Origin of the sequence: Mycobacteroides chelonae, assembly GCF_016767715.1 — a bacterium.
In the GTDB taxonomy this organism is placed as follows: domain Bacteria; phylum Actinomycetota; class Actinomycetes; order Mycobacteriales; family Mycobacteriaceae; genus Mycobacterium; species Mycobacterium gwanakae.
Genome location: NZ_CP050145.1, coordinates 4,336,535 through 4,394,205, shown reverse-complemented (window position 1 = coordinate 4,394,205; position 57,671 = coordinate 4,336,535). Strand labels below are relative to the sequence as shown.

Below are 57,671 nucleotides of genomic sequence, written 5' to 3'. Positions count from 1 at the left end.
TGGGCGCGTTGCTCGGTGCCGGTGACAGGCTGGTCGCGGCTCGGAGCCTGTTCGGGTCCTGTTTCGTGGTCTGTAACGAGATTCTGCCGCGCTGGGGTGTGGAGACCGTGTTCGTGGACGGTGAAGACCTCTCCCAGTGGGAGGAAGCGCTGTCCGTTCCTACACAGGCAGTCTTCTTCGAAACCCCTTCCAACCCAATGCAATCACTCGTCGACATCGAAGCGGTGTGCCAGCTGGCGCATGATGCCGGTGCAAAGGTGGTGCTGGACAACGTTTTTGCTACCCCGCTTTTGCAGCAGGGTATTCCGCTGGGCGCCGACGTGGTGGTCTATTCAGGCACCAAGCACATCGACGGGCAGGGTCGTGTGCTCGGCGGCGCCATCCTGGGTGAGGCTGAGTACATCGAGGGTCCGGTGAAGACGCTGATGCGACACACCGGGCCGGCGTTGAGCCCCTTCAATGCCTGGACGCTGGTGAAAGGCCTTGAAACACTGGATCTTCGGGTGCGGCACGCCAACGAATCCGCCTCCAAGATTGCGCATTTCCTGGAACAGCATCCTGCGGTGCGCTGGGTGCGGTACCCGTTCCTGCCGAGCCATCCTCAGTACGAACTGGCCAAGCGGCAGATGCGCGGCGGTGGCACCGTCGTCACCTTCGAGCTGGACGCCGACGGCGACGCGGGCAAGCAGCGAGCCTTCGAGGTGCTCGACGGGACCTCGCTCATCGACATCTCGAACAACCTGGGTGACTCCAAGTCGCTCATCACCCATCCCGCCACCACCACCCATCGGGCAATGGGTCCGGAGGGACGTGCGGCGATCGGGCTCTCCGATGGCGTGGTGCGTTTGTCGGTCGGACTGGAGTCCACCGAGGACTTGATCGCAGATCTAGAACGGGCACTCGGCTAATTCGGGCTAGCTTTAGTTAGCAGGGGCTAGCACTCCGTTAACTTCCTTTGTAGTATCCCGTCATGACGCAACGAAGCGTTCATTTCGCGGTAGTCGTGTTTGCCGCCGTGGTGATGTCGCAGGCCTTGATCGCTTGCTCGATGTCGGATTTCGTGGGCGGCGCCGTGGAGCGCACCACATATCCGCCGATCACTCCCATACCGCCGCCACCGCCCGGCGCCAGCGTCCTGCCCGCGGACTTTCCCCGCGACATCCCCGTCATCAAGGGCGCTTATCGTCAAGACGCGGACGGGGATTCCCGGACCCTGGCCGTCAGCGGTGTTGACGCCTCATCGGTGCCCGCCGCCGGCAAGCTGTTGACCGATGCCGGATTCGAGCATCAAACCGTGATGGGGCAGGACGCCTACCTCAACAGCCGATACACCGTGCTGGTGGTCGGCGACGACCTCGGTGGAACCTTCACCCTGCGCTACACCGTCATGCCGATGACCGGCGTGCCGGGCATGCCCAGTGTCACCTTTCCGCCGTTGATCTGAGGAGCCCAGGATGTCGCACCAATACAGTCCGGCGTTCGAACGGGCCGGCCGTTTCGTGGCCAAGCACGCAAAGCTGGTGATACTGGCATGGATAGCGGTCGGTGTTTTGGTCAATGCCGCGTGGCCGCAACTAGAGCGGGTCGCCAACGAACACTCGGTCAGTCCGCTGCCGACGGGCGAAGTGAGCCCGGCATTGGCATCGATGAAGGAGATGGGAAAGGCGTTCGGCCGTCCCGGAATCGATAACGCCGTCATCATCGTCATGCACAGCGACAAGGGATTTGACGCCGATGCGCAGGCTCGGTACTCCGCGCTGATTGACCGGCTGGGCGCGAACAAGGAGTACGTCACCTTCGTGCAGGATCAGCTGGGCGATCCGCGGATGCGCAGTAACCCGGTGGCGCGCAAGCAGGTTCTCAGCGAGGACGGCACCACGTGGTACGCGCTGGCGGGTCTGGCCGGGGACCTTGGTACTCCGTTGGCGCAGAGGGCATATCGCTCCGTTGATGATTTGGTGAAGCAGACTTTCGCGGGATCGGCCGCCACCGCGAACATCACCGGTGCGGCGGGCACTGTCACCGATATGGGCAACGCCGCGCTGGGTGATCTGCCCAAGATCGGCGCGGTGACGGTGGTCGTCATCGGCCTCATCTTGTTGTTGGTCTTCCGTTCGTGGTTCACCGCGATGCTGCCGTTGCTGGTGATGGGGATGAGTCTGCTCATCGCGCGTGGAGTCATCGCCGGACTTGCCGATCGGGGCCTGGTCCCGGTGTCCTCGGTGTCTGCCGGGCTGATGATGGCCGTGCTGATGGGGGCCAGCGTCAACTACACGGTGTTCCTGGTGAGTCGGTACCACGAGCGAATTCGCGCGGGGGAGGCGCCGCCGGATGCGCTGGCGCATGCCTGTGGCTCGATGACCAGGGTCATCCTGGCGACGGCTGCCACGGTGGCGATCGCCAATATCGCCCAGTTGACCGCCAAGCTGGCCTTCCTCGCGGCGGCCGGTCCGGCCGTGTCCATGGGGGTGATCGTCGCGTTCTTCGTGGTCACCACGCTGTTACCGGCGACGCTGAGTCTGGCCGCCCAGCGCGGGTTGGGCCTGCCCGGGCCGGACCGGGCAGGCGTGTACTGGCACCGGATGGGGGTGAACATCGTGCGGCACCCCTGGCCCGTCTTCGGTGCGGCGATTGTGATCCTTTTGGCGGCGGCGTCCTTCGTGCCCTTCATGCGGCCCAGTTTCGATATGTCGCGGGTGCTGCCGGATTCGGCCCAGTCGAACCAGGGTATGCGGATACTCAATGCCCACTTTCCCGCCAATTCGGTGATGCCGCAATATCTCCTGGTACAGGCGCCATCGGATCTGCGCAATCCGCGTGCGTTGGCCGATCTTGACCAGATGGCCGAGCGCATCTCTCAACTCCCGGGAGTCGGGAAGGTTGTCGGCATCACCCGTCCGGATGGCAACAAGCTCACTCAGGCGACGTTGGCATGGCAGATCGGATACATGGGAACGCAGATCGACAAGACAGGCGGGCAGGTCAACGCCGACCTGCGGCCCCAGCTCGAACGGATGTCCAAACTCGCCGATGTCATGTCGGCCATGACCAACGAACTGGGCGACGGGGATCTGGTCCGGATGCAGCAGATGATGCCGCAGATGTTGTCGATGGCCAAAGAGGTTGAAGAGCAGTTGGACCGGTATCAGTCGCTGATATCGCAGATGGGCACGGTGGCGGGGATGGTGGATCAGCTCGCGAAGATGGGCCCCTCGGTTGAGGCGACCTTCTCGGCGCTCGACGCCGGGGCGTCGTTGACCCAGACGCTGGCCGCATCCCCGTTCTGCCCGGTGCAACCCGATTGTGTGACGCTGCGCGACCAGCTCGTCGAGCTACGCGACAAGGGGCCGCTGTCGTCGGCGGATAGCCTGCGCGAGTCGGTGCGGGCGGTCACCGGTGGCAAGACGATCACCCAGCTGCTGGGTGATATGAATAATCAGTTCAAGCAGATTCGCGGACTACTCGCGAAATTGCCCGAGATGGAACGCAAGTTCGAACGCATCTCCGGCTACTTCCAGCAGCTTCAGGGACTGGGTGTCGACATGAACTCCGTCAAGACGATGGGCGTGCGAATCCGCGACCTGAACACCCAACTTGAGGACACCGTACGGTCCATGGGCGAGGCGGCCGTAACCCTGCAGACCATTGGCAAGGATTCCAGTTCCCCTGCCGCATCCGGGTTCTCCGTGCCGGGAGCGATGTTGCAGAATCCTGGATTCAAGGAGCTGAGTTCGGCGTTTCTACAGGACGGTGGGCGTACCGCCATGTATCTGGTTCAGTCACCGCTCAACCCCTATGGGCCCGAGGCGATGCAGCTGAGCCGCGATATGGAGCGCGTCGGAAACGAGGCCACGCCCAACACCGCGCTGGCCGGTGCCACGGTGTCGGTGGGCGGATTCCCCGCTATCAATGCCGATCTGAAGAAGGCCTACGACAGTGATCTGCGCGAGATCATCGTCGTCACGCTGCTCATCATCTTCCTGGTGATGTGTCTGCTGCTGAGGGCGGTGATCGCGCCGCTGTACCTACTGGGCACGGTGCTGCTCACCTATATCGCGTCACTGGGCATCGGCGTGCTGGTGTTCCAGGTTCTCCTTGGGCAACAGCTGGATTGGGCCGTCCCCGCGATGACCTTTGTGCTGATTGTGGCCGTCGGGGCCGACTACAACATGTTGTTCATCTCACGCCTGCGTGAGGAGAGCGCCCGCGGCATGCGGCTCGGCATCATCCGGACCGTGCGTCAGACCGGGTCGGTGATCACCTCGGCCGGACTGGTGTTCGCCGCCAGCCTGCTGGGCATGATGGTCGGCTCGGTCAATCAGATGGTGCAGATGGGGTTCATCATCGGGGTGGGCATCCTGCTGGACACCTTCATCGTCAGGACCCTGATGGTGCCGACGCTTGCGCAGGCATTCGGCAAGCTGAGCTGGTGGCCCTCCAAGGCGTGACCGGGCACGGGCCCGCTAGGCCACTAGTTCCGGATGCGGTAGCGGCGCATCGGGATTGGCAACCCGTCTGGTGAAGGTTCCGTGGAACCCTATCGGCAAGTGATGCGTCAAGCGCGCCACCGCGACTGGGCCGTGCTCGACATCACGCGCATCGAGAATGACTAGTTGCGAACGGTTTTCCACGAGATCGTGATTGACCGCGAGCAGCCAGCCGTCATCTTGTGCGGAGTCTTTGTCGCGCGGCACAAAGAGGGGTTCGCACACCGAGGCCTTCCCGAAGTCGCAGTGTGTCATGGTGCCGGTGCGATGGTCGAACTTGAAGATGCCGTTGTAGTGGCCCTTGCGTTCCAGCGTCCCGGCCGTATAGGTGATCTGATGATTGCGAGTGGACTGGCGCCAGTCATATTGCGGGAATTCGATTTTTGCGGACTGTGACACCACTTCCTCGGTGATCTTGCCGCTGGGTGATATACGGAAGCGCACCAGGTGACTGTCCGGCCATTCGCGGATCACCAGATGGTGATGAGGATTCGGGTGGTCTTTCGGTCCCATGGCGGAGTCCAGTGTTCGTCGTAAAAATTCGAGGCTTTCATATCTGACGAATTCGACCACCGCATCTGGGCCGTCCTGGAAGGCGTTGGTGACATGGATATGAGTCTGCGGGGCGTGTTCGATGACGAGCGGCTTCGACCCGTCGCGTGGCACCAGAATGAACTTGGTACTGCCATTGGTCAGCTGGTACTCGAGGCTTTCGTCAAAACGCTTGCCGCGCAGCAGCTGGCCAATGTTGGGGCGAATCGGATCGAGCACGAAGACCAGGTACTTCTCGGTCAGCGCGAAATCATGGTTCCAGCCCATATCCCACAGGGTTACCGAATTGATCTGCGAGAGTTGACCGCTGGGGCTCACCCGGTAGCAGCGCAGTCGTGGTGTGGGAAAGACGTCGAGGCCGAAGTTGAACATCTCGCCGGTGACAGGATCCCATTTCGGGTGTGCCGAGAAGGCGCCGACATACCCGAGCTTGCCCTTGAAGTCGTTGGTGCCCAGCGTTTCCAGGGTATCGGGATCCAGCCGGTGTGGTGGCCCGCCCTCCCAGAGTGCCAGCATTTCCCCGGCCAGTGACACGATGTTGGTGTTCGCGGTGTTCGCCGGCACCTGGAGGTTGGCGAGTAGCTTCCCGGGCACCTGGGTGGTGATCCCGGGTCTGCGCATCGGGCCCTGCTGCAGCCCGTCCCGGAACTGCTGAGTGCGCACATATCGGTTGGTGAAGCGGACCGAGGAACCGTCCAGGATGAATCGGGACACCATGCCGTCGGCATCGAACATCGTCCGCAGCACGGTGGTGCCCACCTCGAACTTGCCGGGACCGATGCGAAACAGCGTGCCGGTCAGCGCGGGCGGCAAGGCGCCGTCGATATCGGTGACCTGGTAGTCGTATTCGCGCAGCTGGGACTCGAAGGGACGGGAGATGAGCTCCTCAAAGTCCTTGTCGGAGGCGGAATGCTCGGGTGCAAGTGTCATGAAATCTCCTAGACCGCGTTGTCGGGCAGTTTCTGATGACGGGTGTCCTCAACATTAGCGAGTAGGTTGCCTATGTCAAGACGAAGGGCGTTTCAGCGTGACGAACGGTCAGACTCACCGCACGTACGGTGGTAAGACGCGAGAGCAGCGCCAAGACGAGCGGCGCGTGGCGCTGGTGCGGGCGGGCCGCGAGCTATGGGCCGATGGTGGGCTGCCCGCGGTCACCGTGCGGGGTGTCTGTGCGCGGACGAGGCTGACCGATCGGTACTTCTACGAGCAGTTCTCGGCGATCGGCGATCTGGTTCTGCAGATCGTGGACGACGTGTTCACCGAACTATTCGCGGCCATGACAGCGGCGGGTCGAGTGGCCGGCGACCAGCCGCATGTGCAGCTGACAGCCGGGCTTACGGCTTACCTCGAGCACTCCATCGCAGACCCGGCGGTGCTGCGCATTCTGACCTCCGACCTCGCGGGATTTCCCGGGCTGGCCGCCAAACGCCGAAGTCTTCAGAACCGTGTCGCGCGCGGGATACTCCTGACCATCGCGCCCGACGTTGCTCAGCCGGAGCCGGCGCTGCTGGAGGCGGCCGTGTTCGGCGTCGGCGGTGTGACCCTCCTCATGGAGGACTGGCTTGCCGATGAAAATAGGTGCAGTGCAGCAGAACTGGGGGCCAGGGCCACCGATATGTGCATGCGCCTGCTGGTGCCGTTGGCCTAGCCGTGGCTTAGGAACTTGGTGGGCCGCAGGTAGAGGATGACGCGGTCTGCCTCATCGCCGGTGCTCTTCCCGGCCCAGGGTGCCTGGTAGAGGTGCGCCAACTCCTGGATGAACGACCCGGTTGGGTCATCGTCGATCTGATCGATGGCGCCCCGCACTTCCAGGTATCGGTACGGGTTGGTGGGGTCCAGGATCGAGAAGGCGACCCGCGGTTCGGTCTGAATATTGCGGAACTTGGCCCGTTTGTTGGTGTGGGTGAACCGCACCCGCTCGCCGTCCCAGCTGAACCACATGGGACTGGACTGCGCGGAACCGTCGCCACCGACCGTGGCCAGGTGACCGTAGAGGCGCTGTTCCAGGAGATCTTCGAAGCCTGCGGGGATTTCTGGCATGGCTTATTTGAACACTCTGACGGCGCGGATTCTTCCCCGGCCGGACATGACGGATAGCGGCCGTTCGATTCGCCGGGAGCCAAAGACTGTTGTGCACTGGTCGGTGTTCCTAGGTTCGACCGCATGACATCGGCACCCGCTGCGCCGCCGCGCGCTCGGGCATCTGAGGAGTCTGGCCAGCCGGTACTGCGGGTACGGCGCCGGCCGCGTCCGGGCAACTGGATCCTCTCGGCCGTGGCGTTGCTGTTCGTGGCCATGTTCGTGCACGGTCTGGTGCGCAACCCGGGGTGGGACTGGCCGACATTTGCGCGGTACTTCACCGCCAAATCGGTACTGGCCGCGTTATGGCTGACGATCAGGTTGACGATTTACGGCACCGTGCTCGGGTTCGTGCTGGGTGTGGCGCTGGCCGCGGCACGCCTGTCCAAGAATCCGGTCTTGCAGGCCATCTCGTGGACGTACGTGTGGATCTTTCGGTCCATACCGCTGATCGTGCAGCTGCTGTTCTGGTTCAACATCGCGTACCTGTACGACAGCATCAGTTTCGGGATTCCTTTCGGGCCGAGCCTGATCACCGTCGATACCAACGAGCTGCTGAGCGGGCTGACCGCCGCGGTGATCGGATTGACCTTGCACCAGGGGGCCTACTTCGCCGAGATCATCCGTGGCGGCATCCTGTCCGTCGACGAAGGCCAATTGGAAGCTGCTGCAGCCCTGGGTATTCCCCGGCGCCGCCAGTTCTTCCGGATCGTGCTGCCCCAGGCCATGCGGTCGGTCATGCCCAACGCCGCCAATGAGGTGATCAGCCTGGTGAAGGGCACGTCCATTGTGTCGACCATGGCCATCGCCGATCTCTTCTATCAGGTGCAGGTCATCTTTGGGCGCAACGGGCGGGTGGTGCCACTGCTCATGGTGGCCACGGTCTGGTACATCGTGATCACGTCGGTACTGACCGTCGTGCAGTACTACATCGAACGGCATTACGCCCGGGGTGCACATCGATGAGCACCATCGAGGTGCGCGGTGTGCACAAGTCCTACGGCCAGGTGGCGGCGCTGCGTGATGTGAATCTGACTGTGCAACAAGGGGAGGTGACGGTCATCATCGGGCCGTCGGGCTCCGGAAAGTCGACGCTGCTGCGCACCCTGAACCACCTGGAGAAGGTGGATGGCGGGACAATCCGCATCGACGGCGAGCTCATCGGGTACCGGCAGCGCGGTTCGGTGCTCTACGAGCTCTCGGAACGAGCCATTCTGCGGCAGCGTTCGCAGGTCGGCTTTGTGTTCCAGAACTTCAATCTGTTCCCTCATTTGACGGTGCTCGAGAATGTGATCGAGGCGCCACTGGCGGTGCGGCGGGCGCCGCGCGCCGAGCTGGTGGCCGAGGCGACCCGGCTGCTGGAACGGGTCGGCGTCGCCGACAAGGTGGCCGAGTATCCGCGCCGGCTATCCGGTGGTCAACAACAGCGGGTGGCCATCGCGCGAGCTTTGGCGTTGCGACCCAAGGTTATTCTGTTCGACGAGCCCACCTCGGCACTGGATCCGGAGCTGGTTACCGAGGTGCTCGACGTGATCCGCCAGCTCGCCAGTGATGGCGCCACCCTGGTGATCGTGACGCACGAGATCGGCCTTGCCCGGGAGATCGCCGACACCGTGGTCTTCATGGATCGAGGCGCGATAGTCGAGCAGGGGCCGCCCGAACAGCTGCTGGACAACCCGTCGCATCCGCGCACTGTCGGCTTCCTGTCCAAGGTGTTGGCGTGAGACGTCTTATCTCGTGGTGCTGTGTCGCGCTGGTTGTCCTCACCGGTTGTGGCACGGGCGCGGAGCCGGAGGTGTCGTCGGCCTTCAATCTGAGTCCGGACCAAGACCGCGTACGCGTGGCCACGGTGGATACGATCGCCGCCGAGGTGCCCGAGGCCATCCGCAGGCGCGGCACGCTGATTGTCACCGGGGACGCTAATTCCGCACCACCACTGCGCTTTTACGCTGATGACGACAAGACGATGATCGGGATCGAAACAGATTTCGCGTACCTGGTGGCGGACATTCTGGGATTGCGGGTAGATCTGCGTTCGGCGGATTGGGCGCAGAACTTCGTCAAGGTGGATTCGGGCGAGGTCGACGCGTTCATCTCGAATGTGACGGTGACCGAGGAACGTAAGGACAAGTTCGACTTCGCGACATACCGTTTGGACAACGTCGCCTTCGAGGTGCGTCGATCGTTGGACTGGAAGGTCAAGGGGGCCAGGGATATCGCCGGCAAGACCATCGGCGTCGGGTCGGGCACCAACCAGGAGGCACTGCTGGTGCAATGGAACGAACAGAACGTCGCGGCTGGTCTTCCCGCCGCCGATCTGAAGTACTTCCAGCAGACCACCGGCTACTACCTGGCATTGGCATCGGGTCGCATCGACGCGTATGTGGGCCCCAATCCGACGGCGGTGTTTCACTCCCAGGCGACCGGACAGACCAAGCTGGTCGGCACATTCTCCGGCGCGGGGGAGGCACTCCAGGGGGAGATCGCGGTGCTGATCAAGAAGGACAATGGGCTGGTTCGGGCCGTCGCGGACGCCATCAATCACGCCATAGCCGACGGCACGTATCGTAAGGTGTTGCAGCGCTGGGGATTGGAGAACGAGGCGGTCGCCAAGTCGGAGATCAACCCCCGCGGACTACCCAGGCAAGGATGACATGACGGCGTGTGAGGATCTGCTGCAGTTTGTGACGGTGGAGCAGCAGGATCCGCTGGCCGCCCCGCTGCTGGCCGAGTTGGCGGTGGAGTACAGCACCCGATACGGCGGGACCCTGGATGAGCACCATGAGTTCCTGGTCAACTACCCGGCCGCGCACTTCACGGCTCCCGACGGCGGCCTGCTGATCGGGGTCCAGGGCGGTGCCGCCGTGACCGGTGGCGCGTTTCAGCGATATGACGCCGACACCGCTGAACTCAAACGTATCTGGACGTCCAGCGCCCACCGCCGTCAGGGATTGGCGGGGCGCACCCTGGCTGCACTGGAACAGGAGATTCGCAGCCGCGGGTACCGGCGCATCTACCTCACCACCGGTCCACGCCAGCCCGAGGCCAAGGCGCTGTATCTGTCTGCGGGGTATCGGCCGCTTTATGACCAGACGCTGTCCGCGGACGAGGTCGGTATCCATCCGTTCGAGAAGGGCCTGTAGGCGGCCCTGGCTGGGCACAGAGAACCGAACGGCTTTTCCTTCAAGGTGAGATAAACGCCTTCGTCACGCGGTTCGTGGACGTTGAACATGCCGTGACCACACTGCTCGGATTGGCTCTGGACGGGTACGGATGGCATCCGAGCGCGGATCAGCACACCGGCAGCCCGTTGACCGGAAAGTACTGGACCGAGCAGGTCCAGCACGCCGAACACGGGCTGCTGGATTTCGTGACGTTCGAGGACTCATTCGCCCGCACTCCCGGCGGACGCCTGGACGCGATACTGACCGCCGCGCGCGTAGCCCCGGCGACCACAGGTATCGGGCTCATCCCCACCGCACCGGCCACCCACAACGAGCCCTTCCACATCTCCAAGTCGATCGCCACCCTCGACATCGTGTCCGGCGGCCGGGCCGGCTGGCAGGTGACCATCGCCGATACCGAAGACGAGGCCGACGTTTTCGGCCGTACTAAGGTGCTCTCGCTGCATGACCTGCTGGAGGAGGCCGCCGACTCCGTGGAGGTGGTACGGCGGTTGTGGGACAGCTGGGAGGACGACGCCGAGATCCGAGATCTGGCGACGGGTCGCTTCATCGACAGGGACAAGCTGCATTACACCGACTTCGAGGGCCGCTTCTTCTCGGTGAAGGGTCCGTCCATCACGCCCAGATCCCCGCAGGGACAGTCGGTGGTCGCGGCACTCGCCCGCAGCCGTCCCGGACAGGCATTCGCCGCGAATAATGCCGACCTCATCTTCGTCACCCCGCACGACGGCGCCTCTGCCGCTGAGATCCCTGCCCGCCTGCACAACACGGCAGGTCACCGCACCATCAAGGTGCTCGCAGATCTGGTGGTCTCCTTCGGCCGGGAGGACGAGTTCCATTCGGATGCAGCCATATTCACCGGCCAGGCGCCGGAACTGACCGATCTCATCGCCCAATGGCACGAATGGGGTATCGACGGTGTGCGCCTGCGGCCCGCGATCAACGCACTCGACATTCCCGTCATAGTTGACGAACTCGTGCCTCTTCTTCAGGCCCACCACGGGTTCCGCACCGAGTATGAGAACGGAACCCTGCGCGCACGGCTCGGTCTGCCTACCGCCACCAACCGCTACGCAAGGAAGTCGGCATGAACGTCCCACTCTCGGTTCTCGATCTGTCCCCGGTCAGCGAAGGATCGGATGCCGCGACGGCACTGCGTAATTCGATCGACCTGGCCCAGCATGCCGAGCAATGGGGGTACCGCCGCTACTGGCTCGCCGAGCACCACTTCGTCGCGGTGGCGAGCACCGTTCCCGCACTGGTCATCGCGCATATCGCTGCCGCTACCCGTCGGATCCGGGTGGGTGCCGGTGCCGTCCAGGTCGCCTCGACTACGGCCGCTGCAGTCGTGGAGAGTTTCGGTATCCTCGATGCGCTCTACCCGGGGCGTATCGATCTGGGCCTCGGGCGCACGGGCCATCGCATCAGGGATCGGCTTGCCGGAAATGAGCAGAAGCCCGAACCTGCCCCCGCCCATGAGGTGGATGGGTTGTTCATCCCGGAGGCGCCTACGGAGTTCGGCATCAAGGACAACCCGAAGCTGCGGGCCACCGTAGCTACCCTGCAGCAGCCGGGCGCACAGATCGCCGATTTCGATCAGCAGGTGTCCGATATCCAGGCGTTTCTTGACGGTACGTACGTCAGTGCGGAAGGTGTTGCGCTACATATCCGTCCGGGCGAGGGCGCCGATCTGCCGCTGTGGCTGTTCGGTTCCAGCAAGGGTGAATCGGCTCAGGTGGCGGCCCGGCGCGGTCTGCCTTTCGTAGCGAACTACCACGTCACCCCCTGGTCCACCCTGGAGGCCATCGAGGCGTACCGCGAGGCGTTCCGGCCCTCCGCGGCGCTGGCCGAGCCGTACGTCATCGTCTCGGCGGACGCCGTAGCCGCCGAGGACGAGCAGACCGCGCGCCATCTCACCAGCACCTTTGGTCGTTGGGTGCACTCGATCCGATCGGGGCATGGCGCCATTCCCTATCCCGACCCCGATGGTGCACAACCACTTACCGATGAGGAGCGTCGTCAGTCGGAAGATCGGGTCGCTACCCAGTTCGTCGGAGACGCGGGCCAGGTCGCCGAGCGGCTCAACACCCTGGCCAGGGTCACCGGTGCCGACGAACTGGTGGTTACCTCCATCACTCACCGGCACGAAGACCGGCGCAGGTCCTATGAACTCATTGCCAAGGAATGGGGGCTGATCTGATGAGCGGCCCGTCGGATCCGATTCAGGTTCGGGAAGGCAAGGACCGCAAGCCCATTCACCTGGCTGCGCATTTTCCGGGCGTCAACAACACCACGGTGTGGTCCGATCCCGCCTCGGGGAGTCAGATCGATTTTTCCTCCTTCGTGCATCTGGCCCGCACTGCTGAGCGTGGACTTTTCGACTTCTTCTTCCTTGCCGAGGGGCTGCGACTGCGTGAGCACCGTGGCCGAATCCATGACCTCGACGTAGTGGGCCGACCCGATACATTCACAGTGCTGGCCGCCCTCGGCGCCGTTACCGAACGGCTTGGGTTGGTGGGCACCATCAACACCACCTTCAACGAACCCTTCAATGTGGCAAGGCAATTCGCTTCTCTGGACCATCTCTCGGACGGACGGGCCGGCTGGAACATGGTCACCTCGTCCGACGCCTTCACCGGTGAGAACTTCCGGCGCGGCGGCTTCCTGGACCACGCCGACCGGTACCACCGGGCCGAGGAGTTCATCACCGTGGCACGCAAGTTCTGGGACAGCTGGGACGAATCGGGTGAGCCGCGGCTGGTCAACCATCGGGGTGCGCAGTTCACCGTCCGTGGTGTGCCCACCGCGCCGGCATCTCCGCAGCGGCATCCGGTGCTGCTGCAGGCCGGTGATTCGGCCGACGGGCGTGACTTCGGCGCCAAGCATGCCGACGCGCTGTTCACCATCCACTCCTCGATTCCCGCTGGGCAGAAGTACTACGCCGACGTCAAGGCCCGTGCGGTCGCCCACGGCCGAAACCCGGATCAGCTCAAGGTTTTTCCCGGAGTCACCTACGTCCTGGGCGACACCGAGCAAGAGGCCATCGAGAAGGCCGCCTACATCAGGGACCAGCAGGTGGGCCCGCAGACGGCCCTTGCCTATCTGGAACAGGTCTGGGGTCGCGACCTGTCCGGATACGACCCGGATGGCCCCTTGCCGGATGTCGAGCCCACCGGAGACGACTCGATCACCCGGGGGAAGGCGCGCCACGGCGACCCGCGGGAGATCGCCGCGAAGTACCGGGAGATCGCGGAGGCCAAGAATCTGTCGATCCGCGAGCTGATCAAGGAGGTCACCTCGCGCCAGCAGTTCATCGGTACCCCCGCTCAGGTCGCGGCGGAGGTCGACCGCTACATCCAGGCCGATGCCTGCGATGGATTCATCCTGGTCCCGCACCTGACCCCGGCCGGCCTCGACGATTTCGTGGACACCGTGGTGCCGCTGCTACAGGAACGCGGTGCCTTCCGCAGCGAGTACGAACACGAGACGCTGCGCGAACACCTGGGACTGGACCCCATCTCTGGTGCGAGTGTCGACTTTCCACGCGAAACCGCGAGTGCGTAGCGCGCGAGAATCCGCCCTTCGGCGCTAGGTGCGCAGGGCGATCTCGACCGCGTCGCGCAGTGACCCCGTCCACGCCGGGCCATGCCCCGGAGCCAGCACATCGGCGTCTACCTCGGCCAGAGCCTGCGCACTGCGACGTGCCTGTTCCATGTCCTTGGTGAACGGAGTGGGCAGCAGCTGTGGTCCCGAACGGCTCGCGATCGGGTGCCCGGTGATGATGGCATCTCCGACCACCAGCACGTGACCGGCGACCACGAACGAGCAGTGACCTCCGGAATGACCGGGGGTCGGGATCGGAACGGGTGCACCCGGTAGATCCGCAAGCTCGGGACCGAGCGGAACCGCCGTCGGAATGCCGTCACGGACCCCGGCGCCCAGCCGCATCGCGTGGATGACCCACGGCAGCCATCCGGGCCGCCACAGGTTCAGCACCACCTTGAAGGGCTCGGCCTGATCCACGTAGTCGCGCCGCACATTGCCCAACTCTGCGTTGTGGGCATACACCGGGACACCGTGTTCGGCGGCCCACCAGATCGCCGTCCCCATGTGGTCGATGTGCCCGTGCGTGAGCACCACGGCGCGCACGTCCTGTGGCTTGTGTCCTAGCGCCGCAATGGATTTCAAGACGTCATCGCGATCGCCCGGGTAGCCGGAGTCGAACAGTGCGACTCCCGAATCATCCGATGCGATCACCCAGTTGACCGCCTCTCCGTTGACCACATGTACGGCGTCGCTGACCTGGGTGATCTCGACCATGAAATAGAGAGTAATGAGTCCTTGGTTAGGGTGGTTGGAGAACTTGCGATGAGCGGTAAGCACCCTTGAGGCGAGGAGCGCGCGGATGGCACGGGAACTGAAGCTGGGATACAAGGCATCGGCGGAGCAGTTCGCGCCGCGTGAGCTCGTCGAGTTGGCGGTCGCCACCGAGTCGCACGGTTTCGACAGTGCGACCGTGAGTGATCATTTCCAGCCGTGGCGATACAACGGTGGTCACGCGCCGTTCTCGCTGGCCTGGATGACGGCCGTCGGCGAGCGCACCCAGCGCCTGCAGCTCGGTACCTCGGTGCTGACCCCCACCTTCCGGTACAACCCGGCGGTCACCGCACAGGCCTTCGCCACCATGGGGTGTCTGTACCCGGGCCGCATCTTCCTGGGTGTCGGCACTGGTGAGGCGCTCAACGAGATTGCCACCGGGTTCATCGGTGAATGGCCGGAATTCAAGGAGCGGTTCGCACGGCTGCGCGAGTCGGTCCGGCTCATGCGCGAACTGTGGACCGGTGAGCGCGTTGATTTTGAGGGTGATTACTACCGCACCCAGGGTGCTGCCATCTACGACGTGCCCGAGGGCGGCATCCCCGTCTACATCGCCGCCGGCGGCGCCGTCGTTGCCAAGTACGCGGGGCGTGCCGGCGACGGATTCATCTGCACCTCCGGCAAGGGCGAGGAGCTGTACAAGGACAAGCTCATCCCCGCCGTCAAGGAGGGTGCGGCACTGGCCGAGCGCAACTTCGACGACATCGACCGGATGATCGAGATCAAGATCTCCTACGACCCCGATCCGGAGAAGGCGCTGGAGAACACCCGCTTCTGGGCGCCGCTGTCGCTGACTCCCGAGCAGAAGCACAGCATCCATGACCCCATCGAGATGGAGCGCGCCGCCGACGAGTTGCCCATCGAACAGGTGGCCAAGCGCTGGATCGTCGCCTCCGACCCGGACGAGGCGGTCGCCAAGGTCGCCGATTATGTGGGCTGGGGCCTGAACCACCTGGTGTTCCACGCACCCGGACACGACCAGAAGCGGTTCCTGGAGCTGTTCAAGAACGATCTTGAACCTCGTCTCCGTAAGCTGGGATGAGCGCTTACGCGAAGACCGTTAGGTACAGATGAGTTCCCTAGTTCGTCGCTTTATCGATGCGGTCAACACCGTGCCGGTGATGGCATTGAACGTGCCCGGACTGCGCAGCGTGGCGGGCCGCTACTTCACCGTCGTCACCTACACCGGCCGTCGATCGGGGCAGATCTTCAGCACGCCGGTGAACTACTGGCGTTCGGGAGATGACATTGTGATCTGGGTCGGCATCCCCGAAAGCAAGAAATGGTGGCGCAATTTCCTCGGAGAGGGCAGGCCGCTGCAGCTCCGGCTCAACGGAGTTGATGTGCCCGGTTACGGAATCGCACGCAAAGACGACAGCGGCCGCGTGACGGTCACTGTTCGTCTTGGCGAGAGCTCCTAGAGCGAAGTCGGCGAGCCGATAGGGTCAGGTCATGCATGACGACCGGCGAATTGTCGAGGACCGCATTCGGCGTTTCGTCGATAAGCGGCTGAACTGCGCCATCTACGTCGATTCGGCGCCGCTGACACTGACGGCGTGGACCGCACCAGGGGAGCCGGTGCCGTTCGCCGAGGCGGCGGCCCAGGAATTCACCGAGATCACTCCCGGGACGCCCTGGGGGCCACCCTGGTCGACGATGTGGCTGCACGTAACCGGAACCGTTCCGGAGCGGTGGCGCGGCCGGTCCGAGGGTGCCCCGGAGATGAGGGTCGAACTCGGCTTCACCGGCGGGCCGGGCTTCAACGCCGAGGGGTTGGTGTACCGGTCCGACGGCACCGTGGTGAAGGGCATCGCGCCGCGCAACGCGTTCGTGCCCATCGACGATCCGGACGCCCCGGTGGACTTCTACATCGAGGCCGCCGCCAACCCGGACATCGGCAAGCATTTCTGGTCGCCAATGCCATTGGGAGACAAGGCTACTTCCGGTGATGAGGCGCTGTACCGGCTGGGTGGTATCGACCTTGCGCTGCGCGACCTGAACCTGTGGGGGCTGCAGCAGGACATCGCAACCCTGGACGGGCTGATGCATACGCTCCCCGAGGATCTGCCGCGCCGCCACGAGATTCTGCGCGCGCTGGAACGCATGGTGGACACGGTGGATCCCGAGGATCTCGCGGGTACCGCGGCCGACGGACGTGCCGAACTCGCCGAGGTGCTGGCGCGCCCAGCGTATGCCAGTGCCCATCGGATCACCGCCGTCGGGCACGCTCATATCGACTCGGCATGGCTGTGGCCGGTGCGTGAGACGGTCCGTAAGTGCGCACGGACCTTCTCGAACATGGTCGACCTGATGGACCGGCATCCAGACTTCCGATTCGCCTGCTCCTCGGCGCAGCAGTACGCGTGGATCAAGGACAAGTACCCCACCCTGTTCGCTCGCATCAAGGAGAAAGTTGCTGCGGGACAGTTCATTCCGGTGGGCGGGATGTGGGTTGAGGCCGATACGAACATGCCCGGCGCGGAGGCGATGGCCCGCCAGTTCGTGGCGGGCAAGCAGTTCTTCCTCGACGAGTTTGGGATCGACACCCCGGAGGTGTGGCTGCCCGATTCGTTCGGCTACTCCGCGGCGATGCCCCAGATCGTCACCGCCGCCGGTTCGGAATACTTTTTGACACAGAAGATTTCGTGGAACTCGGTCAACCGGATGCCGCATCACACCTTCATCTGGGAAGGGATCGACGGCACCGGGGTGTTCACGCATTTCCCGCCCGTCGACACCTACAACTCCGATCTGGGCGGCGGCGACCTTGCGCATGCGCAGCGCAACTACCGCGACTCCGGGGCGGGCACCATGTCGCTGGTGCCCTTCGGCTACGGAGACGGGGGCGGCGGCCCCACCCGCGAAATGCTGGCCTACGCCACGCGCAAGCGGTCGCTGGAAGGCTCACCCACGGTGGCCCTGGGTACCCCGGCGGAGTTTTTTGCCGCCGCCCACGCCGAGTACGCCAACCCGCCGCGCTGGTCCGGTGAGCTCTACCTGGAGCTGCACCGCGGCACGTACACCTCGCAGGCGAACACCAAGCAGGGCAACCGACGCAGCGAGCACTTGCTGCGCGAGGCAGAGCTGTGGGCGGCGACGGCGGCGGTGCATGCCGGATACGAGTACCCGTACGACGAGCTGGACGAGATTTGGAAGCTGGTGCTGCTGCAGCAGTTCCACGACATCCTGCCCGGCAGCTCCATCGCCTGGGTGCACCGGGACGCCGAACGGAACTACGCGGCGATCGCGGCGAGACTGGAAGCCATCATCGAATCCGCGACGCGGACCCTGGCGGGCCAGGGTGACCGCAGACTGGCTTTCAATGCTGCGCCGCACGATCGCGACGGGGTACCCGCGCTGGGCGCCGCTGTCGCCGATCAGCCCACATGCGTCACCCCCCTGAAGAGGGATGGAGGGTTCCTGCTGGACAACGGGATTCTGGCGGCCACCTTCGATGCCGACGGTCTGTTGGTCTCCCTCGTCGATGCGGCCAGCGGCCGGGAGGCCATGGCGGCGCCGGGGAATCTGCTGCAGTTGCATCGCGATACGCCGAACCAGTGGGACGCCTGGGATATCGACGGCTTCTACCGGAACACCGTCACCAATCTGACGCCGGCGAGCTCGGTTGCCGCCGCGGACGGTGCGCTGGTGATCAAGCGTGAATTCGGCAATTCACATCTTGTGCAACGCATCACGCTGCAGGATGGCGCGCCCGCACTGGACATCGAGATCGATATCGACTGGCACGAGTCCGAGAAGCTGCTCAAATTGGCGTTCCCGTTCGACGTGCAGGCCGACCGATCGGCGTCGGAAACCCAGTTCGGCCATGTGTATCGGCCCACGCACGCCAACACCTCGTGGGACGAAGCCAAGTTCGAGATCTGTGCGCACCGTTGGGTGCATGTGGGCGAATCCGGATACGGCGTGGCGGTGGCCAACGATTCGACCTACGGGCACGACATCAGTAGACGTGGCACCACCACCGTGGTGCGGATGTCCCTTTTGCGTGCGCCGCTCTTTCCGGATCCCGATTGCGATCAGGGACATCACCGATTGAGGTTCTCGGTGCGCCCCGGCGCGACGATCGGCGACGCCGTCGAGCAGGGATACCGGCGCAACCTCGATACGCGGGTCGTCGAAGGCGCCGCAGTGAGCATCGAACCTCTTATCAGACTGGATAACCCGGCCGTCGTCGTGGAATCGGTGAAGCTGGCCAACGACCGTAGCGGTGATCTGATCGTCCGGCTCTACGAGTCGCGCGGTGGGCGGGCCGATGTGAGCATCCATGCGAATTTCAGCCACGACGGGGTGGCCGTGACCGATCTGCTGGAACGGCCGATCGAGTATCCGGATGCGATCAAACTCTGGGTCAACGATATTCAACTGACATTGCGTCCGTTCAAAATTCTGACGCTGCGATTCACTCGTGTAGGAAGGCGTGTATGACCGAGCCCAAGGCGTCCAGTATCTACATTGCCTCACCCGAAGGTGATACCGGAAAGTCCACCGTCGCACTGGGTGTGATGCATCGGCTGGCCGCATCGGTGGCACGCGTGGGCGTGTTCCGCCCCATCGCGCGGTCCGGGGAGAGTGTGGACTACATCCTGGAACTGCTACTGGAGCAGAGCACCGCCGACATCGCCTATGAGGATTGTCTCGGCGTCTCGTACCACGATCTCCATCAGGATCCAGATGCGGCGATCGCCCAGATCGTCGACAGGTACCACGCGGTCGCAGAGCGCTGTGATGCCGTAGTGATTGTCGGCAGCGACTACACCGATGTCGCAAGTCCCAGCGAGCTGAGTACCAACGCCCGCATCGCGGTCAATCTCGGCGCACCGGTTCTGTTGACCATCAAGGGATTCGATCGAACGCCGGACGAGGTGGCGGCTCTTGCCGAGGTCTGTCTCGGTGAGCTCAAGGTGCAGCGTGCACACACCGCTGCCATTGTGGCGAACCGGTGTAATCCCGATCAGCTGGACGAGGTGCGCCAGGCGTTATCGCGTTTCGACAAGCCCGCCTGGGTGCTGCCCGAGGTACCCCTGTTGGTCTCGCCGTCGGTAGAAGAGCTCATGAAAGCGGTGAAGGGCTCCTTGGTCAGCGGCGACGAGGCGCTACTGTCCCGCGAGGCCACCAGCTTCATGGTGGCGGGCATGACGGCCGAGCATTGCTTGGAGCGCCTGCAAGAGGGCCAGGCCGTCATCTTCCCCGCCGACCGATCCGACGTGCTGCTGGCGGTGGCGAGCGCGCATGTGGCGGAAGGATTTCCGTCGCTGTCCGCGATCATCCTCAACGGCGGACTCAAGCTGCACCCGCGGATCGCCGACCTGGTGGACGGTATCGGGCTGCGGTTGCCGATCATCGAGACGGATTCGGGCACGTTCGAGACCGCGAGCGCCGCGGCGCATGCCCGGGGCCGGGTTACGGTGGCCTCGGCCCGCAAGATCGACACCGCACTGGCGCTGATGGATCGGTATGTCGATGGCGCGGATCTCATCGCGCAGCTGGCCATTCCGATTCCCTCGGTCACCACGCCGCAGATGTTCGAGTATCAGCTGTTGGATCGGGCGCGGGACAACCGTAAGCGCATCGTGCTCCCGGAAGGCGACGACGACAGGATCCTCAAGGCGGCCGGGCGACTGCTGCAGCGCCAGGTCGCAGATCTGACAATCCTGGGTGAAGAGGCGGAGATTCGTTCCCGCGCAGCCGAGCTGGGTGTTGACATCTCGAATGCCCTGGTGGTCAGCCCCAAGACCAGTGAGCTCGCCGAGCAGTTCGCGGGCCAGTACTTCGAGTTGCGCAAGCACAAGGGCATGACTCCTGATCGTGCGCGCGAGATCATGCGCAACGTCTCGTACTTCGGCACCATGCTGGTGTACAACGACATCGTCGACGGCATGGTGTCGGGCGCGGCGCACACCACCGCGCACACGATTAGGCCAGCGTTCGAAATCATAAGGACGACGTCCGGTGTTTCTACAGTGTCCAGCATCTTCCTGATGTGCCTGGCCGACCGGGTATTGGCCTATGGCGATTGCGCCATCGTGCCCGACCCTACCTCCGAGCAGCTGGCCGATATCGCCATCTCCTCGGCGCGCACGGCCGCCCAGTTCGGCATCGACCCGCGGGTCGCGATGCTGTCCTACTCGACGGGAAACTCGGGTAGCGGTGCCGAGGTTGAAAAGGTGCGTATCGCAACTGAATTGGTTCGTACCAGGCAGCCCGAGCTGCTGGTCGAGGGTCCCATCCAATACGACGCGGCAGTGGAGCCCTCGGTGGCGGCCACCAAGATGCCCGACTCTCCGGTCGCCGGACGCGCGACGGTGCTGATTTTCCCGGACCTCAACACCGGGAACAACACCTACAAGGCGGTGCAACGCAGCGCCGGGGCCATCGCCATCGGGCCCGTGCTGCAGGGCTTGCGCAAACCCATCAATGATCTCTCCCGCGGCGCTCTGGTGGAGGACATCGTCAACACGGTCGCGATCACCGCGATCCAGGCCCAGGACCTGACCCGATGAGCGCGGTACTGGTCCTGAACTGCGGCTCGTCTTCGGTGAAATACCAGCTCATCGAACCGGATTCGGGCAGGGTGGACGCGCACGGGCTGGTGGAGCGCATCGGTGAAGAGCCGGTCCGCAATCACGAAGAGGCACTGCGGCTGGTTTTCGACTCCATCAACACCGACGACGTGGTGGTGGTGGGCCATCGTGTGGTGCACGGCGGACAGAAGTTCCACGAGCCGACGGTGCTCGACGACGCCGTGGTCGCGCAGATCGCGGAGCTGTCGTCACTGGCGCCGCTGCACAATCCGGCCGGTGTGCAGGGCATCGAGGTGGCCCGGCGCCTGCTGCCCGATGTGCCGCAGGTGGCGGTGTTCGACACCGCGTTCTTCTACAGCCTGCCGCCAGCGGCGGCCACCTATGCGCTCGATCGTGAGGTCGCCGAGCGATACGGCGTGCGGCGCTATGGATTCCACGGCACCTCGCATCAATACGTGTCACAGCAGGCCGCCGGCTACCTGGGGCGCGCGTACGCCGACATCAACCAGATCGTGCTGCACCTGGGCAACGGCGCATCGGCGTCGGCGATCCTGCATGGCCGCGCCGTGGAGACCTCGATGGGCCTCACTCCGCTGGAGGGCCTCGTGATGGGCACCCGTACCGGCGATATCGACGCCGGCATCGTGTTCCATTTGGCGCGCCACGGCATGAGCATCGATGAGATCGACACGGTGTTCAACCGCCGTTCCGGCATGCTCGGACTGTGCGGGGCCAACGATTTTCGTGAAATTCATCGGCTGATCGAGGCGGGAGACGCATCGGCGCAGCTTGCGTACAACGTTTATGTGCACCGGCTGCGCAAGTACATTGGCGCCTACATCGCGACATTGGGTGGCGCCGATGTCATCTCCTTCACCGCCGGGGCGGGCGAGAACGACGCAGTGCTGCGTGCCGATGCCATGGCCGGACTCGAAGTGCTCGGCATAGAGCTCGATCCGGAACGAAACCTGTTGAGATCCAGCGAAATTCGCCGCATCTCCACCGATGATTCACGAGTGACGGTGCTGGTGGTGCCCACCAACGAGGAACTGGCCATCGCCAGGGCGGCGGTGGGGGCGGCTCTAAAGCAATGATGTCGGCCGGGTGGCGTTGGCCAGATCAACCAGTGCGTAACGGTGGGTGCGCTCGGTGGCCCGGCGGGCCAATGCTCGCAGGCTACGCTCAACACCTTGGCGCAGGCCGCGTTTGGTGAACGGGACACCCAGGATGTGGTGTCCGGTCGAATGATTGGTCTTGATCCAGTCCAGCGCCGTCCCGAGCACCAGCGCGCGGATCTGCAGCACACGCGGTTCCGTCTCGGGTAGTGCTTCCACCCTGCGGGCCGCCTCGCGGATGTCGTCCTCGGTGACCTCGGAGAGCGTACGACCCGAGAGCAGGGTGACCGCACTGGTGAGGCGCGCGGTGGTGAAATGGCGCGACGTGGGAGGAACGTTGTCGAGCATGCGCACTGCCTCGGCCCGCTCCCCGCGGGAGGCCAGGGTGCGGGCAAACCCGTATCCCGCGGAGATGACGCTGTTGTCGGTGGACCAGACGGTGCGGTAGAAGTCGAGGTTCTTCTCGTCATTGGCAAGTTCGGCGGTGGCGGCAAGTGCCATCTTGGGGGCGATCTCACCGGGCAAGAAGTCCAGAACAGCGGTGAAATGCTTTGTGGCTTGGTCATAGTCACCGTTGAGAAGGGCCGCCATGCCGCGGTACCAGGTCAGTCGCCACGGGGTGCCTACCCGGTCCTCGAGCTGATCCAGCTTGCTGTTGGCCTTGGCGACATCGCCCAGATCCAGGAGCGCGCGTGCCTCCATCAGAGGCAGCTCCATCGATTCGGTCAGATCCACCCCGTCGGCGTCGATTCGGCCCAGGCGGGCGGCCTTCAAGGATTCGAGGGTCTGTATCGGCTGGCTCAGTACGGTTGCCTGCAGGATGGCGGCTCCCACGTCGGTGGGGTCGAGTAGCGGAACCTGAAGAGCCGTAACGATATCCGGTGCCGTCAGGCTAGGTGGGTGAGCCAGCCCGTCGACGTATACGTCGGTGTGGGCCACCAGCAGGTCAACCCCGAAGGTGGACCGGGACGGGCTGAACAGGGTGGACATACCGGGGCGTGGTGTGCCCGAGTCCAGCGCCACCACCTCGCGCAGTACACCCACGAGCTGAGTGACCATCTCCTCGGCGCTGCCGAATCGAGCGGTGGGATCGGGATCGATGGCCCGGCGCAAAAGGCGGTGATACGAGTCGTACTTGGCGAGCACCGGATCCTCGTTGGGCAGCCCGTCCTTGTATCGGCCCTTGCGGGTGCGCATGCGCAGGGTCAGCACCGCGAGGGTGCGCCCCACCGTGTAGATATCCGACGCGACAGTGGGTCCGGTTCTGGAGATCTCGGGTGCCTGGTAGCCGGGAGTTCCGTACAGGTTGCCGTAGGCGTTGATCGCGGCCACCGCGCCCAGGTCGATGAGTTTGAGCTGCTCCTCGGTGACCATGATGTTCTCGGGCTTGAGGTCGTTGTAGGTGAGCCCAACCGAGTGCAGAAAGCCCAGTGCGGGAAGAATTTCCAGCATATAGGCAATGGCCTGTGCGACAGGTAGGGCCTTGCCCTTGGGCTGTTTCAGGGAGGTGCCGCCGACGTACTCCATCACGATGTATCCGACCGGATTCCCGTGCTGGTCGGGGTGTTCGACGAAGTTGAAGATCTTCACGATCGAGGGGTGCGCCACCTCGGCGAGGAATCGCCGCTCGGCCATCGCTATGTTCTGTGCTTCGGCGTCGCCGGAATGCACCAGACCCTTGAGCACCACCGGACGGTCGTTGACGTTGCGGTCCACCGCGAGGTAGATCCATCCCAGACCGCCATGGGCGATGCAGCCCTTGATGGCGTACTGCCCGGCAATCACATCGCCGGGATTCAGCTGCGGCAGAAAGGAAAAGGTGGACCCGCAGGCCGGGCAGGTGCCCTCGCTGCAGGCGGGGCGATCCTCCGTAGAGCGGCCCACCGGTTTACCGCAGTTCCAGCAGAATCGTTTGGACTCTTCGACGACCGGATTGGTCATCAAGGCGGCCAGTGGATCGATTTCCGGAACACGCGGGATCTCGACCAGGCCGCCGCCGAGCCTGCGGGTGGGGGAGAGCCGGACTCGCGTGGTGGTGGTGCGGACCTCTGGCTGTGTGGTGGGTTGGGTTGTGGGCTGGGTGAAATCAGGGGCACGGAAGACGGCCTGGGTAGCCATGGGGCGCATCGTGGACGCGGAGTCCGCATCCAGGTCCGCCAGGGATGCGGGCCGCGTGCCCGGACTTTCGCCTTCGTCCGGGTCGTCGACCAGATCCTCTGGGTCTTCCAGGCTGCCGGGATCTTTACTCATCAGTCCCGGTACTTTGCGCTCGGAGGTGCGGGTGCGGGCCCCAGCACGCTCAGCCATTTGCGGTACAAGGCATTCCAGGTGCCGTCGCGCCGGATGCGTTCCAGGGTGCGATTGACGTACCGGACCAGGTCGGTGTTCTCCAGCTTCATGCCGATTCCGTACGGCTCATCGCTCATGTTGGGCCCGATGATGTGCAGGTACGGATCCTGGGACATCAGGCCGGCGAGTATTGAGTCGTCGGTGCTCACCGCGTCGACCTGGCGTTGTTGCAGTGCCACAAGGCAATCCGCCCACGTCACCACCGACATGATGACCGGCGGCGGGGTGATCTGCGAGAGCCGGTTCAAGGAAGTGGTGCCGCGCGCGGCGCACACCCGTCTGCCCGAGAGGTCCTGTGCGTTGGTGATGCCCGAATCCCTGCTGGTCAGAATCCGTTGGTAGGTCATCAGATAGACGGTCGAGAAATTGACCTCCTTGCGCCGTGCGCAGGTGATGGTCATGGTCTTCACCACGATGTCGACGGTCGAGTTCTTCAATGCCGCGATGCGATCTGCCGAGGACAGAATCCGGTACTCCACCCGCTCAGGGGTGCCGAAGATGTCGCGAGAGATCTCCCCGGCGATATCGACATCGAATCCGGTCAGTTCCCCGGTGATCGGGTCGCGGAAGCTGAACAAGTTGCTTCCGATGTCCAGCCCGACGATGAGCCGGCCGCGCCTGCGGATCGCCGCGACCGCGTCATCGTTGGCGGCCCGGTCGTTGGTGGGCCGCAGACTCGCGGTGGGGTCGCACGAGGTGTCGACCTTGGTCAGCGGCGCGAGGTTGGGTTCCTGCTCGGTCATCTCGGCGGGGGTCGGCCTCGGCACGGTGAGCTGTGGCAGCGGAGTGGAGTTCTCGGGCGGCGAGCATCCGGCCAGCACGGTGGCGATGACCGCCAACGCGGCAAGTCTGCGTGCGGTGCCCTGCGTCGCTGTTCTCATCATCGGTACTCGCTCAGTCTCGGCCACAGACCGACTCCCACGCATATCGCGCCGCCCACCGAGAGGATCAACGCGCCCGCGGAGGACAGGGTCAACGCGCGTTCGGCGTTGAGAACACCCGAGCGGAGTTGGCGGCGGCTGTCCTGAACGCCGTTGCGCAGCGCCGCATCGAGGCTGTCGAAGGCCGGCGTCGAGTCTGACTCACTGCTGCCCAGTGCCACCTGGGTGGCGGCCTGGTAGTTGCCGACACCGATGTAGGCGTTGATGCGGTCATCGGCCTGCCGCCATCTGGTGAGCAGCTGCTGCGCCCGTTCCAGGTCCGCGCGGGCGATGGCATCCGGGTTGCTCAGATACTCGCCGATCTTGCGTTCCATCTCGTCGATGCGGTCGTAATAGGACTTCTTGCGCACACTCTCATCACCGCGACGGATCAGTGCCAGCGTCTCGTCGGCGCGGGCCTGCTGCGCCGAGATGGCCAGTTGAGTGATGGTTTTCAGCGAGTGGGCGCCGTCATTGCGCGCATCAGTGCCCAGCGAGGCAGAGACGGCCAGTGCGATACCCACCCAAACCACCATAAGCAGTAGGGCCGCACCCCCCGCCAGCATGCCGGGATTGATGAGGCGTCGCGTCTGCTTGGACAACCAGCGATGACCCAGGACCCCACCGATCATGGTGGCCAGCACGATGAGGATCACCGGGAAGGGCACCCGGGTGGATGCGCTGGTCTCCTGATCGACGCGGTTGGACGTTTCTTCATAGAGACGCTGCGCGTCGGGCAGGATCGTGTGCTGCATCAGTGCGGATGCCTCGCTCAGGTACGAGGCGCCGACGGGATTACTGGCCCGGTTGTTGGTGCGCGCGGTCTCGATGAGTCCGGTGTAGACCGACAGTTCGGCGTTGATGCGGCTCAGCAGCTCCTGCATCGGCCGGTCGGTGAGACCGCTGGACGCGGCGACGAGTGCGGTCGAGGCATCGGTGATGGCCTGCTCGTACCGCTCACGGACGCCCTGTGGTTCGGTGCCCGCGATGAACGCGGTGGTCGCCGCGGCATCGGCGACCGACAGGGTGCTGTACAGCTGCCCGGCGGAGTACGCCAGCGGTTCGGTGTGGTTGAGCACCGTACTCAGGGCGAGTTGCCGGTTCTGCACGCTCGCCGAAGTGGCCACCGCGGACAGCACGCCGGCGGTGGCCAGGACGATACCGAGCATCAGAATCTTGCCGGGAGTGGACTTGAGGAACCACCACCACGGATGAGCCGGCACGACGGGTGTTGTCGCGCCGACGGGCTCGGTCGACGGGTGTGCTAACCGCGTCGTCCCGACAGTCACCTCTTACCTTCCTCTCCCGGCCTTAATGGGAAGTCTAAGAGCATATTTAGTCTTTGGTGGCTCTACTGTGGACTCTGTGCGTGGCGACGGTGACGGATGGGTTGTCGCTGACACGGGTGCGCGATTCTGGGGGCGGTTCGGTGCCGCGGGTTTGCTGTTGCGCGCACCGCTGGCGAGCGGCCAGCCCGCGGTGCTGCTACAGCACCGGGCCTGGTGGAGCCATCAGGGTGGCACCTGGGCGTTGCCGGGCGGGGCGCGGGACAGCCATGAGTCGGCCGAGCAGGCGGCGGTCCGGGAGGCAGCCGAGGAAGCGGGAATCGAGCCGGGCGCCATGACCATCCGCTCCTCGGTGGTGACCAAACGCATTGACGGCCAGGCGCACTGGACGTACACGACGGTTGTTGCCGATGCCCCCGAATTGTTGCCCACCGAGGCCAATCACGAGAGCACCGAGCTGAGATGGGTGCCCGAGGAAAAGATCGAGGGAATGCGGTTGCATCCCGGGTTCAAGTCGGCGTGGCCGCTGCTGCGGGTGGTCGCGACGCTGCAGGGGACATCGAATGGTTTCTCCGGGCCCGGCACCGTCGAGCTCGAGCCCGGGCGCTTCGCCTGGCAACTGCCGTAGCGTTCGGTTATGCGTACCGGATCTCTCCTGATGCTGGCCGTGATCACGAGCGTGCTGATGGGTGCCTGCAGCTCAGAGAAAGCCGAGAGCGGGCCGGGCGAGCGCAACGAGGTGGTGGCGACCGCGCTTGCTCGCGTCGAGACTGACCTGGGTAAACCCGTCAAACTGGACGTGAAGACGTTCAAGAGTGCTGACGACTGGGCACTGGTCGACGGTCAACTGAAGGACACCGGCGGCTCCGACCCCACCCGGTATGAGGGCCTGCTCAGAAAGACCGGCTCGAAGTGGACCATTCTCGAGAGCGTGATCGGGTCCACCGATGCGCAGTGGGTGGGCTGGAAGGCGAAGTATCCGGAGGCTCCGGCGCAGATCTGGCCCTGAGGCGTACGCCGAGCGCATACCGGGTGCGGCAGATCTGCGTGGTTTACGTGCGTGCGGTATGCGCTGGGTGAACTAGCTCGCGAAGGGATGCTGCCGCCGCACCGGGATCGACCGACGCGGTGATCGCCCGCACCACGACAATCCGCGACGCTCCGGCCGCGACCACCTCAGGCACCCGCGCCTCATCGATACCGCCGATCGCGAACCAGGGCTTGGCAGTTCCGAGCGCGGCGGCCGTGCTGACGAGGCCGAGGCCGGCGGCGGTACGGCCCGGTTTGGTGGGGGTCGGCCAGCACGGCCCGCAGCAGAAGTAGTCGACCTCGGTATCCAGGGCCGCCTGGCGGGCCTGAGCAGCGTCATGTGTGGACCGGCCGATCAGCACATCCGGACCGACGATCTCCCTGGCGACCGCAAGAGGCAGGTCATCCTGGCCGAGATGCAGGATGTCGGCCCCCGTCGCGCGGGCGATATCGGCACGGTCGTTGACCGCGAACAACGCGCCGTGACGTGCGGCGGCCGCACCGAGAACAGCCAGGTACTCCAGTTCTTCGGTGGGCTCAAGCCGCCCGAACTGCTGCTCGCCGACTGATCCCTTGTCGCGCAGCTGCACGATGTCGACCCCGCCGGCAAGGGCGGCATCCACGAATTCGGCGAGATCGCCGCGCTCGCGGCGCGCGTCGGTACAGAGATAGAGGTGGGCAGACCCAAGCCGGGCCGAACGCGGGTGCATAGTCGAAGACGCTAGCGTTGTAGGTGTAAGTAACGCGGGAGCCCCAGGATGAGCGGGCTGAGAGTGGGCCAACGAATCCGGCCCTGACCGTCCGACCTGATCCGGGTCATGCCGGCGAAGGGAGTGACTCCGATTGTGATGTCGTCTCAACCAGGCTCTGTCGCCGTCATCGGCGCCGGGGTCATCGGGCTTTCCGTGGCACGTGAAGCTGCCCGCCGCGGCTGGCAGGTCACCGTCCACGACGACGGCCGAAAGGGCCCGTCCTGGGTGGCGGGCGGCATGCTTGCGCCCTACAGCGAGGCCTGGCCCGGTGAGGATGACCTGCTGGATCTGGGTATCGAGTCCCTCGGGATCTGGCGTGACGGCTTCATCGACGAGGACGTGGCAGGCGCGGTGATCACCGCGCGGGGGTCACTTACCGTGGCCGTCGACACGGCCGACGTCGGTGAGCTGAGGACCATGGCGGACTGGCTGGCCGGCCGCGGGCATACCGTTGCCGAGACCACCAATGCCCGCGACATCGAGCCGCTGCTGGCGCAGAACATCCGTCGCGGATTCACCGCGCCCGAAGAACTCGCCGTCGACAATCGCGCGGTGTTGGACGTGTTGGCCACCGAATGCGAGGCGCTCGGTGTGCGTAAGGGCCCTGCGGTTACCCACGCCGAAGACGCATCCGCCGATCAGATCGTGATCGCGAACGGGGTGCAGGCGGCAACACTTGCGAATCTGCCGATTCGTCCGGTGAAGGGAGAGGTACTGAGGCTGCGACGGCGACCCGGCGCGATGCCCCCGCCCGCGAACGTGATCCGGGCGCGGGTACACGGACGCCATGTCTACCTGGTGCCTCGGCACGACGGTGTCGTCGTGGGCGCCACGCAGTACGAGCATGGTCACGACACCGCGCCTGCCGTGGCGGGCGTGCGGGATCTGCTCGATGACGCGTGCGCGGTGCTGCCCTGTCTGGGGGAGTACGAATTCGCCGAATGCGCGGCGGGTCTGCGCCCGATGACCGATGACAATCTGCCCATGGTGGGCAGGATCGACGATCGGACTCTCGTGGCCGCCGGTCATGGCCGCTCGGGGTTTCTCCTCGCGCCGTGGACGGCGAAGACGATCGGTGTGGTGCTTGACGGAGGCCAGCCGCCGGATGCCGTCGATCCCCGCCGGTTTGAGAAGGCACATAGTCAGGAGGCCCGATGAACGTTCAGGTAAATGGTGATGCGCGCGAGGTCACCGAGGGTGCCAACATCTGGCAGCTGCTCGACCAACTGGGCTTTCCCGAGTGCGGTATCGCGGTGGCTATCAACCACACCGTCGTGCCCAAATCCGATTGGGGCACCACGGTTTCCGACGGCGCCCTGGTCGAAGTCGTCACCGCGGTGCAAGGGGGGTAGGTGCTGTGGTTAGTGCAGACGAACCGCTGTGTATCGCGGGCCGCTCATTCGGTTCGCGGCTCATCATGGGCACCGGTGGCGCCGCGAATCTCTCGATTCTGGAAAGGGCACTGCTGGCCTCCGGTACTGAGCTGACTACCGTCGCGATCCGGCGGGTGGATGCTTCCGGGGGCACTGGAGTGCTGGATCTGCTCAAGCGACTCGACATCATGCCGTTGCCCAACACCGCGGGATGTCGCGGCTCCGCCGAGGCCGTGCTGACCGCGCAACTGGCCCGTGAGGCGCTGGAGACCAACTGGATCAAGTTGGAGGTGATCGCCGACGAACGCACGCTTCTTCCCGATGCCGTGGAGTTGGTGCGTGCGGCCGAGCAACTCGTGGACGACGGATTCGTGGTACTGCCTTACACGACCGACGATCCGGTGCTGGCTCGCAGATTGGAAGACGTGGGATGCGTCGCGGTGATGCCACTCGGAGCACCCATCGGCACCGGGTTGGGCATCACCAACACACATAACATCGAGATGATTGTGGCGGCCGCCGGAGTGCCGGTGATCCTGGACGCGGGAATCGGCACCGCCAGCGATGCCGCACTCGCGATGGAACTCGGCTGCGATGCCGTGCTGCTCGCGACGGCCGTGACCCGCGCCGCCGATCCCGAACGCATGGCCGCGGCCATGGCAGCAGCCGTAACCGCCGGGCACCTCGCGCGTCACGCCGGCCGCATACCCCGTCGATTTTGGGCCCAGGCCTCCAGCCCGGCACCGGACGGACCCGCAGTGCAATAGCTGGCATAGTGGGCCGCATGATCGAACTGCGGTCGCTGACCAAGGTCTATGGGCAGACCCCGGCGGTCGATGACCTCTCGGTAACCATCGAGCCGGGCGTCGTGACCGGGTTCCTGGGACCCAATGGGGCAGGTAAGTCGACGACGTTGCGCATGATCGTTGGGCTGGCTCGCCCGACGTCCGGGACCGCGACTATCGGTGGCAAGCAGTATCACGAGATCGACCATCCGCTGCGCGAGGTTGGGGCGCTGCTGGATCCCAAGCAGTTTCACCCCAATCGGACGGCGCGTAACCACTTGAGGTGGATCGCCGCTGCCAATGACATTCCTTCCCGGCGGGTGGACGAAGTGCTGGAGATGGTCGGGCTGACCGACGTGGCCGGTCGTCATGCCGGCACCTTCTCCCTGGGCATGTCGCAGCGCCTGGGCATTGCCGTGGCACTGCTCGGCGATCCCCAGGTATTGCTGTTCGATGAGCCGGTCAACGGCCTGGACCCCGAGGGCATCCATTGGATTCGGACTCTGATGCAAAGTCTGGCCGCACAGGGCCGCACGGTGCTGGTCTCCAGTCACCTGCTTTCTGAAATGGCCAACACGGCAGACCAATTGGTGGTCATCGGCCGCGGCCGGCTTATCGCGGCGACATCTATGCATGAGTTCGTCAGTCGGGCCGGTGCCGATGTGGTGCGGGTGCGCAGTCCTCAGCTCGAGACCTTGCGCACGGCGGCAGAGGAAAGTGGCTTCTCGGTGCACGTTTCGGAACACGGTGGAGAGGCAAGCGTGCTGGAAATCAGCGGTGCTCTTATCGAACAGGTCGGTGAGCTTGCCGCACGTCGTGGCGTCACGTTGTACGAACTTTCCCCGCAACGGGTTTCGTTGGAGGACGCGTACCTGTCGCTGACCGATGATGCCGTGCAGTACCGCAGCCAGGTCGATGATCCGCTTGCGGGAAGAGCGACAGGCGCGGTGGCGGACGCGGAGGGTGTTCGCTGATGGGCGTTATCGCGGCCGAGCGGATCAAGGTATTCACCTCGCGTTCTGCGGTGTGGTGCAGCCTGCTTGCCCTGGCCTTGGGTTTGGGATTGGCGGGCCTGCAGGGCGGATCGGCCTCTGTGTACGCGCCGGTCACCCCTGGTGACGCCGCGGGCGGTGCGACTGTCGTGGGGGTGCCGCTGCTGATGGTGCTCGCCGCGATGACGGTGACCAATGAGAATCGAACCGCAATGGTGCGAACCACCTTTCAGGCCTCGCCTAACAGGTTGTCGGTAATTGGCGCCAAGGCCCTGGTCGCGGGGGTCTGGGTGGCAGTGGTCACCGCGGTCGCCACGCTGACCTCGATCGTGCTGGTGCGCGCCATGGCCGGACCGGTGGCGGGTGCGAACTTGACGCTCGACAGTGCCGGCGTGTGGAACACGATTGGTTCGGTGAGCGTGTACGCGTTCTTGTGTGCGGTACTCGCGGTGGCGGTAGGGGTGTTGCTGAAGCACACCGCGGGTGCTGTTGCGGTGCTGCTGTTGTGGCCGACGGTGCTCGAGTTGATGCTGGGCTGGCTCACTGATGCCGGAAAGGCGTTGCAGCCCTTCCTTCCTTTCGCGAACGGAATCAGGTTTACCGGTGTGCCGTGGTACACCTCCGACGGTGTGCGCTTCGTTTGGGGCACCACCGGCTCTCTCGTCTACTTTGCTACCGTGGTTGTCATCACGCTCGCTGCGGCCCTGGCCGTCGTGCAGCGACGCGACGTCTAAGTCGGACAAGGGAGAACCATGGGGACCAAGCGGGTTATGTGTGCGGTTGCGGTGTCCGCGGTATGCGCACTGGCGACAGCGACGGCGTGCGATCGGGATGGCGGCGACGCACCCCGCTCGGTGCCGCAGGCAGGCTCCGCGGAGGCGGTTGGTTTCGCGCACTCGCTGCACGAGAAGGTGACCGTCGACAACGTCGTGAAGCACCTCTCGGAGCTTCAGGAGATCGCCGACAAGAACAACAACACTCGGGCGGTGGGCACTCCTGGCTTCGATCAGAGCGTCGACTATGTGGTAAAGACGCTGAAAGACAAGGGATTCGACGTACAGACGCCCGAGTTCGACTTCAAGTACTTCCAGGCTAAATCGTTGGATCTGACGGTCGGCTCCAAGAAGATCGACGCGGCAGTGCTGTCGTACTCACCGGGCGGTCAGGCTCAGGGACGGCTGGTCGCGGCCCGTGCGGAAGAATCGCCGGGCTGCACCGCCGAGGACTACGACGGTCTGGATGTCAAGGGCGCCGTGGTCCTGGTCGACCGTGGAGCGTGCCCGTTCGCCGAGAAGGAGAGGGCTGCCGCCGAGCGCGGCGCGGTCGGCCTGATCGTCGCCGACAATGTCGATGAGAGCAAGGCGGGCGGCACCCTCGGTGAGGACGCCACCCCGAAGATTCCGGTCGTCGGCGTCACCAAGTCGGCCGGAGCAGATCTGCGCGCACATCCCGACCAGGTTGTCCTCAAGGTCGATGCGGAGACCAAGGACATCAAGGCGCGCAATGTGATCGCACAGACCAAGACGGGTGCCACCACGGATGTCGTGATGGCCGGTGCTCACCTCGACAGCGTTCCCGAAGGGCCGGGGATCAATGACAACGGCACCGGTACCGCGGCGGTTCTGGAGACCGCGCTGCAGCTGGGGCCGAACCCGGACGTGAAAAACGCGGTGAGGTTTGCGTTCTGGGGCGCGGAGGAGGAAGGGCTGATCGGCTCCACCGACTACGTCAAATCCCTGGACGTGGATGCGCTGAAAAACATTGCCTTGTATCTGAATTACGACATGCTCGGTTCGCCGAACGCCGCGTACCTCACCTATGACGGCGACCTGTCCGAAGAAGCCGATCCGAACGAGATTCCGGTGCGTATCCCGGAGGGTTCGGCCGGTATCGAGCGGACCGAGGTCGCCTACCTTGCCGATCAGGGCAAGAAGGCCCACGACACCGAATACGACGGCCGATCGGACTACGACGCATTCAGCAGGGCGGGTATCCCGACCGGCGGCATCTTCTCCGGGGCCGAGGAGAAGATGACCGACGAGGAGGCGCGGGACTGGGGCGGCAAGGCGGGCCAGCCCTTCGATCCGAACTACCACCAGGCGGGCGACAACCTGGCGAACGTGAACAAGGACGCGCTCAAGATCAACGCCGGCGGAGTCGCGTACACCATCGGCTTATACGCGCAGAGCATTGACGGACGCAACGGTGTGCCCATTCGCGAGGACCGTACCCGGCACAAGCTGAAGGATTAACGGCGGTAACAGGTTCGTTGCAACGTCCCGAAAGGCCTTGGGAACCAACGTTGGTGCGGTAGCGTGTGCGATTGCTCGATTCGCACAACTCCACCGGGGTTCCAAGAGGTTTCATTGAGGTTTGTTTGATGGCGTTGTTTCGGGGACTGGCGCGTGGTTGCGCCCTGCTTGCGATTGCGGCGGTGGCGAGTTGCTGCGCCAACCCGACTCCACCGGGGGCCGGTGTACCGGCGGCACCGAATCCCAATCTCGCAGCCGACCTTGCGCGTTCGGTGACGGTGGACGCGATGATGGCGCACCTGCAACAGCTGCAGCAGGCGGCCGACGCCCACGGCGGGAACCGTGCCGAGGGTACGCCCGGCTACGACGCCAGCGCCGACTACGTGACAAAGGCCTTGAAAGATCGTGGTTTCGAGGTACAGGCCCCGGAGCTGTCCAGGCTGAAGGTACTCACCGAGGGCAAGCCGCTCGTCGACATCGGCGGTCGCCCCTACGCGGTGGATCAGGCTTCCTACTTCGCCCAGACCCCCAAGGGCGGGCTCAAGGCCAACATCATCCGGCCCTCGGGTAAGGCCACTGGTTGTGCCGCGGCCGATTACGGCACCCTCAAGCTCGACGGTCAGATCGCGGTGGTCGACGGCGCCGGATGTTCGGTGGTCGACAAGCACAATGTCGCCAAGGAAAAGGGTGCGGCGGCAGTGCTGGTCGTGATGCAGGCCGGTGCCGGTGAGGGCCTTTTTACACCCAATTACTATGAGCAGCTGTCCATTCCGGTTGGAATCGTCGATTCGGGAGTCGACACCCTGCTGCGCCGCAATTCGTCGCCGATAACCCTGGTGCTGGACATGAACATCGCGAAGGTGCGCTCACGCAGCATCATCGCCCAGACCGCAACGGGTGACCCCGCGAATGTGGTGCTCGCCGGAGCGCACCTGGACAGTGTGGCCAAGGGCCCGGGCATCAACGACAACGGAACCGGTGTGGCCGCGGTCTTGGAGAGTGCGCTGCAGCTCGGACCCAAGCCGGTGATCAACAACGCCGTCAGGTTCGCCTTCTGGGCCGCCGAAGAGGACGGACTGGCCGGGTCGATCGAATACGCCAAGGGCCGCAACGCCGACGAGCTCAATGACATCGCGCTGTACCTGAACTTCGACATGCTCGGTTCGCCCAATGCCGGTTACTTCGTGCTCGACGGCGACCAGTCCGCCGCCAAACCCGACCCGAACCGGCCGCCGTTGGACATTCCGGAAGGGTCCGCGGGTATCGAACGGACCTTCGCTGGATACCTCAACCTGGCGGGCAAGCGACCGGCGGCCGAGGAGTTCAACGGCAGATCCGATTACGGGCCATTCCTGGCCGCCAATATTCCGGTGGGCGGAATCAGCTCGGGTGCGCTGGACAGAATGAGCGGCCCGGAAGCCAAGATGTGGCAGGGACGCGCGGGTCAACCATTTGACCCCAACTACCACGGCCCTAAGGACAACCTCGCGAATGTCGGCAAGGAGGCGCTGGGGATCAACGGTCCGGCGGTGGCCTTTGCCGTCGGCACGTATGCGCTGTCCACCACCGGGCCCAACGGCGTACCGGAGCGCAAAGTTCGGCGACACTCTCCGCGAGATCGCTGAGGCGGCTAGCATCCCAGCGCATGCGAAGAATTCTTGTGCTGCTGGTAGCTCTGGCATCCAGTGCCATGATCGGGCTGCCGTCTTCCCCGGTCGTTCATGCCGATCCCGGGGTGAAAATGACCTACCGCGTGACAGCGCAGGACCCGGGGAGCAATCGTCAGGTGGTCATCTCCTACCGCACGGGTAAGGGGGAGAAGGCGGAGAAGTACACCTGGCTCGATCCCTTCGTGCCCTGGACGCACGACATATCGATGACGGCTCGCGAAGCGCAGGTGAGCATATTCAGTGACCAGGGCGGCAACTACCTCGGTGAGATCCTGCGTGACGGCAATGTGATCGCATCGAACTCGGTGTACCTGGACCCGGGCTGGGTGGCGGAACAGAGCGCGCCCTATGGGACGCCGACGGTGCTGGCGCGCGCCAACGTGTCCTAAGCGCTGGCTATCGCCAGGCGAAGACCGGCTGCTCCAGCTCATCGACGCGGTCGCTGCGGCCTTCCAGACAGAGCCATCTCACCTGTAACAGGACGGCCCCGGTCGGGGCGTGGATGAGGTCGTTGCCCAGTGGGATCTGCACCACCGGGCGTGGGCTCTCCGGAATGTTGATGTAGCGCGGTGAATCCTCGCGTTGGAGCTGGTGCAATCCCACGCGATAGGCCGCCACCACCTCGTCGGGTGAGGGGCGCATCTCCAGACGGCCGCCGCCCCACACCACGACCGGGGTGATCACGTATCCCGATCGTGTCGGGTAGTCGTCGAGCAGTCCAAGCACCGTCGTATCGGGCAGCGCCACCCCCAGCTCCTCGTCCAGCTCACGCAGCGCGGCTTGCACCGCGTCCTCGCCCGGATCCAGTCGTCCACCGGGCAGTGCCCATTGCGCGGCATGGGAGTTGAGTCGAGAGGTTCTGCGGCATAACAGGAATGCCGCTCCACCGGAGACATCGACCATCCTGCCGTCCAGCCCCTGCTCGGGGATCTCGCGACCGCCAATCCAGTCGTCCACCGGTGCCGGGTCGATGCGGTCTTCCCCTAGATCCGAATCGACCAGCACGACGGCCACCGCGGCGCGGCGTTTCTCCGGATCATCGACGGTCCGGCGGTCATGGCCCGCCAGGAATCGGCGAATCCGGTCCCGCAGTTCCTCGTCGTACGCGATCACCGTTCGACCATATCTGCCGTCGTCGACGGCGGTCCTTTCGAATCGACTTGGCTCTATCCCTGGGCATACGGCGCCGGGATTGTTGAGATTCGGGGGTGAGTGACAACGAAACACGACGTATCTATCGTGACGCCGGGATCACCGTCGAAAAGCTCGGCGAACACATCGGCGCCCGGGTCGACGGGGTGCAGCTTGGCGCCGATGTTCCGGCCGAACGTGCCGAGGCAATCCGCGTCGCGCTGGCCGTCAACAAGGTGCTGGTGTTCACCGGACAACACCACCTGGACGACGCCGGACAGTACGCATTCGCCAGTCTGCTCGGGGAGCCGACGCTGCCGCACCCCACGGTGACCTCTCACGGCAGTGAGCTGCTGAACCTCGAAGGCGCCGCCAACGGCTGGCACACCGACGTCACGTTCGTCGACCGCATTCCGAAGGCGTCGGTCCTGCGGCCGGTGACCTTGCCGTCCTATGGGGGCGCCACCACCTGGGCGTCGACGGTTGCGGCGTACGAACAGCTGCCCGCGCCGTTGCGTGCGCTTGCCGACGACCTGTGGGCCACCCACACCAACCTGTATGACTACGTGGGCGCGGGCGCATCGGGCGGGGTGAGCGCCGAGCGCCGTGCCGCGTATTACAGCGAGTTCACCAGCTCTCTGTATGAAACGTTGCATCCGGTGGTGCGGGTGCACCCGGAGACCGGTGAGCGCAGCCTGCTGCTCGGGCAATTCGTCAAGAGTTTCCCGGAGTTTCACGGCGCCGAGTTCGCGACACTTTTCCAGCTGCTGCAGTCACGCATCACCAAGCTGGAGAACACCTTCCGATGGAACTGGCGGCTGGGTGACGTAGCCATCTGGGACAACCGGGCCACCCAGCATTACGGAATCGCCGACTTCGGCGACCAGCAGCGCGAGCTCCATCGCGTCACGTTGGCCGGCGATGTGCCGGTGGACATCTATGGTCAGGCAAGTCAGATCCTCACTGGCGATGCCAGTCACTACTCGGGGATCGAGAGTCCGCGACGGTTGGAGCTGTTCGCCGCCTGATGCGTCAGGCGATGCCGCAAGCGGTCGTCCACGCTCCCGCGGTTCGGCCGTCGTGGGTGCGGATCAACGCCACGATCAAGGAGCCGTAGGCCTCGCGCCAGACCGAATGGCGCGGCCGAGATGCCGCCGCACGCAGGGTCGTTGCGGCGGTGAACGTATCGCCGGCTCGGGTGAGGGTGAGTTCATCGCCGTCGACGTACAGCCTGGCGTTGGCGACGGGATGCATACCTTCGACGGCGACGGTGATGGCGACGGCGCAGTCACCGTCGCCGAGGTCGGATTCTTCGACTGTGATGACGCACCGCGGCGCCATCCCGCCGGCCGCGGCTTCGGCCGGCAATGCGATAGGCGGCAGGGCCGGTGTCCGCGGCGGAGCGGTGCGCCGGTGCCGAGTGGCTTCGACGGCGGAGGCCAGACGCAGCAACCGGACATCGTCGTGGCCGCGACCGAGGATCGTGAGCCCGACAGGCATCCCGATATCGTCCAGGGTGCCCATCGGTACGGTGACCGAAGGGATTCCGAGGTGCCGCGGCACGAGGTTGCCGTTGGCGACCCACGTGCCGTTGCGCCAGGCCGTATCGGCCGACGCCGGATTGACGTCGGCGTCCGAGCGGCCGATGTCGGCGACTGCGGGATGGATGACGGCGTGGAGTCCGAGCGCGTCCATCCACGCCTCAAGGTCGATACGGCGCGTCGCCTCCAGCCCCGCGATGCCGTCGGCGATCAGGGGGATCTGTTCAAGCTCGGCGATGCCGGCGGCGGCACGGGCCGGATACTCGCCGAGATCGACCTCCAGGTCGAGTTGATGACGGTCGTACTGATCGGGCAATGCGCCAGGCGGCGGCGGAAAGATCAGCGCACCGTCGACGTCGCGCACATGCGACAACTCGGGATCCCCGTTGACCTGTAGGAATTCTTCCCAGCCCCAGATGGAAAGGTCCCACAGTTCGCGCTCGTCGTACCCGGACGGAATGAGCCCACGGTCCAGCATCGTCGCCGCGCCTTCGTAATTGGTGACGACAGGGAAGTCCACTTCGAGCACCTCGGCGCCTGCCGCACGCAGGTCGTCCGCGATGCGTCGCCACAGGTCGACAACGCTTGGACGGGTCTGCACCGGGCGGTCTCCGGTGGTGTCGCCGATATACATCCGTGGCACTCCCAGCCGGGTGCCGCGCAGGCTGTCCGCGGTGGAATCACTCAGTGCGCTGTAGCTTTTGGGCCGCAATGTCGATGCGGGCGGGATCTCGACCCACTTCTGGCGACGCCAGAAATCGCCGCGCTGGTCCGGGTCGTCGGCGACGATGACGTCCAGGAGCGCCAGCAGGTCGGCGACGCTGCGGGTATGCGGAACGACGACGTCCATCGTGGGTACGAGCGGCCAGTTACCGCGAACCGAGATCACACCGCGCGAAGGGCAGTAGGCCACCAGCGCGTTACATGAGGCCGGTGCCCGGCCTGAGCTCCACGTCTCCTCACCGAGTCCGAACGCGCCAAAGCTGGCGGCCGTCGCGGTACCCGATCCGTTGGAAGACCCCGAGCCGAACGCCGACGTCAGATAGTCACTGTTGTAGGGACTTTCAGCGCGGCCGTAAACGCCGCGCTGCATGCCGCCGTTCGCCATCGGTGGCATGTTGGTGAGCCCAAGCAGCACCGCTCCCGCGGTACGAAGTTGTGCGATGGTGAACGCATCGCGCTGGGCGATGAGCCGGGCGAAGGCGGGAGATCCGGCCGCCACCGGCAGCCCCATCGCAGCGTATGAATCCTTGGCGGTGTACGGGATGCCGTCGAGCGGGCCGAGCGTGGCACCGGCCGCGCGACGCGCGTCGGACTCGGCAGCGGCGGCGAATGCCTGCGGATCCAGGACGGGCACGGCGTTGAGGGCGATCCCACCGCGGTCGTAGGCGGCGATCCGGCGCAGATACTCCGCGACCAGCGCGACCGACGTCGTTTCCCCGGCGGCGAGTGCGGCCTGCAGATCGGCGATGCTCGCCTCAACGACATCCATTGCCTAAACCTTTGGCTGTTGCTGGGTGATGCAGTGAATACCGCCACCACCGGCGAGGATCGGCCGCGCATCGACCAGCACCACGTCTCGGCCGGGATAGGCATCGGCGATGATCTCTGCGGCCTGCGAGTCGGCCTCCGGCTCGTCGTAACCACACAGGATCACGCCGTCTCCGGTGACAAGGTGATTGATGTAGCTCCAGTCGACAAACCCGTCCGCGTCGCGCAGTGTCGCCGGCGCCGGCAGATCGACGACGTCGAACGCGCGCCCGCGGGCATCGACCGCATCGGCGAGCGCGCCGCGCAGTTGTGTGGATACGTCGTAATCGGGGTGGTCAGGATTGGTTTGTGCATGCAGTAAGACGGTGCCGGGCGCGGGCAGCGTCGCGACCATGTCGACGTGCCCCTTGGTGCCCAGCGGCTCGTAGTCGCGCGTGAGTCCGCGTGGTAGCCACACGGCATGCTCAACGCCCAGGGTGCGGGCCAGCTCGGCTTCGATGCGGCTGCGGTCGGCGTGCGGATTGCGCAGCGGATCAAGCAACACAGTCTCGGTCAGCAGCACGGTGCCGGCACCGTCGACATGGATGGCGCCACCCTCGTTGACCAGCAACGACGATAAGAGGGTCGCGCCGGCGGCCGCTGCGATGGTGCGGCCGATCTCACGATCGTTCGACCAGGCCTGCGGCGTTGACGACCCCCAGCCGTTGAATATCCAGTCGACGGCACCCAGCTCGCCCGTGACGTCGTCGACGACGAACGTAGGTCCGATATCGCGCATCCAAAAGTCGTCGAGCGGGGCGACCAACAGCTCGATTTCCGACGACAACATTCGGCGGGCGCGTTCGTGCTGGCTGGGGTCTACCACCATCGTCACCGGAGTGAAGGCGAGTACGGCATGCGCCACCGCCGTCCAGGCCTGATAGCCGGCCTCTAGCGCGGCGTTATCGTCGCCGAAGGTGAGGCCGGGCTTCGGGAACGCCATCCAGATCCGCTCGTGCGGTTCGGTTTCCGCAGGCATCCGCCATGCCATGTGTGCCTCTCGGTTGCACCGGTGTGGGAAATTCCGGCTAGGTCGCGGTACTTAGGGCAGCGCTATGTATTTCGTTTCGAGGTATTCCTCGATACCCTCGCTGCCGGCTTCGCGGCCGATGCCCGATTCTTTGATCCCGCCGAACGGTGCGGCCACATCGGAGATCACACCACGGTTGACGCCGATCATCCCCGACTCGACAGACTCCGAAACACGCAGTGCGCGATCCAGATTGGTGGTGTACACGTACGCGGCGAGTCCGTATTCGGTGTCGTTGGCGGCGGCGACTCCCGCATCCTCGCCGTCGAACCCGGTGATCGCGGCCACCGGGCCGAACACCTCTTCGCGGAGAATTCTTGCGTTCGAGGGCACATCCGTGAGCACGGTCGGCGGATAGAAGTAGCCTTCGCCGTCGGCGATCGCGCCACCGGTGGTGATGACGGCGCCCTTGCTGACGGCGTCTTGCACCAACTCATCGACCGAGGCGCGCTGCTTGGCAGTGATGAGCGGGCCCACCTGGACGCCGCTTTGGTCACCGGGGCCAATGGTGAGGGCACCCATGCGGGCGGTGAGCTTCTCGGTGAATTCGGCGCGCACCGCGTTGTCGACGTGAAAGCGGTTGGCCGCGGTGCATGCCTCGCCGATGTTGCGCATCTTGGCCGCCATCGCGCCGTCGACTGCGGCGTCCACGTCGGCATCGTCGAACACCACGAACGGGGCGTTGCCACCCAGCTCCATCGACGAACGCAAAACTCTTGTGGCGCACTGTGACAGCAGTACTTTTCCGACGGCGGTAGAGCCGGTGAAGGTCAACTTGCGCAGTCTGGAGTCCTCGATCAGCGGGCCGGTCAGACCGGAGGCGCTGGTGGTGGGAAGGATCGACAGCACACCCGCGGGCAGTCCGGCATCGGCGAACACCTGGCCGAGTAGGAGCATGGTCAGCGGCGTCTCGGCGGCGGGCTTGACGATCATGGTGCATCCGGCGGCGAACGCCGGGCCTATCTTGCGGGTGCCCATGGCCAGCGGGAAGTTCCAGGGGGTGATCGCCAGCGCCGGACCGATGGGCTGCTTGGCCACCAGGATCCGGCCGGTGCCTGTCGGGGACGAGGTGTACCGGCCGTTGATGCGCACCGCCTCCTCGGAGAACCAGCGCAGGAACTCTCCGCCGTAGGCGACCTCGCCCTGGCTCTCCGCCAGCGGTTTACCCATTTCCAGGGTCATGGCCAGTGCGAAATCATCACGCCGCTCCATGACCAATTCCCAGGCGCGCCGCAGAATTTCGGCCCGTTCACGGGGCGCGGTCGCGGCCCAGGAGGGCTGCGCAGCCACGGCCTCATCGAGTGCGGTGGCACCGTCGGCCGTTGAGGCGTCGGCCACGGTAGTCAGCACTGCGCCGTTGGCCGGGTTGTGCACGGGGAACCGGGCGCCCGAGGACGATGGCACCTGCTTCCCGCCGATCCACAGATCGGTGGGAATGGCATCGATCAGGGCTGAGTGATCAGTCACTAGCGGCTCGCCTTCTCGCGGATGATGTCGGCGAGGACGGTGATGCCCTCGTCCAGTAGATCGTCCCCGATGACCAACGGGGGCAGCAAGCGGATGACGTTTCCGAAGGTTCCGCAGGTCAGGATCAGAACCCCTCGGGAGAGCGCCTCGGCGGCAATGGCTTTGGTGAGGGCCGCATCAGGCTCTCCGGGATTGCCGGTACCGGGTTTGACGATTTCGATGGCCAGCATGGCCCCGCGGCCGCGTATCTCGCCGATGACATCGACCTCCTCGGCAAGCGCGCTCAGCCGCGACACCACCGAGGTTTCGATGGCCCGGGCCCGGGCCGGCAGGTCGAGTTCACGCATGACGCCCAGTGCGGCGATGGCCGCCGCGCAGGTCACCGGGTTGCCGCCGTAGGTTCCGCCCAGGCCGCCGGTGTACACCGCATCCATGAGGTCGGCGCGGCCGGTGACGGCGGACAGCGGCATGCCTCCGGCGATGCCCTTGGCCATGGTGACGATGTCGGGAACGATCCCGTCGTGCTCGGAGGCGAACCAGGCGCCGGTGCGGGCGAATCCGGTCTGCACCTCGTCGGCGATGAAGACCACACCGTTGTCCCGCGCCCACGCGGTCAGCGTGGATAGGAATCCGGATGCGGGCACGATGAATCCGCCCTCACCCTGGACGGGCTCGATGATGATCGCGGCCAGCGATTGCGCACCAACCTGGGTTTCGATGCGGGAGATTGCTCGCCGTGCCGCTTCCTCGCCGGACAGACCCGGCTCGTCACGCAGCGGATAGGAGGCCGGCATCCGGTAGACCTCGGGCGCGAAGGGGCCGAACTGCGACTTGTAGGGCATCGACTTGGCGGTCAGCGCCATCGTCAGATTAGTGCGGCCGTGGTAGGCGTTGTCGAAGGCAACGACCGCCGGACGGCCGGTGGCCAGCCGCGCCACCTTGATCGCGTTCTCCACGGCTTCGGCGCCGGAGTTGAACAGTGCGGTGCGCTTCTCGTGATCGCCCGGAGTCAGGGCGTTGAGGAGCTCGGCGACCTGCACGTATCCCTCGTAGGGCGTCACCATGAAACAGGTGTGGGTGAATCGAGCGGCCTGGTCGGCGATGGCAGCGGCGACGGCAGGGTGGGAGGCGCCCACGGTGGTGACCGCGATACCCGCTCCGAGGTCGATGAAGGAGTTGCCGTCGGCGTCGACGATCACGCCACCGTCGGCATCAACGGCGTAGACCGGCGCGGTCGAGCCGACCCCGGCGGATACCGCCGCGCGACGGCGCTCGGCCAGGGCACTGGAACGCGGCCCGGGCAGGGGCGTCACGATGTTGCGCTTCTGTGCGAGGCGGTAGGCGATGTCGGTCATGGCACTTCCTGTCGTCGATCCGGCGATCTCAGTGTGTCGCCGTGGAGTGCATCTGGGAATGGACGATTTGTCCACCGATGGTTCTTGGATACGCCGTTCTGGCGTGAATGGCCACCTGCATCGATGACACGGCTGCCTACTCGACGAGCGGAGCGGTGTCGCGAGTGAGGGTGCGGCCCTGGAAGAAGTCCGGACTCTTGACGCGCATGATCAGCATGAGCACTGCCCCGAACGCCAGAATGCCGAAGCCCAGATAGAACACCAGGCCGATGCCGCCGATCGAGGCGCCGCTGCCCGTCTTCTCCGGATCCATGCTCTCGCGCACGGAAATGACGAACACCGCTGCCAGCATGAGCCCGCCCAGGAGCGGGAAGAGGAACTTGTACACCACGTTGTGGGCATTCTGGAAAAGCTCCGTACGGAAGTACCACACACAGGCGAAGGCGGTGATGCCGTAGTACCAGCAGATCATGATGCCAAGGGCCGCAATGGTATCCAGCAGGGTGCGGTCCGATAGCAGGCTGACGACGGTGTAGAACACGGCCGTCACCGCGCCGGCCACGATGGTGCTGAAGGTGGGTGTCAGGAACCGGGGGCTGACATCGGCGAACTTTTTCGGAAAGGCGCCGTAGGTGCCCATGGCCAGCATGGTGCGGGCGGCGGGCAGCGAGGTGGTCTGCAGGCTCGCCACCGCGGAGGCGAATATCGCGAGCAGCAACAGTGGGCCGAACCAGCTGCCCAGCACCGGGTTGGCAAGGGCGCCAAAGACGTTGTCCTTGTTCTCCTCATTCGCAAGACCCAGATCCGTGTCGCCCACGCCCGCGAACATCATCACCGCGACGGCCACCAGGAGGTAGGTGAGCAGGATCGACAGCACGCACAACAGTCCGGCACGGCCGGGCACCTTGGTCGGATCCTTACATTCCTCGCCGAGGGTCAGACAGGTGTCCCAACCCCAGAACGCGAAGATCGATCCAACGAGCCCAATGACAAAGGCGCTCAAGGTTAGTCCGGTCAGTGGATTGAACCAGTCCAGGTCGAAATCGAGATGTCCGGCCATGCTGGGTGCTTTGGCGATGGCGACGACCGCGAAGATCACCAGCACGATCATCTGGAACCCGACGAGAACATATTGAACCTTCTCGCTGGTGGTGATTCCGCGGCTGGAGATATAGGTGGCGATCGCCAGCAGCGCCACGGTCGAGATGATGTTGACGGCCTTGTTGTTGGCGAGTTCGCCGATTGTCTGATTGTGGGAGACGGCGCCGAGGAATTGGTACCCGTACTGCACCCCGATAGACGCCAGGTTGGACAACACGATGATGGTGGCGATCACCATTCCCCAGCCACACATCCAGCCGATGTAGGGGCCAAATGCCTTGGTGGACCAGGTAAACGAGGCGCCGCAGTCGGGTGCGCGGGAATTCAGTTCCCGGTAAGCGTATGCGGTCAGGAACATCGGGATGAAACCGGCGATGAGGATCGCCGGCATCTTCAGGCCGACAGCGGCAACGATCAGGCCGATACTGGCCGTAAGCGTGTATCCGGGCGCGACTGTGGAGATGCCGAGGACGGCGCCGGTGAAGGTTCCGATACGCCCGGCGGCGAGCCCTTTGGAGATGAGTCCCTCGGTCTGCTCGGCCTGTTCCAGCTCGGTGCGGGCAACACTTTCAGTCACGGTTGGCCTCTTCCTTGGGGATCACGACCATGGGCACCTGCAGCACCCGAAGCATCTTCGCGGCCGTCGATCCAAGGAAGAGTCGCCGTGGCTGCGCAAGACGGCTGGAACCCACCATGATGATGTCGCCTTCGTGCCAGTCGAGCTTGTTCACGGCGGCTTCGATAGTGGGTCCTTCGGCGACGATTGAGGTGACCGGGAAATCCGGTGGGAGAATCAGTTTGGCGGTCTCGAGGGATTGCCGGGCATGGATGGCAGCACGTTCACGTGCCGACTGGTCATCGTCACCGCCGGGAATCGGGTCGAATGACACCAGGGACACCAGCCGCAGCGGTGCTTTCGCACGCTGGCAGGCCTGCAACGCGGTGTCCAGCAGCACGTGTGCGCCGGGCCGGGTTCCCATGGCGCACGTGACTTCCCGAACGCGCAGGTTCTTCTGGTAGCGCGCACCACGCGGCGAGATCACCAAAGGTATGGGGGAGGAGTGCACGAGTTCGTTGACCACCGATCCCAGGGAGAGACTGCCGACCAGCCCGCCGCCAGAGCCACCGACCACGATGGCTTCGGCGCCCAGGGCCTCGCTTTGGGCGATGAGACCCTCGGCGATCGACTCGTAAAAGCTGATATGTGTCTCGACGGTGAGATCGTCGGGAATGGTGGCCTCGGCGTGCTTGAGCCAGTGAGTGGCGTTCTCGGACAAGATGTCCTGGCGCTCTTGCTGTGGAAGGGGTGCCAGGATGGGTCGGTCCAGTGGCAGCACCATGCACAGATCGAGATGCGCCCCCAGGGAGCGGGCGATCTGTGCGCCGACGGCGAGCGCGTCATCGCCGCCCGGAGTGGCCAGGTATGCAACGGCGATCCGTTTGGCACCTCTCGTGGCGGCATCGTTCACGGCTAGGCCTCCTCGTGTCCTGACGTGTGACAGCTCTTCGGCGGGGTGGGTGCGACATCAAGCGAGGGGTTACGGTCGAAGAATCCGACCGGCTTGAGCCAGAAGTTCACGGTGTCGACGGGCATGATCGGCCAGTCTTCAGGACGGGTGATGTGATGGATACCGAATACGTACCACAGCACCACATCAGTGTTTTCGATGGAGCGGTTGCTCTCAGTCCAGGCGGGCAGGCCGTGGTCTTCCTTGCTCTGGGTGACGAATTCTCCTGCGGGCCAGCGCTCGTCGGGTGAGTTTGGCGTCACCCAGAGGGTGTGCTCGATGGCGCGGCAACGTGCCAGCACCGGGGAAGACGGGTCGAACATCGCCGGGATTGCCGCACCGGGCACCAATTTGTACGCCGGTGCGGTGCCGATACCGTTGCGAGTGTTGTCGTTGACGACCTTCCAGGCACGCTGAGTCTGCCAGCAGAAGTCCTGTTTGCCTTCCGATTCGGTGCGCAACGGGGTGTTGCGCTGCCGCAGGGACAGCCCGTATGGATTGGCAGGGCTGACGGGCTCGATCTCGGTTTCGCTGGCGTAGACGGTGTTTTCGGTGCCGTCGATATCCAGGTCGAGTCTCGCGACAAGGAAGTGCTGGTGGTACGGCGCGTACGTCCGGTTGTCGACCAGGGTTCCATGCGGATGCGCCGCGCCCTCGGCGAAGTTGCTCACCACCATGATTCCCGTTGCGCGGACCTCACATTCGATGTTCCCGTCCTGATAGAACCGCCAGTACGTGAGGTATTCATAGTTGGCGACGGTGACGTGGAAGGACACCGTGAGCCGACGCATGCGGCGCACCTCGGCGCCATGGTCGTGATCGACGTGCTTCCACAGGACTGCGTTGTCCTCTTCGTGAATACAGATCGCGTTCTTGATCGTGTACGGCTCACCCTTGCTGTTATGCAGCACCGCATCGAGGTAGCGAATCTCACCGAGGCAATCGCACCCAAGTTCCAGCGAGGTGGTCATGAAGCCGATGCCCCACTCACCGATATCGAAAGCTGTTCTTCGGTAGTGATCCTCGCAGTGGTCCCGATACGGCACCATCATCTCGGCGAAGGACATGCGGTTGGCGACCGACCGCACCGTTCCGTTGTCGTTGTAGGTCACCGCATGCAGTGTCATGCCCTCGCGGTAGTTGAAGCCGACCCGCAAGGACCAGTTCTGCCACTGGAGTTTGTTTCCCTCGATGGTGAAGGAGGTGCCCTCGGGCTGAGTGATGTGCAGTGGCTGCAGCGACTCCCGGGTGCTCTGCTGACGCAGTCGTTCCGGTATGTGCCGGGGTACGTATTCGCCCATCATCTCGGGCCGCGGTACGGAGAAGGTGTCCTCGATCTCCAGCAGCTCCATACTGTTCATGTCGATGATGCAGTGGAATCCGTTGACGGGGCCGGCATAGGGATTGGCGCCCGCACTCGAACGCACCCAAGTATCCGACCATCCGAGGCGTCTGCCCTTGTACTTCTCGGGCATGACGGCATCGCCGTAGGTCCAGGTATCCATGAACACCAGGTCCATGTCGGTGATGCCGCGTTGTGCCAGTGCGGCGATGACCTCGGGGTGGCGGCGAAGAGCAGCGTCCGCCTCTTCCCATTCGTCGACCGTGAAGTTCGGTTGCACCCCGGGAATGTGCTCCCAGGACAGCACTTCGCCAGAGGTCAGCGAGACGACCGCCTTGTAGGTGGCGTTGCGTGAGGTGTCCAGGCAGGTGGCAAGTGCACGGCGATCAGGCCGGGGGCCGTTGTTGTCGAAGGCGGCGATATCGGCCTTCGAGGGCTCGGCGAGTTCGATGGAGGTGTATCGCCAGTGGCTTCCGACGTCGCATGTCTGCGCCAGAATCTTTGCGACCGTGGTGAATTCCTCCGCCGCGAGGGGATCAAGGGGGTGGAAGGTGTCGGTTGCCATTACTAGTGCGCGCTCATCACATGTTTGATCCGGGTGTAGTCCTCCACGCCGTAGGCCGAGAGGTCCTTGCCGTAGCCGGAGTACTTGAACCCGCCGTGAGGCATCTCGGCGACCAGCGGAATATGGCAATTGACCCACACGCAACCGAAATCTAATTCGCGCGTGAATTTTTCGGCGGTTTCGTGGTCCTTGGTCCACACACTGGAGGCCAGTGCGTAACGCACTCCGTTGGCCAGCCGGACGGCTTCGTCCGCGTCGTCAAACGATTGGACGGTCAAGATCGGCCCGAAGGTCTCTTCCTGGACGATTGAATCCTCCTGGCGCACACCGGTGACGATGGTGGGCTCGATGAAGAACCCCTTGTCGCCCCAACGTTTTCCGCCGGTTACAACCGTCGCATGTGCGGGCAGGTTGTCGAGTTTCTTGGTGACCGCGGTGAAGTGGTTGATGTTGTTCATGGGCCCGTAGAAGCTGTCGGCATCATCGGGCAGGCCCGGCCGCAGAGTCTGTGCCGCGGAGTTGAGGGCGCTGACGAACTCGTCATGGATCGACTGGTGCACGATCACCCGGGTGGCGGCCGTACAGTCCTGGCCGGCGTTGAAGAAGGCGGCCTGTGCGATACCGGTGGCCGCCTTGTCGATATCGACGTCGCCGAACACCACGACCGGGGCCTTGCCGCCGAGCTCGAGGTGACTGCGCTTGAGCTGTTCGGCTGCCGAGGCCGCGACGGCGATACCGGCCCGCACCGACCCCGTGATCGACACCAGGCCGATGGCGGGATGACTCACCAATTCGGAGCCGGTGGTCGCGGTACCCAACACAACGTTGAAGACGCCGTCGGGCAAGATCCCCTTCGTCAGCCGGGCCAGCACCAGTGTGCTCTCCGGGGTGGTGTCGCTGGGCTTGAGGACGATGGTGTTCCCGGCTGCCAGCGCGGGGCCGATCTTCCAGATGGCCATCATGAATGGGTAGTTCCACGGGGTCACCTGTCCGACAACCCCGATGGGCTCGCGCCGAACATAGGAGGTGAACCCCTCCATGTACTCGCCGGCAGATTTGCCTTCGACAAGTCGCGCAGCTCCCGCGAAGAACCGGAGCTGGTCGGCGCTCACCGTCACCTCTTCGGCAGCGATGACAGCCTTCGGCTGACCGGTGTTACGGCATTGGGCCTCGACGATCTCGTCGATATGCGCCTCGATCGCGTCGGCGAGTTTGAGCAGCGCCTGCTGCCGGACGCTGGGTGTGGTCTTGCCCCAGGTGGCGAAGGCACGTTCGGCGGCGCTCACCGCCGCGTTCACGTCGTCGGCATTGGACACGGGGGCGCGCCCCACCACCGACTCATCGACCGGGTTGATCAGGTCGATGGGCTCGGTAGATTTCAGGGATAAGGAATCGACGAACTGGCCGTCAATGTAGTTCTGCAGTATCGAGTCCGGCATGTGGCACGTCCATCCGTCGAGGGAATCCGTCTAAGCACGTCAAGAAAGCACGCAGACAACCAGTGTGCGGCAGGACACATCCCTGATCATCCGACAATTCGGGGAATCTTGGCGGTGTTTTTCACCATTCTGTACAGTCCCGTGAGGTGACTGTTCCGGTGCGTTGGGTGTTGGATCAGCCGGACCTGAAACTCACCTTGAAGGGCGGCGCCGCGGGTGTGGGGCGCGAGATCAATTTGGCGCTCACCACAGAACTCGCCGACCCCGCCCAATGGCTATCCGGTGGAGAGCTGGTGCTCACCACCGGTATCGGTCTGCCCACGACGGCGCCGGAACGGCTGGGCTATCTACGGGCGCTGGATGAAAATGGGGTAGCCGCACTGGGATTCGGTACCGGCCTGACATTTGACGAGGTGCCGGGGGAGTTGGTGGCTGCGGCCGACGAGCTGGGTATGCCGTTGTTGGAGGTGCCTCTGCGCACTCCCTTTGCCGCCGTGGTCAAGGCGGTGAGCACGCACATCGCCGAACTGGAGTATGACGCGGTGCTGCGCGCATCGCGGGCACAGCCCCGGATCACCCGCGCAATCGTCAACGGAGGTGTGCAGGCGGTCACGGCGGAGCTCGGGCGGTCGCTGCGTGCCAACGTCGTGGTGCTGGACTCGAGTGGCACGGTGATCGCCAGTCATCCACGCAATCTGGATGTCGCGACGATCAATCTGGTCCGCGGCGCATTGACCCCGGGTGTATCGGCCGTCGCGCAACAACTGGACCCGGAAGTTGCCGTTGCGCAACAGACGATCGGGGTGGGCGGTACGTCTTACGGAGTGCTGGCCGTTGTCAGTAAGACGCCCTTGACCTTCGTGGATCAGGTGCTGCTGGGGCACGCAAACTCCTTGCTGGCCTTGGATTTCGATAAGCCGTCGCGGCTGCAGGACGCGCAGCGGCAGTTGAATGGGCAGGCGCTGGGGCTGCTGCTCGGCGATGAACGGAACCTGGAACCGGTATGGGCGCAACTGGCGCAGGCCGCCGATGGGCGCGGGCGGATCCGGGCGCTGGTGGTGGATGCCGAATCACAGGCGGCGCTGCGGCGGGTGCAGTCTGCGGTCACCCGTGCCATGGAGTCTGCGGGCTACCCGGTCTTTGCGCACGCCGCCGAGTCCCGCCTCATCGTCGTAGTGCCGGGATCGGAGACCGCCGAATTCGCCCGGAAATTGTTCACCGACGTGGATGGACGCACGCGCAAGGGGCTGCGAGCTGGGTTGAGCGGAGCGCACGCGGTGGGGCGGTTGGGTGATGCGGTACAGAACGCGAAGCTCGCCGCATCGGTGGCCGAGCGCGGTGGCACACCGCTGGAGTTCACCTCGCTTGCCGGCAGCGCGCTGCTGTCCTTCGGCGCGAGTCGTGAGGTGCTGATCGCCGTTGCCAATGCGACGTTGGCGCCCATCGTCGAGCACGACGCCAATCACGGCACCGACCTGATGGTGTCCCTGCGGGCCTATCTGGAGGCGAACGGCCATTGGGAATCGGCGGCCACTGCGGTCGGTGTACACCGCCATACGCTGCGCAAACGTATCGAGACGGTACAGGCGCTGCTGGTCTGTGACCTCGACATCGCACGGGTACGCGCGGAGCTGCTGCTGGCGATGCTGGCGGGAACGCCGAAAACCGGGATCTGAATCAGGACCGCGAAATCGTAGTGCGCGGGCCTGCGGTAGTGCTACCTTATTTAGAACAGGTTCCAGTTTCGGGGTTATTTATGCAGGTGAAAAGATCGTGAGCGCCATGGTTGAAGCGTCACCGGTGCGGCCAGCCGCCATGCCGTCGACCCGGCGCCAACATGAGCAGTACAAGCGCATGCTCGACGCGGCCGAAGAACTCGCCATGACGCGCGAGCTCGACCACGTCCAGATGCACGACGTCGCCAAGCACGCCAACGTTGCCATCGGCACGTTGTATCGCTACTTCCCGACGAAGCGGCATCTGTTCGTGTCGGCTCTCGTCCGGGAATCGGAACGGCTAGTGGGCCGCATTCCCGTCTCTCCGGACGGGAAGGAAACGGCGGCCGACCGGGTGGGCGAAGCGCTGGTACGGGCGCTGCGCGGCCTGACACGGCGCCGCATGCTGGCGATCGCGATGATCCGGTCCTCCAACTCGGCGTCGCTGGCCGAGGTGCCGGACCTGATGCAGGTCGAGAAGCGATTCCACGAGCTGATTTCCGAGGTGGCCGGTCTTTCCGATCCGTCCGAAGAGGATGAGGCCGTGATCAGGCTGCTGGTGCACCAGTGGTTCGGCTGCATTCAGGTGTGCCTCAACGGTGGTCTCACCGTGGCGCAGGCCGAGGCCGACCTGCGGCGAGCGGCGCAGTTGCTGACGTGCGACTGGCGCACGGTCGGCGAGGGTTAGGCTCCGTCGGTTCGTTTCAGAACCGTTAGCGCGGCGTCGATGGCCAGGGCCGGGACGTCGATTGTCTTGGACCCCAAGTCGTGACGTGCGCCGGTGATCTCCACGATCGTCGCTCCGCCCGGTATCAGGACCGACGCCGCCTTGATTTCGGCGATGGTGCCGAACGCATCCGAGCTGCCATGGGTGAACACCGTCGGAACCGCGATGCCAGCCAGATGTTCGGTGCGAAGCCGATCGGGCTTACCGGGCGGATGCAGCGGGTAGGAGAACAACGTCAGGACGTCGATGATCGGGCCCTTTTCCGATATGAGCATCGAGGTCTGGCGTCCGCCATACGAATGACCGCCGGCCAGGAGCGGGCCGTCCACCATGGCACGAGCCTTCTCGATCACCTCGGCGATACCAGCGCGGTCCTTGTCGGCCGATGAGGCCGAGGGCGGACCGCTGGGCCGGTTGCGCCGGAAGGGCATATCGAAACGTAGTGCCAGCCAGCCGCGTTCGGCCCACGCCGTGCACAACAAGCGCAGCATGGGGGAGTGGCAGCTACCGCCGGCGCCGTGGGTCAGCACCACGGCGCCATGCGGCTGCCCGTCGGGGTGATGCGCAATTCCGGCGATATCCGGAAGTTCCTCGGTGCTCACACGTTGAGTCTAAAGAGGGCCGATACCGGGCCGTGGCCTCGGCCAAGTGGATACGCGGCTCGCAGGCACTCGGTGATCCACCGTTTCCCGAATGCCACTGCCTCGACCACGGAAAAACCATGGGCCAGTGCGCAACTGATAGATGCGGCGAGGGTGTCCCCGGCGCCGTGATCATGGCCGGTGTCCACCCGCTCGACGGGGAAGTAGTGAAATTCGGTCCCGTCGAAAAGCAGGTCGGTGCTGGTATCGCTGGATCGAAGGTGCCCACCCTTCACCAGCGCCCATTGGGGCCCGAGGGCATGTAGTTTTCGCGCCGCTTCCCTTTGCGATTCCTCGTCGACTACATCGACGTCCACGAGCAGGCGTACCTCGTCCAGATTGGGAGTGACGAGTGTTGCCAACGGAAATAACTGTGTGCGTAGGGCATCCAGTGCACTGGGGTGCAGCAGCGGATCGCCGTGCATGGACGCGCACACCGGATCGACGACCAGGGGCACGCCAGGCGCCAGGTGCGACCATGCCTGCGCGATGGCCTCGATGATCGGCGCGGAGGCCAACATCCCGGTCTTGGCCGCCTGGATGCCGATATCGGTGATGACCGCGTCCATCTGCGCGGCCACTACCTGTGGCGGAATCTCGTGAAAGTCCCTGACACCCAACGAGTTCTGCACGGTCACCGCGGTGACCGCCACGCATCCGTGCACGCCGAGCAGTGCCATGGTGCGCATATCGGCTTGGATACCTGCCCCGCCCCCGGAGTCGGACCCGGCGATGGTCATCGCACGCACCGGGGTGACTCCTGGCTCCGGGAGGGGCAGGAAGGTGTTCATGCTCACGCGATCGGCAGATAGACCCGGTTGCCGTGTTCGGCGAACTCCGCCGACTTCTCCTCCATGCCGCGTGCCAGCATCGCGTCGATGTCCTCCTGGGTCTCCAGACCGTTCTGGGCCGCGAACTCCCGGATATCGGCGGTGATGCGCATCGAGCAGAACTTCGGGCCGCACATGGAGCAGAAGTGCGCGGTCTTGGCCGGCTCGGCGGGCAGCGTCTCGTCGTGGAATTCGCGGGCGGTGTCCGGATCGAGTGACAGATTGAACTGGTCATCCCAGCGGAACTCGAAGCGCGCCTTGGACAATGCATTATCGCGCAGCTGGGCGCGCGGATGCCCCTTGGCCAGGTCGGCGGCGTGCGCGGCAATCTTGTAGGCGATCACGCCGTCCTTGACGTCCTTGCGGTCAGGCAGCCCCAGATGCTCCTTGGGGGTGACGTAGCACAGCATTGCCGTACCGGCCTGGGCGATGATCGCGGCGCCGATGGCCGAGGTGATGTGGTCGTAGGCCGGGGCGATATCAGTGGCCAGCGGACCCAGCGTGTAGAACGGAGCCTCCTCGCAGAGCTCCTCCTCAAGCTTCACGTTCTCGACGATCTTGTGCATCGGAACGTGGCCGGGGCCTTCGATCATCACCTGCACACCATGGGATTTGGCGATTTTTGTCAGCTCGCCGAGGGTACGCAGCTCGGCGAACTGCGCCTCGTCGTTGGCGTCGGCAATGGAGCCCGGGCGCAGGCCGTCGCCGAGCGAGAAGGTCACGTCGTAGCGCGCCAGGATCTCGCACAGCTCCTCGAAATGGGTGTAGAGGAACGATTCCCGGTGATGTGCCAGGCACCAGGCGGCCATGATCGAGCCGCCGCGCGAGACGATGCCGGTGACACGCTTGGCGGTTAGTGGCACGTAGCGCAGCAGCACTCCGGCATGCACGGTCATGTAGTCCACGCCCTGCTCGGCCTGCTCGATCACGGTGTCGCGGTACAGCTCCCAGGTGAGGGCTGCCGGGTCGCCGTTCGTCTTCTCCAGCGCCTGGTAGATCGGCACCGTGCCCACGGGGACGGGCGAGTTGCGCAGGATCCATTCGCGGGTCTGATGGATGTCCTTACCGGTGGACAGGTCCATGATGTTGTCGGCGCCCCAGCGGATGGCCCAGACCATCTTCTCGACTTCCTCGGCGATAGAGGAGGTGACGGCCGAGTTGCCGATGTTGGCATTGATCTTGACGCCGAAGGCCTTGCCGATGATCATCGGCTCGCTCTCGGGATGCTTGTGGTTGGCCGGGATCACCGCGCGGCCCATCGCGACCTCGCTGCGCACCAGCTCGGCGGGGACACCCTCGCGGACGGCGATGAACTCCATCTCGGCGGTGATCTCACCGGCGCGGGCACGCTGTAGTTGCGTGCCGCGATCGGTCACGATCCCGGCGCGCGGCGGCAGACCCTTCTGCAGATCGATGACGGCATCGGTGTCGGTGTACGGACCGGAGGTGTCATAGAGGTCCAGATGCTCACCGTTGGTCAGGTTGACGCGGCGCTGCGGCACCCGCAGGCCGCTATCGAGCTCTTGGTAGATCTTCTCGCTGCCCTGGATGGGGCCCGTGGTGACGGTCTCGGGGGTACGTGATTGGTCAGGCATTTCTTCCTCCCTACGCCGGCATTACCCGGTCAGGTTCATACGGTCGACGGCCCTAGCCGTCCTCTCAGCGCACTGGTGTGCGCTCCCGTGTCTTTTTGTGTTGGGGCTGTTCGTTGACGAACACTGGCCACGCTACTCGGTGAGCCACGGATTTCTCCGTCGAGTGCGAGCCTCACCCGGATTTTCGGCCAGATTTACGCGTCAGGCTCGCACTCGAACCGGATGAGGCATGCGCCCGAAGCCCGATCTGACAGATGAGGGCTCGAAAGTTTTGGGAATATAGTTTCCCTTGCTAAAGTTGTGCACCGTGGTGTCCACAGACGGCCGGGCTGGGATGCTCCGCTGGCCGCGTCGGGGGAGAAGCGCGCAACAAGGGTGACGATGACTGAATTGATGACACGGACCGACGAGACAGCTGCGGATATCGCAACCGCCCGACGTCGTGTGCGGGTGGATCGCGACCATCCGCACTACAAGTGGGTGGCGCTGTCCAACACCACGCTGGGTGTGCTGCTGGCGACCATCAACTCGTCGATTGTCCTGATCTCACTTCCGGCCATTTTCCGCGGCATCGGTCTGAACCCGCTCGCTGCCGGGAACGTGAGCTATCTGCTCTGGATGCTCATGGGTTATCTGCTGGCCTCCGCGGTGCTCGTTGTGTTGTTCGGTCGCCTCGGCGACATGTACGGGCGAGTCCGGATATACAACATGGGCTTCGTCGTCTTCACCGTTGCGGCGGTAGTGCTCTCGTTCGATCCCTTCCACTACGGCGGCGGTGCGGTCTGGCTCATCGCCTGGCGCGTGGTGCAAGGGGTGGGTGGGGCCATGCTGATGGCCAACTCGTCGGCGATCCTGACCGATGCCTTCCCCTCCACACAGCGCGGTCTGGCGCTGGGCATCAACCAGGTGGCCGCGGTGGCCGGGTCCTTCCTGGGGCTGTTGATCGGAGGCGTGCTCTCCGAATGGGATTGGCGCGCCATCTTCTGGGTGGGTGTGCCGCTGGGCCTGCTGGGCACAGTGTGGTCGTACCGGTCGCTCGTCGAGATCGACCAGCCCACGCCGGGAAAGCTGGACTGGGCCGGAACCGTGACCGTCGCGCTGGGGCTGACTGTGCTGCTCACCGGCATCACGTATGGCATTCAGCCGTACGGCAATTCAAATACCGGATGGGGCAACCCGCTGGTCTACGGATCGTTGATCGCCGGTGTCGCTCTGCTGGTGCTGTTCTGTGTGATCGAGTCTCGGGTGGCCGACCCGATGCTGGATATGCGCTTATTCAAGAACCGTGCGTTCGGCCTGGGGAACCTGGCCAATCTACTGGCGTCGGTGGGTCGTGGCGGTCTGCAGTTCATGCTCATCATCTGGCTGCAGGGCATCTGGTTGCCATTGCGCGGATATAGCTATGAATCGACCCCGCTGTGGGCGGGAATCTTCCTGCTGCCCATGACACTTGGCTTCCTGTTGGCCGGCCCGGTGGCCGGTGTGCTCTCGGACCGCTATGGCGCCCGGCCGTTCGCCACCGGCGGCATGGTGCTGTCGGCGGTGACGTTCCTGGCGCTCATCGCCATTCCGGTGAACTTCAATTACTGGGCCTTCGCGGCGCTCATCTTTCTCAACGGGTTGGGATCGGCCATCTTCACCGCACCCAACACCGCGGCCATCATGTCGAGCGTGCCCGCCCATCAGCGCGGCGCCGCCTCGGGGGTGCGTGGCACCTTCTTCAACGCGGGCAACTCCCTATCGATTGGAATCTTCTTCTCGCTCATGATCGTCGGGCTTTCCGCCACGATGCCGGGGGCGATGCAGTCGGGTCTGACCGCCCAGGGCGTGCCCGCCGCCACTGCCGCTGAAGTGGCCGGTACACCACCAGTGGGCAGCCTGTTCGCGGCATTCCTCGGCTACAACCCCATCAGTGAATTGCTCGCTCCTTCAGGTGTTCTGGAGCAGCCGGGGGTCAACGCGGCCGAGCTGACGGGGCAGTCGTTCTTCCCGAATCTCATCACCGAGCCCTTCCATGCCGGTCTGGTGGTGGTGTTCGTCGCCGCCGCGCTGATGATGGCCATCGCGGCTCTGGCCTCGCTGGGTGCCGGTGGCAAGTACGCCCACGCGGAGGACTGAGCTAGCTACTATCTGCCCATGGCAACGTGGGGGATATCCGGTCCGGTGGATCTGCTGCGCCGTACGGGGATCTTGTGGTGGCGCTGCTGGCCGCGGCTCATCGGAGTTTGGCTCCTCGGCTGGCTCGCCCGGTACTGGCTGATCAAACTGGCCCTCTATGTGGGCGTGCACTTCGGTGGATTCTGGGGCGACCTGATCATGCCGTTGGCGGCTCTGGCCAGACTCAGCACGTACATCCTGATGTTTTTGGTCATACGCGGGGAGACGAACCTCCCCGACGAGAACACCGAT

Annotated in this window: 50 protein-coding genes and 2 riboswitches (2 of these 52 running past the window's edge); of the genes, 31 read left to right on the top strand and 19 right to left on the bottom strand. The window is 64.6% G+C overall.

The genetic code is table 11. The annotated features are described in order from the left end of the window. The 3 genes from HBA99_RS21650 to HBA99_RS21640 form a co-directional block, all read left to right on the top strand. A protein-coding gene (locus tag HBA99_RS21650; protein ID WP_070950557.1) for an O-succinylhomoserine sulfhydrylase crosses the window boundary here: on the top strand, window positions 1–908 show its 3' portion. It extends 325 nt beyond the left edge of the window; 908 of the gene's 1,233 nt are visible here — the last part of the coding sequence; its start codon lies beyond the left edge, outside the window; the stop codon is at window positions 906–908. A gap of 62 nt (window positions 909–970) precedes the next feature. After that, complete coding sequence (locus tag HBA99_RS21645) at window positions 971–1,444, top strand: hypothetical protein (protein WP_070951972.1); 474 nt, start codon at window positions 971–973, stop codon at window positions 1,442–1,444. 10 nt (window positions 1,445–1,454) lie between these two features. After that, window positions 1,455–4,448 carry an MMPL/RND family transporter gene (locus HBA99_RS21640; RefSeq protein WP_070951973.1) on the top strand — a complete coding sequence of 998 codons (2,994 nt, stop codon included), beginning with the start codon at window positions 1,455–1,457 and terminating at the stop codon, window positions 4,446–4,448. 15 nt (window positions 4,449–4,463) lie between these two features. Here the strand turns inward: HBA99_RS21640 and HBA99_RS21635 are convergent, their stop codons facing one another. Next, a complete protein-coding gene (locus HBA99_RS21635; protein ID WP_070951974.1) occupies window positions 4,464–5,969 on the bottom strand; it encodes a carotenoid oxygenase family protein in 1,506 nt (501 codons plus the stop codon). Window positions 5,970–6,066: 97 nt separating this feature from the next. On the opposite strand from HBA99_RS21635, the gene HBA99_RS21630 reads away from it, so the two are divergent. Beyond that, window positions 6,067–6,687 (top strand): TetR/AcrR family transcriptional regulator, encoded by a 621-nt coding sequence (locus tag HBA99_RS21630; RefSeq protein WP_070951975.1) that lies wholly within the window; start codon window positions 6,067–6,069, stop codon window positions 6,685–6,687. Here the strand turns inward: HBA99_RS21630 and HBA99_RS21625 are convergent. Then, window positions 6,684–7,079: a PPOX class F420-dependent oxidoreductase gene (locus HBA99_RS21625; RefSeq protein WP_070951976.1), complete on the bottom strand. Its 396-nt coding sequence runs from the start codon at window positions 7,077–7,079 to the stop codon at window positions 6,684–6,686. The two genes, HBA99_RS21630 and HBA99_RS21625, sit on opposite strands and share 4 nt — an antisense overlap. Before the next feature lie 123 nt (window positions 7,080–7,202). Here HBA99_RS21625 and HBA99_RS21620 point away from each other — a divergent pair, with 123 nt between their 5' ends. From HBA99_RS21620 to HBA99_RS21590, 7 genes are all read left to right on the top strand, one after another. Further along, window positions 7,203–8,084, top strand: coding sequence for an amino acid ABC transporter permease (locus HBA99_RS21620; RefSeq protein WP_057964142.1), 882 nt, complete (start codon window positions 7,203–7,205; stop codon window positions 8,082–8,084). Further along, window positions 8,081–8,842: an amino acid ABC transporter ATP-binding protein gene (locus HBA99_RS21615; RefSeq protein ID WP_057964143.1), complete on the top strand. Its 762-nt coding sequence runs from the start codon at window positions 8,081–8,083 to the stop codon at window positions 8,840–8,842. The genes HBA99_RS21620 and HBA99_RS21615 overlap by 4 nt, the downstream gene beginning before the upstream one ends. Further along, entirely contained in the window at window positions 8,839–9,771 is a 933-nt protein-coding gene (locus HBA99_RS21610; RefSeq protein ID WP_070951977.1) for an ABC transporter substrate-binding protein, read from the top strand. Before HBA99_RS21615 ends, HBA99_RS21610 begins: the two co-directional genes overlap by 4 nt. 1 nt (window position 9,772) lies before the next feature. Next, window positions 9,773–10,261, top strand: coding sequence for a GNAT family N-acetyltransferase (locus HBA99_RS21605; RefSeq protein WP_070932583.1), 489 nt, complete (start codon window positions 9,773–9,775; stop codon window positions 10,259–10,261). 92 nt (window positions 10,262–10,353) lie between these two features. Beyond that, window positions 10,354–11,394, top strand: coding sequence for an LLM class flavin-dependent oxidoreductase (locus HBA99_RS21600; protein ID WP_070933341.1), 1,041 nt, complete (start codon window positions 10,354–10,356; stop codon window positions 11,392–11,394). Further along, a complete protein-coding gene (locus HBA99_RS21595; RefSeq protein ID WP_070950559.1) occupies window positions 11,391–12,503 on the top strand; it encodes an LLM class flavin-dependent oxidoreductase in 1,113 nt (370 codons plus the stop codon). The genes HBA99_RS21600 and HBA99_RS21595 overlap by 4 nt, the downstream gene beginning before the upstream one ends. Beyond that, window positions 12,488–13,867: an NtaA/DmoA family FMN-dependent monooxygenase gene (locus HBA99_RS21590; protein ID WP_420063321.1), complete on the top strand. Its 1,380-nt coding sequence runs from the start codon at window positions 12,488–12,490 to the stop codon at window positions 13,865–13,867. The genes HBA99_RS21595 and HBA99_RS21590 overlap by 16 nt, the downstream gene beginning before the upstream one ends. Window positions 13,868–13,891: 24 nt before the next feature. Here the strand turns inward: HBA99_RS21590 and HBA99_RS21585 are convergent, their stop codons facing one another. After that, window positions 13,892–14,623, bottom strand: coding sequence for an MBL fold metallo-hydrolase (locus tag HBA99_RS21585; RefSeq protein ID WP_070950561.1), 732 nt, complete (start codon window positions 14,621–14,623; stop codon window positions 13,892–13,894). 85 nt (window positions 14,624–14,708) lie between these two features. Here HBA99_RS21585 and fgd point away from each other — a divergent pair, with 85 nt between their 5' ends. Genes fgd through HBA99_RS21560 form a run of 5 tightly spaced genes read left to right on the top strand, consistent with a single transcriptional unit; the run spans window position 14,709 to window position 22,316 of the window. Further along, window positions 14,709–15,722 carry a glucose-6-phosphate dehydrogenase (coenzyme-F420) gene (gene fgd / locus HBA99_RS21580; protein ID WP_030096256.1) on the top strand — a complete coding sequence of 338 codons (1,014 nt, stop codon included), beginning with the start codon at window positions 14,709–14,711 and terminating at the stop codon, window positions 15,720–15,722. A gap of 28 nt (window positions 15,723–15,750) precedes the next feature. After that, the gene (locus HBA99_RS21575) at window positions 15,751–16,101 is read left to right on the top strand and encodes a PNPOx family protein (protein ID WP_070923101.1); all 351 of its coding nucleotides are present in this window, start codon (window positions 15,751–15,753) and stop codon (window positions 16,099–16,101) included. Window positions 16,102–16,132: 31 nt separating this feature from the next. Further along, window positions 16,133–19,126, top strand: coding sequence for an alpha-mannosidase (locus tag HBA99_RS21570; RefSeq protein ID WP_070951978.1), 2,994 nt, complete (start codon window positions 16,133–16,135; stop codon window positions 19,124–19,126). Next, window positions 19,123–21,201: a phosphate acetyltransferase gene (gene pta / locus HBA99_RS21565; RefSeq protein WP_070951979.1), complete on the top strand. Its 2,079-nt coding sequence runs from the start codon at window positions 19,123–19,125 to the stop codon at window positions 21,199–21,201. The genes HBA99_RS21570 and pta overlap by 4 nt, the downstream gene beginning before the upstream one ends. Continuing rightward, window positions 21,198–22,316 carry an acetate kinase gene (locus HBA99_RS21560; protein ID WP_070923098.1) on the top strand — a complete coding sequence of 373 codons (1,119 nt, stop codon included), beginning with the start codon at window positions 21,198–21,200 and terminating at the stop codon, window positions 22,314–22,316. Before pta ends, HBA99_RS21560 begins: the two co-directional genes overlap by 4 nt. Here the strand turns inward: HBA99_RS21560 and HBA99_RS21555 are convergent. The 3 genes from HBA99_RS21555 to HBA99_RS21545 are packed head-to-tail and all read right to left on the bottom strand — an operon-like array spanning window position 22,305 to window position 26,895. Next, window positions 22,305–24,587 (bottom strand): serine/threonine-protein kinase PknG, encoded by a 2,283-nt coding sequence (locus tag HBA99_RS21555; RefSeq protein WP_070952428.1) that lies wholly within the window; start codon window positions 24,585–24,587, stop codon window positions 22,305–22,307. The genes HBA99_RS21560 and HBA99_RS21555 overlap by 12 nt on opposite strands. After that, window positions 24,587–25,570: a glutamate ABC transporter substrate-binding protein gene (locus tag HBA99_RS21550; RefSeq protein ID WP_081347674.1), complete on the bottom strand. Its 984-nt coding sequence runs from the start codon at window positions 25,568–25,570 to the stop codon at window positions 24,587–24,589. The genes HBA99_RS21555 and HBA99_RS21550 overlap by 1 nt, the downstream gene beginning before the upstream one ends. Next, on the bottom strand, window positions 25,567–26,895 hold the full coding sequence (locus tag HBA99_RS21545) for a hypothetical protein (RefSeq protein WP_070951981.1): 1,329 nt from the start codon (window positions 26,893–26,895) through the stop codon (window positions 25,567–25,569). Before HBA99_RS21545 ends, HBA99_RS21550 begins: the two co-directional genes overlap by 4 nt. A 76-nt stretch (window positions 26,896–26,971) precedes the next feature. Here HBA99_RS21545 and HBA99_RS21540 point away from each other — a divergent pair, with 76 nt between their 5' ends. Further along, on the top strand, window positions 26,972–27,520 hold the full coding sequence (locus tag HBA99_RS21540; protein WP_030096264.1) for an NUDIX domain-containing protein: 549 nt from the start codon (window positions 26,972–26,974) through the stop codon (window positions 27,518–27,520). 9 nt (window positions 27,521–27,529) lie between these two features. Then, window positions 27,530–27,901 (top strand): hypothetical protein, encoded by a 372-nt coding sequence (locus HBA99_RS21535; RefSeq protein ID WP_070951982.1) that lies wholly within the window; start codon window positions 27,530–27,532, stop codon window positions 27,899–27,901. Between the two features lie 43 nt (window positions 27,902–27,944). On the opposite strand, the gene thiE is transcribed toward HBA99_RS21535, so the two are convergent. Beyond that, a complete protein-coding gene (thiE, locus tag HBA99_RS21530; protein ID WP_070951983.1) occupies window positions 27,945–28,631 on the bottom strand; it encodes a thiamine phosphate synthase in 687 nt (228 codons plus the stop codon). A gap of 24 nt (window positions 28,632–28,655) precedes the next feature. Continuing rightward, window positions 28,656–28,771: riboswitch (TPP riboswitch) on the top strand. On the opposite strand from thiE, the gene thiO reads away from it, so the two are divergent. The 8 genes from thiO (at window position 28,770) to HBA99_RS21490 (ending at window position 36,134) form a co-directional block, all read left to right on the top strand. Further along, on the top strand, window positions 28,770–29,831 hold the full coding sequence (thiO, locus tag HBA99_RS21525; RefSeq protein ID WP_070932600.1) for a glycine oxidase ThiO: 1,062 nt from the start codon (window positions 28,770–28,772) through the stop codon (window positions 29,829–29,831). (Overlaps the previous riboswitch by 2 nt.) Further along, window positions 29,828–30,025, top strand: a complete 198-nt coding sequence (gene thiS / locus HBA99_RS21520) for a sulfur carrier protein ThiS (protein ID WP_070932602.1) — start codon at window positions 29,828–29,830, stop codon at window positions 30,023–30,025. The genes thiO and thiS overlap by 4 nt, the downstream gene beginning before the upstream one ends. Before the next feature lie 65 nt (window positions 30,026–30,090). Next, the gene (gene thiG, locus HBA99_RS21515; RefSeq protein WP_044105255.1) at window positions 30,091–30,813 is read left to right on the top strand and encodes a thiazole synthase; all 723 of its coding nucleotides are present in this window, start codon (window positions 30,091–30,093) and stop codon (window positions 30,811–30,813) included. A gap of 17 nt (window positions 30,814–30,830) precedes the next feature. After that, on the top strand, window positions 30,831–31,805 hold the full coding sequence (locus HBA99_RS21510; protein ID WP_070915851.1) for an ABC transporter ATP-binding protein: 975 nt from the start codon (window positions 30,831–30,833) through the stop codon (window positions 31,803–31,805). Then, on the top strand, window positions 31,805–32,557 hold the full coding sequence (locus HBA99_RS21505) for an ABC transporter (protein ID WP_070951984.1): 753 nt from the start codon (window positions 31,805–31,807) through the stop codon (window positions 32,555–32,557). The genes HBA99_RS21510 and HBA99_RS21505 overlap by 1 nt, the downstream gene beginning before the upstream one ends. Window positions 32,558–32,575: 18 nt before the next feature. Next, window positions 32,576–34,075 carry a M28 family metallopeptidase gene (locus HBA99_RS21500; protein WP_070951985.1) on the top strand — a complete coding sequence of 500 codons (1,500 nt, stop codon included), beginning with the start codon at window positions 32,576–32,578 and terminating at the stop codon, window positions 34,073–34,075. A gap of 128 nt (window positions 34,076–34,203) precedes the next feature. Beyond that, window positions 34,204–35,700: a M28 family metallopeptidase gene (locus HBA99_RS21495; protein ID WP_070951986.1), complete on the top strand. Its 1,497-nt coding sequence runs from the start codon at window positions 34,204–34,206 to the stop codon at window positions 35,698–35,700. A 38-nt stretch (window positions 35,701–35,738) separates the two neighbouring features. Then, complete coding sequence (locus HBA99_RS21490; RefSeq protein ID WP_030096274.1) at window positions 35,739–36,134, top strand: hypothetical protein; 396 nt, start codon at window positions 35,739–35,741, stop codon at window positions 36,132–36,134. A gap of 7 nt (window positions 36,135–36,141) precedes the next feature. Here HBA99_RS21490 and HBA99_RS21485 read toward each other — a convergent pair whose 3' ends face one another. After that, window positions 36,142–36,858, bottom strand: a complete 717-nt coding sequence (locus HBA99_RS21485) for an NUDIX hydrolase (RefSeq protein ID WP_070932613.1) — start codon at window positions 36,856–36,858, stop codon at window positions 36,142–36,144. Between the two features lie 95 nt (window positions 36,859–36,953). Between HBA99_RS21485 and HBA99_RS21480 the strand changes: the two genes are divergently transcribed. Continuing rightward, window positions 36,954–37,904, top strand: coding sequence for a TauD/TfdA dioxygenase family protein (locus HBA99_RS21480; protein WP_030096276.1), 951 nt, complete (start codon window positions 36,954–36,956; stop codon window positions 37,902–37,904). Window positions 37,905–37,908: 4 nt separating this feature from the next. Here the strand turns inward: HBA99_RS21480 and HBA99_RS21475 are convergent, their stop codons facing one another. From HBA99_RS21475 to HBA99_RS21440, 8 genes are all read right to left on the bottom strand, one after another. Then, window positions 37,909–39,909 carry an amidase gene (locus tag HBA99_RS21475; RefSeq protein WP_070951987.1) on the bottom strand — a complete coding sequence of 667 codons (2,001 nt, stop codon included), beginning with the start codon at window positions 39,907–39,909 and terminating at the stop codon, window positions 37,909–37,911. A gap of 3 nt (window positions 39,910–39,912) precedes the next feature. Next, window positions 39,913–40,938: an agmatine deiminase family protein gene (locus tag HBA99_RS21470; RefSeq protein ID WP_070951988.1), complete on the bottom strand. Its 1,026-nt coding sequence runs from the start codon at window positions 40,936–40,938 to the stop codon at window positions 39,913–39,915. Window positions 40,939–40,989: 51 nt separating this feature from the next. Beyond that, window positions 40,990–42,444, bottom strand: a complete 1,455-nt coding sequence (locus HBA99_RS21465; RefSeq protein WP_070923087.1) for an NAD-dependent succinate-semialdehyde dehydrogenase — start codon at window positions 42,442–42,444, stop codon at window positions 40,990–40,992. Continuing rightward, window positions 42,444–43,799, bottom strand: a complete 1,356-nt coding sequence (gene gabT / locus HBA99_RS21460) for a 4-aminobutyrate--2-oxoglutarate transaminase (protein WP_070923086.1) — start codon at window positions 43,797–43,799, stop codon at window positions 42,444–42,446. Before gabT ends, HBA99_RS21465 begins: the two co-directional genes overlap by 1 nt. 136 nt (window positions 43,800–43,935) lie before the next feature. After that, window positions 43,936–45,477: an APC family permease gene (locus tag HBA99_RS21455; protein ID WP_070951989.1), complete on the bottom strand. Its 1,542-nt coding sequence runs from the start codon at window positions 45,475–45,477 to the stop codon at window positions 43,936–43,938. Beyond that, on the bottom strand, window positions 45,470–46,369 hold the full coding sequence (locus HBA99_RS21450; RefSeq protein WP_070951990.1) for a universal stress protein: 900 nt from the start codon (window positions 46,367–46,369) through the stop codon (window positions 45,470–45,472). Before HBA99_RS21450 ends, HBA99_RS21455 begins: the two co-directional genes overlap by 8 nt. A gap of 2 nt (window positions 46,370–46,371) precedes the next feature. Further along, entirely contained in the window at window positions 46,372–48,315 is a 1,944-nt protein-coding gene (locus tag HBA99_RS21445; RefSeq protein ID WP_070951991.1) for a primary-amine oxidase, read from the bottom strand. Window positions 48,316–48,317: 2 nt separating this feature from the next. After that, on the bottom strand, window positions 48,318–49,754 hold the full coding sequence (locus HBA99_RS21440) for a gamma-aminobutyraldehyde dehydrogenase (RefSeq protein ID WP_030096284.1): 1,437 nt from the start codon (window positions 49,752–49,754) through the stop codon (window positions 48,318–48,320). 158 nt (window positions 49,755–49,912) lie between these two features. Between HBA99_RS21440 and HBA99_RS21435 the strand changes: the two genes are divergently transcribed. Together HBA99_RS21435 and HBA99_RS21430 are read left to right on the top strand one after the other, a co-directional pair. Beyond that, window positions 49,913–51,430, top strand: a complete 1,518-nt coding sequence (locus HBA99_RS21435) for a PucR family transcriptional regulator (RefSeq protein WP_081347675.1) — start codon at window positions 49,913–49,915, stop codon at window positions 51,428–51,430. A gap of 106 nt (window positions 51,431–51,536) precedes the next feature. After that, window positions 51,537–52,157, top strand: coding sequence for a TetR/AcrR family transcriptional regulator (locus HBA99_RS21430; RefSeq protein WP_070951993.1), 621 nt, complete (start codon window positions 51,537–51,539; stop codon window positions 52,155–52,157). Here HBA99_RS21430 and HBA99_RS21425 read toward each other — a convergent pair. From HBA99_RS21425 to thiC, 3 genes are all read right to left on the bottom strand, one after another. Beyond that, the gene (locus HBA99_RS21425) at window positions 52,154–52,798 is read right to left on the bottom strand and encodes an alpha/beta hydrolase family protein (RefSeq protein WP_070923083.1); all 645 of its coding nucleotides are present in this window, start codon (window positions 52,796–52,798) and stop codon (window positions 52,154–52,156) included. The two genes, HBA99_RS21430 and HBA99_RS21425, sit on opposite strands and share 4 nt — an antisense overlap. Next, a complete protein-coding gene (thiD, locus tag HBA99_RS21420) occupies window positions 52,795–53,628 on the bottom strand; it encodes a bifunctional hydroxymethylpyrimidine kinase/phosphomethylpyrimidine kinase (RefSeq protein ID WP_109493049.1) in 834 nt (277 codons plus the stop codon). Before thiD ends, HBA99_RS21425 begins: the two co-directional genes overlap by 4 nt. A gap of 2 nt (window positions 53,629–53,630) precedes the next feature. Continuing rightward, window positions 53,631–55,262 (bottom strand): phosphomethylpyrimidine synthase ThiC, encoded by a 1,632-nt coding sequence (gene thiC, locus HBA99_RS21415; protein ID WP_070950973.1) that lies wholly within the window; start codon window positions 55,260–55,262, stop codon window positions 53,631–53,633. Then, a riboswitch (TPP riboswitch) is annotated at window positions 55,253–55,361 on the bottom strand. Its footprint overlaps the gene before it by 10 nt. A gap of 282 nt (window positions 55,362–55,643) precedes the next feature. Between thiC and HBA99_RS21410 the strand changes: the two genes are divergently transcribed. Both HBA99_RS21410 and HBA99_RS21405 read left to right on the top strand, forming a co-directional pair. Beyond that, window positions 55,644–57,380: an MFS transporter gene (locus HBA99_RS21410; RefSeq protein ID WP_070948878.1), complete on the top strand. Its 1,737-nt coding sequence runs from the start codon at window positions 55,644–55,646 to the stop codon at window positions 57,378–57,380. An 18-nt stretch (window positions 57,381–57,398) separates the two neighbouring features. Then, on the top strand, window positions 57,399–57,671 hold the 5' portion of the coding sequence (locus HBA99_RS21405; protein ID WP_070951994.1) for a hypothetical protein. 1,050 nt of this gene lie beyond the right edge of the window; 273 of the gene's 1,323 nt are visible here — the first part of the coding sequence; its start codon is at window positions 57,399–57,401; its stop codon lies beyond the right edge, outside the window.

What these genes read in the sequence shown, in the direction of transcription:
- pta (WP_070951979.1), top strand. Translation starts at nt 19,123, where the DNA reads ATGACCGAGCCCAAGGCGTCCAGTATCTACATTGCCTCACCCGAAGGT.
- HBA99_RS21620 (WP_057964142.1), top strand. Translation starts at nt 7,203, where the DNA reads ATGACATCGGCACCCGCTGCGCCGCCGCGCGCTCGGGCATCTGAGGAG.
- fgd (WP_030096256.1), top strand. Translation starts at nt 14,709, where the DNA reads ATGGCACGGGAACTGAAGCTGGGATACAAGGCATCGGCGGAGCAGTTC.
- gabT (WP_070923086.1), bottom strand. Translation starts at nt 43,799, where the DNA reads ATGACCGACATCGCCTACCGCCTCGCACAGAAGCGCAACATCGTGACG.
- HBA99_RS21510 (WP_070915851.1), top strand. Translation starts at nt 30,831, where the DNA reads ATGATCGAACTGCGGTCGCTGACCAAGGTCTATGGGCAGACCCCGGCG.
- HBA99_RS21585 (WP_070950561.1), bottom strand. Translation starts at nt 14,623, where the DNA reads ATGGTCGAGATCACCCAGGTCAGCGACGCCGTACATGTGGTCAACGGA.
- HBA99_RS21615 (WP_057964143.1), top strand. Translation starts at nt 8,081, where the DNA reads ATGAGCACCATCGAGGTGCGCGGTGTGCACAAGTCCTACGGCCAGGTG.
- HBA99_RS21555 (WP_070952428.1), bottom strand. Translation starts at nt 24,587, where the DNA reads ATGAGTAAAGATCCCGGCAGCCTGGAAGACCCAGAGGATCTGGTCGAC.
- thiE (WP_070951983.1), bottom strand. Translation starts at nt 28,631, where the DNA reads ATGCACCCGCGTTCGGCCCGGCTTGGGTCTGCCCACCTCTATCTCTGT.
- thiG (WP_044105255.1), top strand. Translation starts at nt 30,091, where the DNA reads ATGGGCACCGGTGGCGCCGCGAATCTCTCGATTCTGGAAAGGGCACTG.
- thiS (WP_070932602.1), top strand. Translation starts at nt 29,828, where the DNA reads ATGAACGTTCAGGTAAATGGTGATGCGCGCGAGGTCACCGAGGGTGCC.
- HBA99_RS21475 (WP_070951987.1), bottom strand. Translation starts at nt 39,909, where the DNA reads ATGGATGTCGTTGAGGCGAGCATCGCCGATCTGCAGGCCGCACTCGCC.
- HBA99_RS21535 (WP_070951982.1), top strand. Translation starts at nt 27,530, where the DNA reads ATGCGTACCGGATCTCTCCTGATGCTGGCCGTGATCACGAGCGTGCTG.
- HBA99_RS21430 (WP_070951993.1), top strand. Translation starts at nt 51,537, where the DNA reads ATGGTTGAAGCGTCACCGGTGCGGCCAGCCGCCATGCCGTCGACCCGG.
- thiD (WP_109493049.1), bottom strand. Translation starts at nt 53,628, where the DNA reads ATGAACACCTTCCTGCCCCTCCCGGAGCCAGGAGTCACCCCGGTGCGT.
- thiC (WP_070950973.1), bottom strand. Translation starts at nt 55,262, where the DNA reads ATGCCTGACCAATCACGTACCCCCGAGACCGTCACCACGGGCCCCATC.
- HBA99_RS21495 (WP_070951986.1), top strand. Translation starts at nt 34,204, where the DNA reads ATGGCGTTGTTTCGGGGACTGGCGCGTGGTTGCGCCCTGCTTGCGATT.
- HBA99_RS21590 (WP_420063321.1), top strand. Translation starts at nt 12,488, where the DNA reads ATGGGGGCTGATCTGATGAGCGGCCCGTCGGATCCGATTCAGGTTCGG.
- HBA99_RS21645 (WP_070951972.1), top strand. Translation starts at nt 971, where the DNA reads ATGACGCAACGAAGCGTTCATTTCGCGGTAGTCGTGTTTGCCGCCGTG.
- thiO (WP_070932600.1), top strand. Translation starts at nt 28,770, where the DNA reads ATGTCGTCTCAACCAGGCTCTGTCGCCGTCATCGGCGCCGGGGTCATC.
- HBA99_RS21470 (WP_070951988.1), bottom strand. Translation starts at nt 40,938, where the DNA reads ATGGCATGGCGGATGCCTGCGGAAACCGAACCGCACGAGCGGATCTGG.
- HBA99_RS21505 (WP_070951984.1), top strand. Translation starts at nt 31,805, where the DNA reads ATGGGCGTTATCGCGGCCGAGCGGATCAAGGTATTCACCTCGCGTTCT.
- HBA99_RS21575 (WP_070923101.1), top strand. Translation starts at nt 15,751, where the DNA reads ATGAGTTCCCTAGTTCGTCGCTTTATCGATGCGGTCAACACCGTGCCG.
- HBA99_RS21640 (WP_070951973.1), top strand. Translation starts at nt 1,455, where the DNA reads ATGTCGCACCAATACAGTCCGGCGTTCGAACGGGCCGGCCGTTTCGTG.
- HBA99_RS21625 (WP_070951976.1), bottom strand. Translation starts at nt 7,079, where the DNA reads ATGCCAGAAATCCCCGCAGGCTTCGAAGATCTCCTGGAACAGCGCCTC.
- HBA99_RS21550 (WP_081347674.1), bottom strand. Translation starts at nt 25,570, where the DNA reads ATGATGAGAACAGCGACGCAGGGCACCGCACGCAGACTTGCCGCGTTG.
- HBA99_RS21440 (WP_030096284.1), bottom strand. Translation starts at nt 49,754, where the DNA reads ATGCCGGACTCGATACTGCAGAACTACATTGACGGCCAGTTCGTCGAT.
- HBA99_RS21605 (WP_070932583.1), top strand. Translation starts at nt 9,773, where the DNA reads ATGACGGCGTGTGAGGATCTGCTGCAGTTTGTGACGGTGGAGCAGCAG.
- HBA99_RS21445 (WP_070951991.1), bottom strand. Translation starts at nt 48,315, where the DNA reads ATGGCAACCGACACCTTCCACCCCCTTGATCCCCTCGCGGCGGAGGAA.
- HBA99_RS21635 (WP_070951974.1), bottom strand. Translation starts at nt 5,969, where the DNA reads ATGACACTTGCACCCGAGCATTCCGCCTCCGACAAGGACTTTGAGGAG.
- HBA99_RS21570 (WP_070951978.1), top strand. Translation starts at nt 16,133, where the DNA reads ATGCATGACGACCGGCGAATTGTCGAGGACCGCATTCGGCGTTTCGTC.
- HBA99_RS21595 (WP_070950559.1), top strand. Translation starts at nt 11,391, where the DNA reads ATGAACGTCCCACTCTCGGTTCTCGATCTGTCCCCGGTCAGCGAAGGA.
- HBA99_RS21500 (WP_070951985.1), top strand. Translation starts at nt 32,576, where the DNA reads ATGGGGACCAAGCGGGTTATGTGTGCGGTTGCGGTGTCCGCGGTATGC.
- HBA99_RS21560 (WP_070923098.1), top strand. Translation starts at nt 21,198, where the DNA reads ATGAGCGCGGTACTGGTCCTGAACTGCGGCTCGTCTTCGGTGAAATAC.
- HBA99_RS21410 (WP_070948878.1), top strand. Translation starts at nt 55,644, where the DNA reads ATGACTGAATTGATGACACGGACCGACGAGACAGCTGCGGATATCGCA.